Origin of the sequence: Sorangium sp. So ce448 (assembly GCF_051520915.1) — a bacterium.
GTDB lineage: Bacteria > Myxococcota_A > Polyangia > Polyangiales > Polyangiaceae > Sorangium > Sorangium cellulosum_B.
Window position 1 is genome coordinate 12,462,025 of sequence record NZ_CP150343.1, and the last position, 57,109, is coordinate 12,519,133.

A 57,109-nucleotide genomic window follows, 5' to 3' on the forward strand; every position below is an offset into this window, starting at 1 on the left:
CTGCCAGCTCCGCCGTCCATGGCCATCTCCGGCGCGGCCCTGCGTGGGCCTGCGCCGCCCGCGCTGCCGCTGGTGCCGCCCGCGCTGCCGCTGGTGCCGCCCGCGCCCGCCACGGTCACCGCGGCCGGGCTCGGCCGAGCCATGGCGTCCGAGCTTGTCGACGAGGCGCCGAGCTCCGGCGGGGCGTCCTCGGCCACGGTGCTCGGCCCGGGCGACGCGCCGCGCGCGCTGGCCCGCGCGGTGGGCAGCCGCTCCTCCGGCGCCCTCGCGATCACGACCGAGGAGGGCGCGCGGCGCATCGTCCTGCACGAGGGCGATCTCGTCACCGCCGGCTCGAGCATCCCCGAGGAGACGCTGCTCGCCTTCCTGGTCGGGCGGGGCGACCTCGAGCGCGAGGTCGCCGCGCGGCTCGCGGGCAAGCTCCCCGCCTCGGGCCGGCACGCCGGCGCGGCGCTCATCGCGCACGGCCACCTCGGCCAGGACGACCTCTGGCCGGTGCTGCGCGCGCACGCCGAGTGGGTCATCGGCCACGTCGTGCTCGTCGAGGCCGGCACGTGCGACCTCGAGCCCGAGCCCCCGGGCCGCCTCAAGGCGGAGCCGAACGTCTTCGGCGGCGCCACCGGCGCCGAGGTCTTCGTCGAGACGATCCGCCGCGTGATCGCCCCGGAGGTCGCCCTGCGCCGCCTCGGCGGCCCGGGGGCGCGCCTCGACGACGGCGTCCGGCGCAACCTGCTCGGCGAGTGCGCGCTGCGGCGCGAGGAGGAGGAGCTCGTGCGCACCGCGCGCGGGCGCAGCGTCGGCGAGCTCGTGAGCGTGGCGGAGCCCGAGAACGCGAGCGTGCTCTACGCGCTCGTGTGCCTGGAGGTGCTCGACGTCCTCATCCCGCCGTCGATCACCGAGGCGCCGCCCCCGCCGGTGGAGGATCCGCTCGACGAGGAGGCGATCCGGCAGCGCGTGCGCGCGCGGCTCGCGCTGGTGGAGGACGGGGACTATTTCTCGATCCTCGGCATCCCGCGCGACGCGACGAACTACGAGATCCGCCGCGCGTACCTCGCGCTGAGGAAGGCCTTCGAGCCGTCCACCCTGCTCACCGCCGCGACCGTGGACCTGCTCGACGACGTGCGGCTCGTCATCGAGGTGCTCGACGAGGCCTACGAGATCCTGCGCGAGCCGCACAGGCGCGAGCGGTACCGGCGGGCGATCGAGGCGGGGCCGCCGTAGCGCGGCTGCGGGGGAGTCGGGGGCGTCGAGGGCGCCTGCGCACAGACCGAGGTCCGCCCCTTGCAAGCGCCCGCACCGCAGGAGGCACCATGTCCAAGGCGAGCGAGTTCATCGAAGCCCTGCGTCGGATCGAGGAAAGCGGCGACGTCGAGCCCATGGCGCGGCTGTTCGCGCCCGACGCCGAGCTCAGCAACTCGACGATCTCGAGGCCGCTCCACGGCCCCGACGGCGCCCGCAACTTCTGGCGCAGCTACCGGCAGACCTTCGTCGAGGTGCGGTCGGAGTTCCGGTGCATCGTCGCGTCGGACGAGGCCGCCATCCTCGAGTGGACGAGCCGTGGAAAGCTAGTCCATGGAGGGGAGTTCTCGTACGACGGCGTGAGCGTCATCGAGTACCCGGCCGGCGCCATCAGGAGGTTCAAGGCGTACTTCGATCCGAGGGCCCTCGGGCTTCAGCTGGAGCACGCGGCGTAGCGCCGCGCTTCAGCTGGAGCACGCGGCGTAGCGCCGCTCGCCGGCTCGCGCGATCGCGTCCACAACGACCTCGCCCTGCTCGACGCCCACGAGCGCCGCCGACCCTTCCTCGAGCTGGCCGCGCAGGATGAGCTCCGCGAGCGGCGCCTCCACGAGGCGCGCGATCGTGCGCTTCATCGGCCGGGCGCCGAGCTCCGGGTCGAACCCCCCGGCGTCGAGCAGCGCGTCGATCGCCTCGGGCTCGACCTCGAGCTCCACGCCGCGCGCCTCGAGCTCGCGCTCCAGGCCGCCGAGCAGCCGCCGCGTGATCTCGGCGACGTCCGCCCGCGTGAGCGGCGCGAAGCAGAGGACCTCGTCGATGCGGTTGTAGAGCTCGGGCGGGAGCGTGGCGCGGGCCGCGGCGAGCATCGTCTCCCCGAGGCGCTCGGGCGACACGGCCGCCGAGGTGCGGGCGAAGCCCACGGAGCGCTCGGACCGGAGCGCGCCGGCCTCCGCCGCGCCGAGGTTCGAGGTCATCACGAGGACCGTGTTCGTGAAGTCCACCCGCCGGCCTCGGCCGTCGGTCAGGCGCCCCTCGTCGAAGACCTGGAGGAACGCCTCGAGCACGTCGCGGTGCGCCTTCTCGATCTCGTCGAGCAGCACCACCTGGTAGGGCCTCCGCCGCACCGCCTCGGTGAGCTGCCCGCCGGCCTCGTGGCCGACGTAGCCGGGCGGCGCGCCGACGAGGCGCGCGACCGCGTGCGACTCCGCGTACTCGGAGAAGTCCAGCCGCGTCATCGCGTCGGGCGAGTGGAACAGCGCCTCGGCGATGGCCTTCGCCGTCTCCGTCTTGCCCACGCCGGTCGGCCCCAGCAGCAGGAACGACCCGATCGGGCGGCGGGCGCGCAGGCCGGCCGCGTTCCTGCGGAGCACCCGCGCGATGCGCGCCAGCGCCTCGCCGTGGCCGACGACGTTCTCGGCGAGCAGCGTCTCCAGCGCGAGCATCCGCTCGCGGTCGGTCTCGAGCAGCCGCTCGACCGGCAGGTCGGCGAGCTCGGAGACCACCTCGGCGACCTCGGCGGGGCCCACCTGCCGCGCGGGCTGCGCGGGCTCACGGAGCGCCGCGCGCGACGCGCGTGACGCGCCTGACGTCGACGACGCGCGCCGCCGCGTGCGCGCGCCCGCGAGGTCGAGGATCGAGAGCGCCTTGTCGGGCAGCGCGCGCCCGGGCAGGTAGCGCACGGACCAGGCGACGGCCGAGGCCAGCGCCTCGTCCGTGAACGCGAGCCCGTGGTGCGCGCCGAGCCCGACCGCGACGCTCTGGAGCAGCAGGAACGCCTCGTCCTCCTCGGGCTCGTCGATCTCGACGATCGTGAAGCGCCGCGCGAGCGCCGAGTCGACCTCGATGCTCTTCCTGTACTCCTCGGGCGTGGCGGTGCCGATCAGCGTGAGCTCGCCGCGGGCGAGCGCGAGCTTGATCTCGGCCATCGCCTCGTCGAGCGCGCCGCTGCCGAAGAGCTCCGACAGGCCGTCGATGAACAGGATCACCCGCCCGCCCGCCTCGCGGACCTCGGACCGGAGCGCGGACAGGCGCTCGCTCAGCGCGCCGCGCGCGCCGGTGCCGGCGAGGAGCTCCGAGGGCACGAGCTCGACGACGACGCGGGGCTCCCGCTCGTCGAACGCGAGCCGGTGCGCCACGCCGCGCGCGACCGAGGTCTTGCCGACGCCCGCCGGGCCGAGGAGGCAGGGGTTGTTCGCGTGGCGCTTGGCCAGGACGTCGAGCGCCTGCTCGATCTCGTGCTCGCGGCCGACGATCGGCTCGAGCTCCCCCTGCACCGCCGCGAGCGAGAGGTTGTGCCCGAGCGAGGCGAGGGCCGGGAAGCGCGCGCGGTCGAGGGTGAAGCGCGCCGCGAGGGCGGCGCTCGCGGCGGCGCTCGTGGCGGTCGGCGGCGCGAGCGGCGGGAGCGGTCGCCCCGGCGCGGGCGCGGCGGGCGAGGCGGCGGAAGCGGGGGCAGGGGAGGCCGAGGACGCCGGGGAGGGGGTGGGCGTGAGGGCAATCGACTCGGCGGAGGCCAGCGCGTCGGCCGGGGCCGCGGCGGGGCGGGGGCGCCCCGGCGGGAACAGCGGCGTCGGCGGGAACAGCGGCACGGTGACGCCCGGGCCGGCGCCCTTGGCGGGCCGTGACTCCGGCGCGCCGGTGCCCCTGGCGGGCCGCAGCTCCGGGCCGGCGACGCCTGCGCCCTTGGCGGGACGCGGCTCCGGGACGGCGACGCCTGCGCCCCTGGTGGGGCGCAGCTCCTGGGACGTGCGCGGCGAGCGCGGCGTGCGCGCCGGATCGGCGGCCTCGCCGCGGGCGCGGCGCGCCGCGGTCGTCGCGGCCGGCGCGGGCGGCGTCTCCGGCGCGCCGCCGTCGTGGAGCAGCCGCGCCGGCGTCCGCCGCGCCTGCACCACGCCGAGCGCAATCTGGAGCGCCGCGGTCCGCAGCCGCGCCAGGTCGACCCCCGACTGGGTGAGCGCGCGGTGCGCGGCCGAGCTGCGGTCGGACAGGAGCGCGAGCAGCAGGTGGAGCGCCGCGGGCTCCTTCGCTGTCGCTCGCTTCGCGACGTCGCGCGCGCCCCCCATCGCCCGGCCGATCGGGTCGGGGCCCTCGTCGTCGACCGAGCGGGTCGCCTTGAGCAGGGCCTCGTCGTCGAGCCGCCGATCGCGGAGCAGATCCGCGGCGGGGCCGCCGCTCAGGGCGATGGCCGCGAGGAGGTGCACGCTCGACAGGCGCTCCTTGCGCTGGGCGGCGAGGTCCTGCGCGAGCTTGCGCAGCGTGACGAGCTCGGCGTGGGAGCGAGGGCTGGTCATCCTTGCAGAGGTCTCCGGGCTCGGGGTTCGCACGCCGGGCGAAGGCGGGCCAAGTTTCGGAGGCCGGCGGACGCGCGCCGCGTCACTGAGGGATCACGTCCTCGGTCTCGCAGACGGGCGTGGCGGGGGCGAACCCCTCGGCGCACCCGAGGCGCACCGCGCGCAGCTGCGAGGCGGACGAGCTCGACGGCCGCTCCGCCCACGCGATCAGGAGCCCGCGACCGGGCTGCGCGAGGATCGACAGGCTGCCTTCCACCTTTCCTCCCGGGAAAAGGGTGGTCATCCAGGTCAACGTGCCCTCCGCGTCGAGGCGGCGGAGCACGATCCGGTCCTTGCCGCCCGTGTTCGTCTCGACGACCGCGACCACCAGGTCTCCGTCCACCTGCTCGACGGCCAGCGATCCCGTGACGGGCGTGGAGCACGAGGGGACGGTGATGGGGGGCAGCGCGACCTCGCCCGAAGGGGTCATGCGCGCGACGCGCAGCGCGCTCGGCGCGTCCTCGAGCGGCGCGAGGGTCCAGGCGAGCCAAGCGCCGTCCGGGCGGGGGGCCATGCGGAGGCGCGCGACCGGCGCGGCCTCGTGGATCGCCTCCTTCGAGGCGATCGCGCCGCCGTTGAGGCCGATGCTGATGCCGTCTGCGGAGTACCGCCCCAGGTAAATGGTCGTCGCCGGTCCGGGGCCCGGGTACTTCACGTCGCACGGATGCCACCCGCGCGTCCACTCGGTGGGCGCGCCCAGCGCGGCGCCGAGGAGCCAGTGGTGCAGCACCCATCCCGTGTCCTCTTCATCCACCTGCGTCCACCATGCCGCATCAACGGCGATGGGCGTTGTTGCGCACCCGAAGTACAGCCCGAACATCGAGTGGCCCACCCCTTCCGTCACGGTGCCGGCCACCATCGAGTATCGCGGGCCGGGCTCCTGGACCTCGGTGATCGCGAGCTGTTCCACCCCTGAGGAACGAAACGACACCATGCGTTCGCCGTAGTGCGTGCCGATGTGCTGCGACCATGAAGAGAAGGGCTCGCTGCCCTCGCTCCAGGCGCGCGCGGCCCTGAAAAAGCCGCCTGGCGGCAGCGGATCCGGGAAGGGGGCCGTATAGCGCTCTCGGTAAACGACCACGGACTCGAAGTTGTCATCGTCGTCGAGCGGATAGAGCCGTGCCACCGCGAAGGCATCGCCCGGGATGGTCTGGTGTTTTGCGTCCAGCGCCAGCGCCGGCTCGCTGAAGGCGGGCGGCTGCGCTGACCAGGGATCCAGGGCGACGCGCTGGACGATCCGATCCCCCGCCGGGGTCGCCGCCGAGGTGTAGAGATAGACCGGAGCGTCCGTGGCCCCGAGGACCCACTGAGGATCGAGCAGGTCCGTGCCCGGCTGCGCGAGGCTCAGCGAGGACCTCGCGGCCGCGAGGACGCCGCAGGTGGCTGCCTCGCCGGCGTCGGAGGCCGCGGGCGGCTCCTCCACCGAGAGCGCGCGGGGCGGCTCGTCTGGAACCGCCGCGCACGCCGCGAGCGCAGGGAGAGCGAAGAGCGCCAGCCATGTCCCACATCGCATCCGGTACCTCCGAGGTGATGGTCGAGGCTGTGTGGCCGCACCTCGCCGCCGCCATCACCCTTTCTTCGGGATCGGCGGGGGCGCTCAGGCCCCCCCGGCCGGGCGGCGTCCGGGGCGCAGGGCCGCGTCACCCCGTACTCCGGCCGCTCCGCCGCGCGCGGTCGCGCTGTGGTCAGAGCCCCGCGGCGAGGAACCGGGCGAGGAAGCCGCGGGTGCCGGCATTGCCGAGGGAGTTGCACACCGGCGAGGCGGCGCCGACAGGGCAGTCGACGTCGCGGTCGTAGGACCAGTAGTGGACGCCGGCGAGGCCCTGGGACCAGGCGAACGCGGCGGTCTCGTCGACGTCGGTCAGCGTGTAGAGCTCGCCCTGGACGTCGTTGCCGCCGATCATCGGGGTGAGCTCGATGTTGGCGTAGGGCACGCCGAAGTGATCGTGCAGGTTGTACGCGGCCTGGATCGCCGACTGGCCCATGTCGCACTGGCCGCCGGACACCACACACACGCCGGGACCGGGCGAGCCGTAGTTCATGGTCATCAGGTTGACGGTGACGTGGCTGGGCCAGGTCGCCGCGCTGCCGTCGAAGCCGAAGACGTCGGCGATCGCGGCCATGGCGGTGTCGCCGAGGACGTTCAGGCTCGAGCCGATGTTGCTGCCGAGGGAGCGCGCCGTCGACGCGCCCTCGTTGCTGGCGAGGGTCGCCAGGGTCAGGCTGAAGCGCAGGTTCGGGTACGCGGCGTGCGCGGTCTCGAGGCGCTGCACCAGCGCCGCGATCACCCGTGGCGACTGGCCGGCCTCGATGTCGAGATCGACGCCGATGAGGTGCGGTCCGGCCCAGCGATCGAGGAAGGCCGCAAAGCCGGCGTCGGAGCCGCAGGTGAACGAGCCCGCCGCGCCGCCGGTCGACAGGATGTAGCCGACGCCGGCGGCCTCGAGCACGGGGACGTTGGCGGCGGCCATCGCCGCGCCGGGCACGCCGCCCCAGCGCTCGTCGCCGCACTCGCCGGTGGCGAAGGCCAGGCTGACGACGTTGCCGCCGGCGGCGCTGAGGTCGTCGGCGAACACGGTCTGGGTCCCCGACACCTTCGTGGAGATCACGCTGGTGTCCCGGTTCATGTGGACGCCGGTGTCCTTGTAGGGGCCGAACAGGAGCGCGCCGTTCCCGTTGCCGGCGTCGCCGCCGCCGTTGCCGGTGTCGTCGCCGCCGCACGCGGAGGCGAAGCTCGCCGCGGCGAGCAGGGAGGGGAGGAGGGTGCAGCTCTTCATCGGGTCCTCGTGAAGGGGCTTCGGGTTCGAGCCCCGGTTTGTACGAGGATAGAGCTCTGCCCCCGCGCGGGAGGGGCATCGCTTTCAATCGCTCTCGCGGCGGAGCCTCCCATGCATGGTCCTCTTCCAGAGGGCCCAGCACGGGCTCGCTACGCAGAGCATCGAGTTCCAGCAGGCCGGTGCGCGCGCCGCAAGCCGTGTGGCGCGCGGGCGCGGTTCGGCCGTGGGACGCGCGACGTGGATCAAGGGCCGACGTCCACGGCCTCGAGGCCGTAGCCCCGGGAGCAGAGCGCGCGGTCGCCGGAGAGCGTCGCGTGGCAAACATGCCCCGGGAGGTCGCTCTTCTTCTCGAACGAAAGCGCGGTGAGGTCGGTCGCGTCGAGGACGGAGAGCGTGGGCCAGTAGTTGTCGACGACGAGGAGGCGCGCTCCGTCCGCGAGGAGCAGCGGGCTATGGCTAGGGTCGAAGCCCGCGACCTCCAGCGTCGCGGTGCTCAGGCTGCCCTCCTGCAGCCCGCCGGCCACGAGGATCGAGGACCTCCCGTCGTCGTCGGCGTCCTCCACCGACAGGAAGGCGCGGTTCTCGCCGGCGAGCGCCTTCATGACCGTCATGGTGTCGTCCACTGGACTCTCGTCCAGGAGTTGTGCGCTCGTGTCGCCGAGATCAAGGAGCTTGAGCGTCCTCCGCGTGCCCCTGCACACGCCCGGACCGGCGTCATCGCCGGCGGCCGCCGGCGTGAACGCCGCGTTCGATGCGAAGGTGTGAGCACACGCCTCCCTCCCCACGACCGGGGTCTCGACGGTCTCCTCCCTCGAGTCCAAAGACAGGTAGAGTTCACCGCGGTCGTCGCCAGACGGCCAGCGCCGGTGTGCATGCTCCACAGGAAGTTGAACAGGTCACCGCTGGCCGAGCCGCGCAGACCTCACCGACATGGGTCGGCTTGGTTGCATGCACGACCCAGAACATTCATTGGCAGGTACGCTCTTCCGCTCGCTCGACCTCGCGTGTGCTGGCAAGGCGAGCATGACGAGGCTCGAGAGCGTGATGGCGAAGGGCTACATCCAGGCGGCGAGGGCGACGTCTGAAGCGATGCCGCCGCGCGCTTCGTCTTCGAGCACGTCGCCTACCCCGCGACGCTCACCCGCGCTGGCGTGGTGAAGGACGACCGCAAGCTCTACCGGGCCGGAGACGCGGCGCGCGCGGGAACTGGCCGGGGTGATGGTCCAGCGGCGCTCGACGGCGATGACGCCGAAGGCGCGTGAGGCCTACGGCACGATACGTGCGGGGCTGGACGCGAGGGCGTGGAGGGAGGCCCGTCGTGAGCCGGGGGTGACCACCCGCCTGGAGACCCAGCGATCGGCCCGTCCACATCCACGCAGTCCCCAGGGAGGGAGGCTCGGAGCGCCGCCCTTCGTCATAGGGCTAGCACTACTGCGGGAAGTCGCCCCGGATCGGCAGAAGAACCGGCAAGGTCGCCGAGGGGAGAGAGGAGGTGCGGTTCCGGCATTTCCCCTCCCATTTCCCGGGTTTCCTGGCGCCCTTGGCGTCATGGCGGTTCGCTTCCCCGTCCGACTTCCCGCAGTAGTGCTATGTGACGAGGGCCATGCACGAACAGGATCCGATCTCGGTCTGGATCGTCGATGACACGGGCTTCCTCAAGCAAGGGGACCACTCTGTCGGTGTCCAGCGCCAGTACACAGGCACCGCAGGGAAGATCACGAACTGCCAGGTTGGCGTGAGCCTCTGCGCCGCAAACAGAACCGAGCACGTCCCTCTCGATTTTGAGCTGTACCTCCCTCAGCAGTGGCTGGATGACGAGGAGCGCCGGAAGGAGGCCAGGATTCCGTCCGATCAGGTGTTCAAGACCAAGCCGGATCTCGCGCTCGACATGATCGCCCGCGCAATAGCCGACGAGATCCCGGGAGACATCGTTCTCGCGGATGCGGCCTATGGCACCTCGTCCGGTTTTCGTGACGCGCTGCGAAGCTATGGGCTTGACTTCGCCGTGGCCGTCAACGCGACCACGGGCGTGTGGTTGCTCGACGCCAAGGAACGACGCCGCGGCGCCGCCGTCGGCGTTCAGAAGCTCGGCATCGAGCTCGGGCTGCAGGCCTTCCGGCGAGTGACGTGGCGCACAGGAACACGCGGAAAGCTCGCCAGCCGCTTCTGCTTTCGCAGAGTGAAGGCGGCCCATGACGATGGGTCCGAGCCCAAGGACAGAGAGGTCCTGTGGCTCGTGATCGAGTGGCCGCACGACGAAACGAAGCCGACGAAGTTTGCCCTGACCACGCTGCCTCGCCGGATGAGCAAGAAGCAGATCGTCAGAACCCTGAAGGAACGATGGCGCACCGAACACGCCTACGAGGAGCTCAAAGGGGAGCTGGGGCTCGACCACTATGAAGGACGGTCGTTCCCTGGATGGCACCATCACGTGTCCGTCGTCCTGTGCTGCTACGCGTTCATTGTTGCTGAACGCGTGCGGCATTTTCCCCCCTCGGTCCGAGGGGAAGCGCAAGGCTACGCGCTCCGTAGCGCGGCCTGAGCGCCACTTCGCCGACTCCTTCACCACTCTCCGCCTCGCCATAGCGTACGCCCTCATCGCGTGGCTCCCTCGATGCCCTCTGTGTCACCGTCGAGGGATCCCACACTCTCCAAAGGGTCAACTGCATTCTTTTGCGGCGGAGTGCACAACTGAGGGCGGGGTTGTGTCGATAGACACGAGATGAACCGCCAAGACACCAAGGACGCCAAGGAAGAAGTGAGGAGCGAGCCCGACGCGGAGTTGGATCGCCTCGCCCACTGCGTGATCGGCGCCGCGCTTGAAGTGCACCGAACTCTCGGCCCTGGCTTCCTCGAAGCTATCTACGAGGAAGCGCTCTGCGTCGAGCTTTCCTTGCGCCGCATTCCGTTCGCCCGGCAAGTGCCCATCGGCGTGGACTACAAGGGGAATCTGGTGGGCCAGGCTCGATTGGATCTCGTGGTGGATGGTCAGCTCGTCGTCGAGCTCAAGGCCACCGAGGGCATTGCCCCGATCCACGTTGCGCAGCTTCTGTCGTACCTCAAGGCGGCAAGACTACGGCTTGGCCTCTTGATCACCTTCAAAGTGGCCTTCCTCCGTACCGGTGTCAGGCGCGTGGTTCATTCCCCGTAAATTTGGCGTTCTTGGCGTTCTTGGCGGTTCCTCTCTTTCCGCGACGAACCTCCCGCAGTAGTGCTAACATCATGGGCGAGCGGCCGTTCTTCGAGTTCAATGTGCTCGAATTCACGGAGAGAGACGTCGAAACGCTCGATGCCTTCTCCAAGGACAACTTCGATGCCGGTACCGTGCGAACGCGCGCGGAGGACATCATCTTCACCGGGCGAATGACGGCCTACATCAACGACGTGCTCCGCAACCCGACAGAAGAGTTCACGCGCTTCATTCTCGGCGAGTTGAACATCACGACGGGCAAGCTCACGGCGAAGCGCGTCGAAAAATTCATACCGATCGTACGCAAAGCTATCCAGACAACCCTGCTCGACATGGCCACCAGATCGATCAGGCAAGAGACGCAGGACGTAGCAGTGGCCGCGCCGCCCCCGCCCCCGCCCATACCACAGCCACCCCCGCAGGCTGCGCCGCCTTCAAGAGACTCAGCTCCGGAGCAGGGGAAAGGCGTCGTCACGACTCAAGAGGAGTTGGACGCCTACGAGGTCATTCGTCGCATATGCGCCGACTCTCCAGCGGCCAGCAAGGCCCAGGTTCACTACCGAGACGCGGTTAACTATTTCGGCATCAACATCGGGAACACGAAAAAGTGGTTCGTTCGCCTGTTCTTCGACGGCAAGCGCAAGTCCATGGTTACCAAAGTCCCCGCCGACAGAGCAACGCTGCTCGCGCCCGGATTTGAGGTCGACGTGCCGAGCGAAAACGTCGGGAAGAGCCGCGTATACGTCAGCGGCCTGAAGGACCTCGAGCGGCTGAGGCCTCTGCTGATGCTCGCCTTCGAGGACGAGGTTCGTCGCGCCGAATCTGGTGACGCACCCGAGGAAGAGGAGTCGCCGGCTGGCGTCGCCATGCCCCACTAGAGCGACAAATGGGTTGAAGCCACGAGAAAAAGCAGGGATTTTACAGGGAGGCGGGGAGTGAGAGACGGCAAGAGGGAGAAATTCATTTTCTTTTCTTCCTCCCCGCCTCCCCGCCTCCCTGTGAAAATTCTCCGGGTTTCAACGTGATCGTTGTTCTAGCAACTCCGAGTGCCATCATCGGGCAAGCCCTGCCCTGACCCCACGCCTCCGTAGACGATTCGGCGACCACCGCGCAGCCTTCGCCTCATGACCGAAGACGTCGTCTCCTACGAGCACGTCGCCTACCCAGCGACGCTCACCCGCGCGTTCCCGTACCTCGCCGGTGTCACCCCGACGATCCTCCTGAAGTGCCGCGTGAGCTGGCTCTGATCATAGAACCCGACGCGCGGGGCGAGCTCGGACGCTCTCACGCCCTGGGTGAGGAGCTGCTGGGCGCGCTGGACGCGGAGGTGTGTGAGGTACATGTGGGGAGGCATCCCGATCTGGCTCGGAAGGCGCGGCACAGGTGGAACTTGTCGAGGGAGGCGTGGGCGGCGAGGTCGTCGAGGGTGATGGGCTCGACGAGGCGCTCGCGGAGGTACTCCACGGCGCGGCGGACGGGGCGTGTGTGATCGGAGCGGGCGCTGCTCAGCCGGCCGAAGGTGGCGATGGCCTCGGCGAGGGCGACCTCGACGGAGAGGCGATCGGCTCCGGCGCAGATGGGCATTCTTGGCGGATAGGTCGCGCCAAGGATCGCCAAGTGGGCGCCCGGGGCGGCCGCACACTGCGGCCATGCATGACAAACCCGTCGCCCTGGTAACCGGGGCAAACAAGGGAATCGGTCTTCAAATCGCCAACGAGCTCGCCGGGCGCGGCTTCACGGTGCTCGTCGAGTCGCGGAACCTGGAGCTCGGGGAGGCGGCCGCGAAGAGCGTCGGATCCGGGGTGGCTGTCGTGCCGCGGATGATCCAGCGCCGCAGCGCGCTGCTCACGCATTGCGCACCTTCACCTGGCCAGCCCACATTTCAGGGATGATCCGTGCGCTGCGATCAGCAGCCTGCCACATGCCGCGCCGGTCGAACCCGGCCCGTCCCCTGCATCGTCATGGGCGCACCCTCGTGTCCGTGGGCGCAACGTCACGAAACGACGCGCCCGCGGGCGCAGCCGAAGAGGGAAGGAGCCGACAAATGAAGCATGTGAAGATTCTTGGCCTCATCGCGGTCAGCGCAGGAGTGTGCGGGATCTCTGCGCTTGCTTCTGCGGCGAATACGGTGCCGATCGACGACCTGAACCTCGTCGAGGAGACATCGACGCCACCGTCGCTCGAGAGCGAGCGTTACGCCTTCCGGCCGGCTGTCGGCTACTACCGGCCTGCGGCGGGCTACTACCGGCCTGCAGCGGGCTACTACCGGCCTGCAGCGGGCTACTACCGGCCTGCAGCGGGCTATTACCGGCCTTATGGGCCCTATCGGCGCTAGGGCAGGAGTGGGCTCTACCGTGACGGGCACGGCGCTGGGCGCGATCGTCACGGAATACCGGGTCCGCTTTGCCGGGCGCGGAGTCGAACATCAGGGACGATCGCGCTGAGACGTCGCACGTCGAGCGTCCTTGTCCGGCCGCCGCCTGCTCTGCGGATCGGCGGCGACGCATTGGAAACGTGGGTGGCGAAAGCGGGTGGCACGCCGCGCGCAATAAGGATCCATGGGGGTGAGCTCCATGGACGAGACAGGAAACATGGAAAAGCGCGCGCTCTTCGTGCTTCCCGCCGCTGCGATCCACCTCGGGCTGGTGCTCGTGCTGGGTGTGCTGCACGTGCGCTTGCCCTACGAGGGCTGGGTGGAGCGTGCGGTGGGCTATTATGGCGCGCTTTCCGGGGCCAGCAGCGCATATTCCTTCTTCGCTCCGACCGTCGGACCCCTGCTCTGGGCCACCTTCGAGGTCAGGGATCGCGCGGGAGCGCTGACGACCGAGGCGCTGGAGACAGGAGTGAGCCGCGAAGCGGACCTGCGCGTCAAGAATATCGTCGGTATGTTCTGGGATGAGCAGGACCCGGCAGTAAGGCGCTCCCTGGTTGCGTCGTGGGCAGCGAAGGTGTTCGCCAAGCACCCCGAGGCGGACAGCGTTGTTGTCCGGCTCGAGGTTTACGATCTGCCCTCGATGGCGGAGTACCGCGCGGGACAGCAGCCGCGGTGGAATGTCGAATACAAGGCCAAGTTCAACCTGAAGGCGCGGCTCGCTGCCGGCGAGATCAATAAAGAGGCGACGCCATGAGGCAGCCGATCTATACCCTGCTCCTGCCGAACGCCCGAGAGGCAGCTGCGCGCCTGTGGGGCTCGGCGCGGCGATTCGCGTTCGCGCCCGCGTCGGCGCGGCCCCTGGCGGCGCTCCGGATAGGGCTTGCGTCGGTGCTCCTTGTGCAGGCGGCCCAGATCGCGCCCATCGCTGCCGAGCTGTACGGGCGTTCGGGCATCATCCAGGGACAGCTCCTCGACGGGTCTGGCGCGAGCGGCTTCCCCCGGATCGGCCACCTCGTGAATGCGTTCTCGCGCGTCGGGGTCCGCGAGAGCGCCGTGATCGCTGGCGTGGGTGTGCTCTACGTCCTGTCGCTGGCTGGCCTCCTGCTCGGCTGGAGGACGAGGTTCTCCGCGGCGTGCGCCTGGCTCGTGCATTTGACGCTGATGATGACCGCGGAGAGGACGAACTACGGGGCAGATCAGTTCGCGAACATCTTCCTGTTCTACCTCATCTTCATGCCTTCTGGAGCCGCGCTGTCGCTCGATCGTGTCTCTGGGCGAGCGCCGCCTGAGCCGAGCGCGACAGCGCGCCTCGCGCTGCGGGTGGTACAGCTGCACCTGTGCCTCGTCTACCTCTCGAGCGGCGTGGAGAAGGCGCTCGGCGCGGCGTGGTGGGACGGCGACGCGATATGGCGATCGCTCATGCTGCCCGAGTACCGGCGGTTCGACTTTTCGTGGCTCGCCCACCACGCCTGGATCGCCGTGGCCGCGGGGTGGACGGTGCTGCTCGTGGAGATCGGGTACCCGTTCTTCATCTGGCCACGTCGGACCCGGCGGCTCTGGGTGGCGGCCACGGTCGGATTGCACGTCGGGATCGCGGTCTTCATGAGGCTCGATGTCTTCGGCGCCATCATGTCGGTGTTCACCATCGCCGCGTTTGGCGTGAAGGCGGACCCCCGACGGGCGCGAGCGCCGTCGGCTGCGGCGCGCTGTGCTCGGCGCGGCGAGGCCTGAGTCAGCTCGCGCTGGGGTCGGCGACGCGGCCGACGAACAGGATGCTGCCCGTCGCGTTGTCGCGGATGAGGAACAGGAAGGGGTTCACGAGCGCGAGCGACGCCGGCTGGGGCGCCGACTCGTCGCCGACGATGACCGCGGTCGCCGCCGCCGCCTCGGTGCCGGCCTCGTTCACGCCGACGAACGCCTTGTGGATGACGTCCTGGATGAAGGGCTGTCCGCTGGAGTTGATGCCGGTGAAGTCCGCGACCCCGGGCTTGAACGCGATCTCCATCCCCATCGCCTCCAGCGTCTTCTTGAGGCTCAGCTCGTACTCGAACTTGAACCTGGGCATCGTGGTGTCGACAAGGTGCTCGCTCATCGCGCCGGCGATGCCATCGACCTTCGCCGCGTCGAGCGACGCCTCGAACGCGTCGAGCGTGCCCTTCGCCGGCAGGATGATCAGCATCGACAGCTCGTCCCCGTCGTAGGGCATCGCGACCGCCTGGTAGCCGTCGCCCTCGGCATAGGGCATCTCCAGGCTGCCGCGCATCAGGGGCACCGTCACCTCGGTCCCCTCGGCCGTCTCGAACGCGCCGTCGGCCGTCGCGGTGGGCTCGAACGGGGTGCGCCACGCCGCGTTGAAGTAGATGGCATTCGTGAGGACCAGCACCGTCTCGGCGGTGATCGCGTCGACGGGCACCAGCTTTTCGATCTTGCCCTCGGTCTGGTCGCTGACCCAGCCGTTGATGAGATCGACCGACTCCTGCCGGTGGCCCACGAAGTCCACGACGCGCATTCCAGCGCCGTAGTGCAGCCCGAGCGTGTCCAGGAAGGGCGCTTCGAACGAGTAGCCGATCTGCCCCCAGAGCGCGTTCACGACGTTGAGGCGAAAGCCCTGTCCGTCGGCGCCCTGGGCGCCCTGACCGCGGCTCTCGAGCTCCTGGTCGATCCAGTTGAACGCCGGGTGGAGCCTGTCCTGCCCGAGGTCGAAGCGCAGCGTGTCGGCCATCGCCGTCTCGGTCCCGCCCTTCGCGCCGGCCCACGTCATCGCGAGCGCGGTCGAGATGCTGTAGGGCGAGTAGAAGACGTTGCCGGGCTCCTGGCGGAGCTCTTGGTAGAGGTCGAGCGCGAACGCGGAGTTGCCCGAGACGAGCGCGGTCTTGTCCTCCGGAGGGATGTCCGGGCTCGAGATGCGCTGCTTGTCCGAGGCGATCACGCAGATGGCCCTGTCGGAGTCGCTGCACTCCTCGTCCCCGGTGTCGGGGTTCGTGTTGGAACCGGTGGACGCCTCGCAACCGAGGATCGCGGCGAGAGACAGGACGAGGAGCGGAGCGCAGGTTCGGATGGTTCGCTGCATGCCGTCCCGCCCAGCATCGGCCGTGCCGCGCCGGCCCCGATCGCGGGCCCGTGTGTTTCCGAGGCGAACCGCGCGGAGCGACCTGGCCGCCGCGCGCGGGACGCCCCCGAACCATGACATCCGACGAACGCCTGGCCCGTTCTGGCACAAGAGGCCCTGTCAGAGCCCGGAGCTGGCTCGCGCACCAGAAACCCCGCAAGGCGCCTCGGCGCGCGGCCAGCGTCCGCAGCGGCGCGGGCCGCGAAGGCTGCGGCGTCCGCGTAGCGCTCGTCGGAGAACGCCAGCATCGCGAGGTAGCAAAGGCCCTCGGGCGACGGCGCGGCGACGGCGGGCGGGTCTCCGCCCGCCTGCTCCGCGCTTCGCCGGCTATGCGAGCATCGAGTAACGCTGCTCGGCCGCGAGGCACGGGGCCGGGTCGAGGCCGAGCTCGCGGCGGACGATGTTCGCGCCGCGCACCAGCGACACCATCTTGTGAAAGGCGTGCATCCGGCTCATGCCCTGCCGGCCGAAGCCGCAATCGCTGCTGAGGATCAGCCGCTCCGGCTCGATGAACCGGAGCGCCTTGCGGACGAGCCCCGCGACCTGCTCGGGGGTCTCCACCTCCAGGCTGCGGTGGTGCACGGCGCCGATGCAGACCTTCTTGTCCTTGCCGATGGCCTGACCGATCGCCGGGAGCGCCGCGCCTCCGTCGCTCGCGGCCTCGAAGGTGATGACATCGACGTCGAGCCGGTCGAGCAGCTCCAGCGCGCCCTCGTAACCGCTCGCCGCCACCTCCACGCGCTGCGCCGCCGGGTTGCCCCAGCACGTGTGCACCCAGACCTCGGTCTTGTCGCGCAGCCCGGCGACCTCGCGGTTGAACGCGTCGATGTAGAGCTCCGTGTTCAGCTCGGCGCCCTGATCATGACCGGCGATGTAATGGAGCAGGGGCTCCTCGAGCTGGATGACGGGGCACCCCGCGTCGGCGACCTCGTGCAGCTCCTGGTTGAGGCTGTCGGCGATCGCGAAGAGCAGCTCGCGGCGGCTCGCGTAATGCTGGTTGAGGACGACGACCTCCAGGAGCTGGCCGCAGCAGGTGCCGAACTTCATCGGCCTGTGGGTCATGCGCTGCGCCGCCTTCCAGACGCGCGCGTACTCGAGCCCTCCCCGGCCGACCGGGCCGCGAACGAAGAAGGGGAGGCGAGCCTCCATCACCTCGTGGAGGATGTCGCCTGCGGCTCTCTCCCTCGGTGACGTCCAGGGCTGGGGCCGGAGGCCAGGATCTTCCAGGCCCTCCATGCGCTCGGCCACGTAGCTGAACCAGGAGCGGCCGCCGACATCCATATCGAAGCGGGCGTCGCCGTCGGTGAGGATATCGAGGCCTGCCCGGATCTGATCGGTGATGTGCGCGGCGAGGGTGTCGGTGTACTGCTCCCTGAACACGAGATCGGCCATGGCCGTGGAGAACCTGCGGCCCGCGAGGTTCGCGACATACCATGACGGCCGCGGCAGAGAGCCGGTGATGGTCGTGGCGAGAGGCGTGTGCTTCGTTGCCTTGAACATGGAAACCTCGTTCGCGCGCGCCTGCTGCGCGCCGGGGAGGCTAGCCGACAAGGCAAGCCTGAGCGAGGCGACACCTCGGTGATGGCTGCACAGCCTGGTTGCTCAGGAGCCGTGCGCGCTCGAGCAGCGCTTCATCATCATCAGCGATCGGGAGGCCCACCTGCGCCGGCGATGCGCTTCACCCCGATCGCCCGCGCGCCCGCGCGCGTCGCGGCGAGCTCAAGAACTGGAGATGCTCTTCGAGGGCGCCCCACACGGCGGCGATGCGCGGCACCTGGCGCAGGCCGCGCGGCGTGACGAGCCAGAGCTCGAGCACCGGGCCTGCGGGCAGGCCCAGATCGAGCTCCACCAGGTCGTCGTCCAGATCGAGCGCGCTGCACGGCAACACCGCCGCGCCGAGCCCCGCGCGCACGGCCTCGATCTGGGCGATGTAGCTGCTCACGATGAGCTTCGGTGCCTTTCGTACATGCCGCTTCTGGTAGTCGTCCTCGACGGTGGGGGTGCGGCCCAGATCGACGCCGACCCAGTCGAGCTCGTCGCGGCCCTTCTTCGAGAGCCTGCGGTGGGCGATAGGCACCGTGGGCAGGGTGACGATCCGCGCGGCCACCAGATCACCGCTCTTCGGCCGGAAGAAGCGCACGGCGATCTCGGCCTCACGGTGGCCCAGATCGGCCACCTCGTAGCTGGTCAGCAGGTGGAGCGAGACGCGCGGGTGCCTCTCGGCGAGCGCCGGGAGCACGCGCGGGATGACGCCGTGCACGGCAATGGACTCCGTGAGCGCCAGTCGGACCATCCCCTCGGCCTCTCTCTCGTGGCCGCTGGCCTCGCGCACGAACTGGTCGGCGCCGGCCTCCATCGACTCGACGTGGCGGCGGAGCTGCTCGCCGAGCGGGGTGAGCATGGAGCCTCCCGGCAGCCGCTCGAAGACCGCCACCCGGAGCGTTCGTTCGAAGGTCGCCATGCGCCGGCTCACCGTCGATTGCTCGATGCCGAGCTTGCGGCCGGCGGCCGAGAAGCTGCCGGCGCGCGCCACCTCCAGGAAGAGGCGCAGATCGGCCCAATCCAGGTCGGCGAGCGGCCTGCCTGCGGTCGGGGGCGCGGGGGAGCGTGCCATGCACCCACGCATGGCACGCCTGCGCAGAACCGTCTACCCAGACGCTGCTGCATGGCCAAGATCGACGCATGCACCTCGTCATCCAAGGTCACCCCGCCCCCGACAGTTTGAGCGACGCGCTTGCGCGGGCCTACGCCAGCGGCCTCGAGAGAGGCGGAGCCCGCGTCGAGCTCCTGGCCCTGCGCTCGCTCACCTTCGATCCGCACCTGCGCGCTGGCTTCAGCGGTGAGCAGGAGCTCGAGCCCGATCTCCGCCAGGCCCAGACTGCCATCGAGCGCGCGAGCCACGTGGCCTGGTTCTTTCCCACCTGGTGGGCGGGGCCACCCGCGCTGGTCAAGGGCTTCATCGATCGCGCCTTCTTGCCAGGATGGTCGTTCGCCTATCGAAAGCGGAGCGCGCTGCCCGAGGGGCTGCTCGCCGGCCGCAGCGCGCGCGTCGTGACCACGATGGATAGCCCGGGCTGGTGGTACCGATTCTGGCACTGGCGCTCCGTGCACACCTCGTTCATCAACGCGACGTTGCGCTTCGTCGGCTTCGGGCCCGTCCGCGAGACCACCTTCTTCGATCAGAAGACGCGGACCCCCGAGCAAAGAGCGGCCTGGCTCCGGGAGATGGAGCGCATCGGCGAGCGGGATGCGCGGCAATTCCCCGCCAGATCCTCCCGCACGCTGGCCGTGGCGTGAAGGGGGCTCCATCCATGGGTGGATAGCTCGTCGAGATGGCGTTGCTTTCCGTCTTGCGCTTGAGCCAGGTGCCAGACTGGGCCCAGTCGAGCTGCGTCAACCGACCAAGCATAGGCCGGTCCAGCGAGATCATGCACATGCTGGTGTGCGGACGCTACTCGCTCTGCGGTTGTGTCCCGTGGAGCGTCCGTAGTTTCGTGATGCCGGTCGGGTCGAGCCTCCCGTACCGCTCCATCGCCTCGCGGAGCCGATCGAGCGGGATGGCGTGGGCGACGTGGTCGTCCCGTCCTGACGTCGTCGTCGCCATGGTCATCGCGTTGAGGATGGCCTCTTCCACCGCTTCTTCGGCGCCCTGGAACATTGGGTTCAGGAGCGCGTCGTCCACCTCGCGGAGGCTCCGTGTCAGCCCCTCCGGCTTGGACGGTACCCGGTTGCCCGTCGCGAAGGCCAGAAACAGGTCCCCGCTTCCATCGCGCGATATCGTCCCTGTGCGCCCCACCGCGAGCGCGATGCGCCGCGCCACCCGCTCGATCTGCCGCGCGGACAGCGGCGCGTCGATCGCGACCACGGCGAGCAGCGAGCCTTCGCCGTGGTAATCGGGCACGGGTAAGAGATCGCGGATCTCCTGCCCCACCGGCACCCCGTCGACCCGGAGCTCGCCGCGCGCCCCGAAGTTCGCCTGCACGATGGCGCCCACCGTGAACCCGCCCGCGGCTTCCGGCAGGACGCGCGACGCCGTACCGATACCACACTTGAAATCGTAGCAGATCATCCCCGTCCCGCCGCCTACCGCCCCTTCTTCGACAGGGCCATCCGCGGCGTGCTCCGCCGCCTCGATAACGTCCTCCGCCGACACGTGCAGGCCACGGATGTCGTTGAGCGCGCTGTCGTCGCACTCGCCGACGATCGGTGTCACCGTGGGCTCGTCGACGCCGATGGCCGGATAGCGTCGGAGCATGTACTGGATCGCCCCGTCGAGCGCGCGGCCCACGGCGAGGGTGTTGGTGAAGACGATGGGCGTCTCGAGGACTCCGAACTCCCTCACATAATGGAGGCCGGTCATCTCCCCATTCCCGTTCAGGACGAAACTCGCGGCGGGGACCTTTTTGTGCCAGAAATCATCGGACGTCGGCAGGATGACGGTCACGCCCGTGCGCACTGGCCCCTTGCCCGGGTCGAGCCGGCCGGCGCCGCGGTGGTGGGTGACGTGCCCGACGCGCACGCCGGGGACATCGGTGATCGCGTTCAACTTCCCGGTCGGCAGGCGGCCGATCACGATGCCGAGATCCCGCGCGCGCCGGCGCGTCGCACCGACGGGCGGCGCGGGCAGCACACCAGTGCTCGCAGCGGGAGGGGAAGGCCGAGCGCGAGGGCCGACGCACGCGACGAGGGATGGCAGGAACAGGAAGAAGAGGAGCGCTGCGGCGAGCGCGGCGCTGGAGACAAGGTGAGGGCGACGCATCGGCGGGAGAATATCCGACGGCGCGTCGTCCGCGTGGTGAAGCTCGGCGGTCAGCGGTCGTTCTGGGCGATAGCTTCCCATCGCGAACTGGCAAGCTCACCCATCCGCGGACCCGGTGCGTCGCGGGGGTTTGACCCCGCCCTTGCGCTTGATCCCCGCCTCGACGCGAAAGATGTCTGGGACGTTGATCTTGCCGCTGGATCGAATCTCGAGGACGCCGATCGTCTGGAGCGCTTCGACCAATGCCTTCTCGGGGTTTACGCCTGGATCGGTGAGCTGCACGGGGGCAAGTCCGAGCGCCGTGGTCGCCGGCTGGGCGAGGAGCGTCTGCGCGGTGCCGCGTTTGCGCCAGAGCGACTCGAGGAGCTCCTGCTCCATCGGGACCATCTGGCCACGAAGAGGCTCCAGGACCGTCCTGACCCAGCGGTACTCCTCTCCGAGCTCCGTGAGGCGGTCCTCGGAAGCCTTGCGCACGCCCTCCAGGAGACCGAGGTGGTCCACCGCGCGCCCCACCGGCGGCGCCCCGTGGTGCGCTGCCTCGCGCCAGGCGGTGAGGAACGTACGAGGAGACGTCTGGCCCCTGGCATCCGACAGATGATTTGGAAGCCATGTGAAGACGAACCCACGCTTCTTGTCCGCGCCCATGAACTCGCCGGCAATGGAGTCGACGATCCGCTTCTGTTCCAGGTCGGCGGGCAAGAGGCCCACGAGGGAAGTTGCCTTCAGACGCTCGACGAGCCCGGAAAAAGCCTCGCCTGAGTGCGGCGAGCGGGACAGGCGATTGAACATTAGGCCGTAGAGATCGCTTGTCGTCCAGTCGAGATCCACGCGGGTATTCCGGATCTTGGACGCGTCGGGGAAGTCGAAGAGAGCCTGATCTGAGAACTGGTCGAGCCTCATGAAAAGTTTGAGGCGAATGGCTCGAAATGACCGGGCGGCGAGCGCTCTGCGTAGAAGCCCGCGAGTCAGCTCGCGCGTCATCGACCAGTCTTTCCCGAGACGATCGAGGGCGTCGAACACCACGAGCAGCTTTCGGCCGGTCGCCGTGAGCTGCGTGTCCGCGGCGGTGACCAGGTGGCCATACCGCTCGGCGTCCGCCTCGACCCAACTCACTAGGTCGATGAAGCTGGCGGGGAGCTCGTGATCCGTAAAACCAACGGCTGCACGAGCGATCACGGCTCGCCAGACGCTCTCGGAGTCGCGATGATCGCGGGCCATCTGCCGGACGATATCGAGCGATGGCGCCACCCTGCCGGTTTGCTCCGAGGCATTGAAGCCAATCTCGACAGAGGTCCGGTAGAGGTCCGGCTGACGGAACCTCTGCGCCGCCTCTTCGCGGATCTCCTTCTGAGCCAGGGCGTGTGCCCAGAAGCTCTTCCCCATACCCCGGTTGCCAACCACCAAGGTGCGCTCGGGGTCGAGCGCGCTCCGGTGCCCGCTCACGACGTAGACCAAGCTTGGGTCGACGGGCTGGCCAGGCGCGTGATTGTCTGCGCGCGGCAGCTCTGCGAGCCCTTGGCGGATGCTGTTGAAGTCGACGCTGGCGGTGGGCTGCTCGGCGATCATGTGCTGGAGGACACGGACGATGTTTGCGGTTCGAACTCCGGCGGGCGCTGGTTCATGGACCCAGCAGGCGATCCACCGCAGTGAGGAAGGCGCCGAAGGTGGCTTCGTAGTAACTACGTGTCAGCTCGGTCGGCTTCTTGGCCGGATCCCAGTGGACGAAGCGGGCATCGAAGGGAATGGCAATCGGGTAGTGTGGGGCTTGGGGGTCATTCACGTCGAAGTTGAAGCCCTCCAGGCCATCGATCTCCTCATAGAGGTACTCTGTAAACAGATTCCACATCTCGTCGGTGAACGTCGTATTCACCTCGTCGGAGAGGGGTGCTTTCGCGTGGACCATACGCAGTTGCCGCCACGGTGAGCCTCCCTCCGGCGTCGGGAGCGTCGCGAGATGCGCGAAGAGATATCGGTAGTCGTCGATGGTTTGACGCTGCGCTGTGCCGAACAGGAAGACCGTCGCGCCGAGACCGAGAAGCGGGCCCGCCGAGAGCTCTGCCATACCGGCGCGAGCGTCCACGAGCACGAGATCGTACGGACGGCGGCCGACCACTCGGCGGATCATCCCGCGGGTCTTGTCTCGCAGTGAGACCGAGCCGCCGCCGGGCTCGACGTCTTCGAGCATGGCCCGGGAGAGCTTGGCCAGGAAGTTTTCCGGATGCTTCTCGGAGGAGGTCCCGCTCACGGGCATGACATCCACGAGGCCGGCTCCACTGGTCAGCGCGCTCGTTCCCACGAAGTCAGCCAGCTCGGTCTCGTCGAAGCCGCCGAGGCCGCTCTCCGCGAGATAGTCGAGCGCGCCGAAAGCCGGCCTGCGGTCCGGGTCGAGGAGGATCGACCCGATACCGGGGGCTTCGAGGTCCATGTCGATCACCAGGACGTTCCGGCCCTTGCGGGCCTGCTCTGCGGCCACGACGGATAGGGCTGTGGAGCGGCCAACGCCTCCCTTGAGGCTGGCAAATACGAACTGCGGCGGCGCCGGTGCTTCCGGCTCGGGACCGCGCACCCAGTCTGCCCCGACGATCCTGCGATCAAGATACCGGACGGTCCGGTCGCCGACCCGGACCGCGCAGGCACCGGGGTCTTCGAGGATGCGCGCGGCGCCGGGCGACTGCCGATCGGCGACAACACGGTCCGGTCGTGCGTACGGACCGAGCGCATTCCGGAGCGCACCGGTGAGCGCGGCAAGGCTCTCCGGCGTGAGCTCTCCGTCGGCGAAGAAGGTCAGCCGCCCCGACGCTTCCCGCAACACGACCCCGCCTTCGAGGGAGCTCCGGCCAAGGTGGGCCTCGACCTCGTCGACGAGGACGGGAAGGCTGTCATCAAAGTGAACGGTCAGCTTCTCCGTTTTCATGGGGTTTCCATCGCCTGCCTGAGCCGCTCTGCCTGCTCCCGCCATCGCTCGACATGGCGCGGCAGGATCTCTTTGCCTGGGGCGTACCGCATTGTCGTGTCCCAGTCCTGCATGAGCTGACCGTCCTCCGCATACTTTCGCAGTTCACCGGACCGACGGCCGCGAGCGCAGTCACGGAGCAGGGTCTTCAGCTCCGGAAAATGCGCGTAAAATGGGTCATCTCGGCGCTGGTTGGGCGGGAGCGGGTGCATCCCGGAGTCGCGCATCAGCTCCTTCAACGCGCATTCGGCAGCGATGCCGTAAAGGTAACCCGCGACGTCCGCCCTCGCGCTCCGCGGTTCAGGCCGGTTGAGCAGGTTGGCCGCTTCAAGGTGTCGGCGGCAGGAGTTCGGAAGATCCAGCGAGTAAGGCATGATGGCGCTCGTGACGGTCCGTGGAGCATACCGTCGGGGGCCATCCTACCACATCGAACGCGTAAGCGGCGCGCCTTCTCGGCGCGTCAGCGCCGGTGTCGCGCGCTTGAGCACCCGCGCTCCGCCCCGCCGTACCGACGTGCGGAGCCAGGTACGGAGATTCTGCTCGGCCGCGACGACGGTGCAATCGGTCATTCCCTGCGTGAGCTGACTTGTGTGGCAGCAGAGAAGCTTGGCGTCCTTGCGGTACACCCGAGGGTGCGAGGCACATACACAACCGTTGGAGCAAGGAGTGCCACCGTGGCGATGCAACAACCGATAACGAGAGCGAGCCCAGGTCAGATGATCAGGAGGAGTTCAAGCTCGCCCCCCGCCCCCGGCGCGCCCCCCGCGGGCACATGAGGCGCGTTGAGCGGCGCCAGCCGGAGCGCGCCCCACGGCCGCGGGCCCGAGCTCTCCGGCGGAGGCCCGCCGGCATCGGCCGCGCCGAGGGCGGCCTCGCCGTGCGCGCGCTGCGCGCAGCCGGCGATCGCGGCGCGCACCGCCCGGAGGACGCGCTCCGTGTCGAGCCCCCCGGGCTCCTGAGCCGCCCTGGCGAGGCTCTCGTCGATGCAGGCGGCGCACGGGGCGGAGGTGGACGCGAGCCGCACCACCAGCGTCGCCTCCAGGCGGCCGAGCTCTACCATGTTGAATGGCACCGTGAGCGCCTTGCCGCGGCCCCGGCCGACATCGACGCTGACGAGGAGGGTATCGCCGTCACGTATCACCATGGTTTCCCGGGGAGGGCGGCCACTTACGCGCTCTGGCGCAGACTCACGAAGACCTGTGTTGACAAGGATCCACAGGCGATCGGAGCTCGCCTGTCCGCTCTCCTCCGCAGCGTCGCTGGTGCGGCCTTCTGCCATTCTCACGCCCTCCGAGGAGGCGAACCTACAGCCGTTGGCGGCGGACGGCGATGGCCCTTCCGGACAGACAATGTCCGGACGGGCGCGTCCGCCGAGGACGCCGCCGCGCCCGGTGAACGCGGCGGACACGGAGGTCCTCGCTGCGTCCGTTGCGCCGTCCGGCGCGAGGCGGTAAGCACAGCCGGCGAGCGGAGGGCGGAGCGTGGATGAGCCGGAGCGGCGCGACGAGGACCCGGAGCAGGGCGCGGGCGAAGCCGGGAGCGAGCGCGCGTCGCTCGGCATCCTGTTCCTCGCCGCGGCGTTCGCGCTCGCGCTCCTGCTGACCGTCGTGGCGCTCCTCGCGTTCGCGGCGATGAGCCCGCGGTCACCGTCGCCGGTCGAGGTCGGCGCGCTGGTCGACGCTCCGGCCGACGTTCTGGCCGACGTTCTGGCCGACGTTCTGGCCGCGCTCGCCCGGAGGGGCTAGCCGCAGGTCTTCTGGACCACGCCCAGCAGCGCGCTGAAGTCGACGGGCTTCTTCAGGTAGGCCGTGCCCTCGGGCGGGCCGTCGTGGCCGGAGACGATGGTCACCGGGATCGCCGCGAGGGCGTGCACCTGCTTCAGCGCGGCGAGCATCTCCTCGCCGGTCATGATCGGCATCATGAGATCGAGCAGGATGAGCCCGGGCGGCGGGTCCGCCTGGTGCAGGAGATCGAGCGCCTCCCTGCCGTTGCTGGCGCAGTAGACGTCGTAGCCGGACGACTCGAGCATCTCGCGGAGCATCTCCCGGAGCTCGGCGTCGTCGTCGACCAGGAGGACGGGGGCGCGCGGGTTCGGGGGAATCGGCGTCACGCGCGGCCCGTTGAGCCCGTCGGTTGGCCAGGGTTCACTCATCGCTGTTACCTCTTCCAGACGGCGCAAGCATGCAGGAGCGATAGCAGGCGAGCACCTCGCACGCATTGCATGCCCTCAGCATCGTCGGATCTTCTCCGGACATGGTTCCGGGCTACGCGGGGGCGGCGCCGCTCCACGCCGAGCAGCGGGCGAGGGGCGTGGCGGGAGCACGGGCGCCGCGAGCGAAGCCATGCGAAGCGCCGAGCGTTACGGGAGTTGCGCCGCGGGTCAAGCCTCTCCGCTCGCCGACCGCGTCTTGGCGGTCGTCGCGCGCTCGCCGCGCTCGCCGCGCGCGCCGCGCTCGCCGCGCTCGCCGCGCTCGCCGCGCGCGCCGTCCGCGCGGCCCGGGCCGCCTTCGCCCCCCTCGCCCTCCAGCGTTCCGGGCCGGAACCCGAGCGCGCGCGCCTGGGCAGGGCGGGTGTGGCGACGGCGCCAGACCACGGCGTCGAGCAGGTAATGGGTCGCCTGAGGCAGCGCGAGCAGCGGCACGAGCAGCGCCCGCGCGCGCGGCCCGAGGAGCGGCTCGTCCCCTGGCCGCGCGCCGCCGAAGAGCTCCGGCCGGTCGTGCCAGACCAGCCGGTCCCAGAGCATCTCCTCGACGAACGCGAGCGCCAGCGCGACCCCGAGGAACGCGAGGAGGCCGGCGGCGAGGACCCGCGCGAGCAGCGAGCGCGGCGCCTCGCGGGCCCGCTCCCGGGCGTACGCGAAGACGAGCGCCATGTACGGGACCCCGTGGACGATCACGTTGGTGACCGTGAACTGGAAGTCGCTGTCGGTCGCGACGATGCCGACGTACCACGTCGCCGCGGTCGTCGCGACGACGACGTGCTTGCCGAGGTTGAGCGGCGCGCGGTCGACGCAGGCCCGCTGGATCGCGCGGGCGACGTACGCGGCGGCGAGCGCGGCGTACACCGCGCCGAGCGGGCCCACCGCGGCCGCGAGCCAGGGCGCGCTCACGAAATCGCCGTCCACGAACCACTGGAACGCGCGCGGTTGGTGAGCGTGAGCGTGCCAGTAAAGGAGCGGCCACCCGGTCGCCGCGTAGACGAGCGCGTCGTCGAGGAGGCGATCGACGCGCGAGCGCTCGCCCGCGAGCGCGCGGTAGATCGCGACCCACCCGACCTGCTGGCGGACGAAGTGGATCACGGCCACGTAGGCGAGCGCGCGCCAGAAGGTCAGCTCGGAGGCGAGGTGGAGCGCGACGCCGGCGGCGTAACAGGCGAGCGGCACGCCGGCGTAGAGCGCGGGGTGGCGGCGGAGCTCCTCCGGGTCGAGGTACGTGCGGAAGAGCGTCGTGTGCACGTGCGCCACGTCGACGCCGACCACGAAGAGCAGGAAGCCCCAGGCCGGGAGCGCGCCCCCCGTCGAGAGCGCGGCGAGGGCGAGGGCGACCGCCGCGGAGCCGCCGAACACAGCGAGATCGACGCCGCGGCTCCACATGAAGCCGCCGCGGGCCGCGCCGCGGGGCCCGGCCGGCGGCGCGCCGAGGAGGTCGGGCCCGGCCGAGGCCAACGCCTGGACCCGCGCGTCAGCCGTGGATGGCCGCGGAGATGATCCAGGCGAGGCCCAGGATCACCGAGCCGATCACGATCGCGAGCGCCGTGTTCTGGTCCTCCTCGATCTCCTTGCGGATGGAGAAGGGGGTGAGCTTCGTGATCAGCATGAACGCCAGCAGGAAGACGATCAGCCCGACGGCAACGAAGACGAGCGTTCCGACCACGGCTTTGATCAAATTTTGAACGTCGGGCATCGGCGGTTCTCTCTGGGCGTGAGGCGGCGCGGGGCGGCGCGCGGCGCGCGGCGCGCGCTCGTGGCGTCGTGAGCTCGGGGCGTGAGCCTACGCGAGTCGGCCGGCAGGGTGAAGCGCGGTCGCTGCGCCGCGTCGCTCCTCGGCGCGCGCGCCCGGGCGGCGACGTGCTATCGCCCTGCGGTGTCCACGACCGTGAGCCGAACCCTGCCCCGCCGCGCCCTCACGGCCGCGCTCGCGGCGCTCGGCCTGCTCTGCGCAGGCGCGCCCCACCTCGCCGCGGCAGCGCCTCCGTCCGGCAAGGCGGCGCGCGCGCCGGCCGGCAAGGCGGCGCGCGGCGGGGGCGCGCCGAACGGCAAGGCGGCGCCCACGGCGGGGGCGCCGAGGAGCGCCGCGGCGGCTCCGGCGGAAGCGCCGCTCGATCTCGCGTTGCCCGTGGAGCGCGTCACGCTGAAGAACGGGCTGCGCGTGGTGCTGAGCCCCGACGAGAGCTCGCCCACGATCGCGGTGGCCGTGACGTACGACGCGGGCTCGCGCGACGAGTCGAGCGGCAGGAGCGGCGTGGCGCGCCTCGTGATGGACACGATGGCCCGGAGCAGCCGCAGCCTGCCGGCGGGCGAGCCCCGGCGCCTCGTCGCCGAGCGCGGCGGCGAGCTCCACGCCGAGGCCGACGTCGATCGCACCGCGTACACGGCGGTGCTGCCCGCGAACGAGCTCGCGCTCGGGCTGTGGCTCGAGGCCGATCGCATGAGGGCGCCCGCGCCGAGCGCGGAGGGCTTCGAGGCGCAGCGCAGGGAGGCGATCGAGCGCCGCGGCGCGGTCCTCGACGCCGCCCACGGCCAGGGCGCGATCCGGCTCCGCGAGCTCGTCTTCCAGGGGTACTGGCCCCACGAGCACCCGGCGCTCGGCGAGGCGGACGATCTCGCGGGCGCGGAGCTCTCGTGGGTCCGCGACTTCCACGCGGCCCACCACGGCCCGAACAGGGCGGTGCTCGCGATCGCCGGCGGCTTCGACGCGGGCGCGGCGATGGCGCTCGTGCACGAGTACTTCGACGGCATCCCCGCCGTCTCCGCCGCGCCCTTCAAGGACGTGCCGTTCCCCGAGCAGACGAGCCAGCGCACCGGCGTCGTGAGGGACAGCGCCGCCCGCGCGCCGTCGATCCTCTACGGGTGGGCCGTGCCGCCGCCCGAGCACCCGGATCACCACGCGCTCGCGCTCGCGGCCTCCCTGCTCGGGCGCGGCGAGAGCTCGCGGCTCCCGGCTCTCCTCGTCGGGAACAAGGCGGTCGCGCGGTCGGTGCGGGTCGCGATCGACAGCCACCGCGGGCCCGATCTCTTCTCCATTGACGTGCGGCTCGCCGAGGACGCCCGGGTCGGCGACGTCGAGAAGCTGATCGAGGGCGAGATCCGGGCGCTCGCGACGGCGGGACCCTCGCAGGTCGAGCTGACGAGGGCGCGCCGGCTGCTCCAGTCGGCGTTCGTGGCGGGCCTCGCGGACGCGAGCGCGCGGGCGCGGGCGCTCGGCGAGCACGAGCTCGTCTTCGGGGACGCCGCCCACCTGAACGGGGAGCTCGCGCGCTACTTCGCGGTGACCCGGGAGGACGTGCAGCGCGTCGCGCGCGAGCACCTCGGCCCGACGCGCCGGACGATCGTCGAGACCTATCCCCCTGCGATGCCGGGAGCCGCTCCGCCGCCGCGCGCGTCGGCCGGCGCGCCGCGGGCCGGAGGAGGGGCGCGCGCCGCGGCGCCGGAGCAGGACGCTGAGGCGGCGGCGCCGGGCAAGGGCGCAGAGAAGGCGGCGCCTGGCAAGGGCGGGGGCAAGGCCGCGCCGGGCAAGGGGACCGACAAGGCCGCGCCGGGCAAGGCCGCGTCGAGCAAGGGAACGGACAAGGCCGCGTCTGGCAAGGGCGCGGACAAGGCCGCGTCTGGCAAGGGCGCGGACAAGGCCGCGCCGGGCAAGGGCCCGGCGAAGGCGCACGGCGCGGCGAGCCGGCCCGCGCCGCATCAGGCGCCGGCGAAGCCGGCGAAACCCACGAAGAAGTGACGCGAACAGGCGAGCGACGGAGAACGCGTGACGCGATGAACGAGCGAAGCGAGCGACGCGACCTGCGCGGGCGACGGACAGCGCGCCCCTGGCTCTCCTGGACCGCGGCGCTCGCGGCCGCCGTGGCGTGCGGCTGCGCTGCTGGGCGGGCGCCGCAGCCGCCCGCGCAGGCGGGCGCGCCGGCGAGGCCCGCCCCGGCGACGTCTGCGCCGGCGGCGCCGACGGCCGAGGTCGCTCGCAGGGAGCAGCCGCCGCCGTCCGGCCCCGCGAAGCCCGCGCGCATGCCCGCGATCGCCTGGGCCGAGCTCCCGAGCGGCCTGCGCGTCGCCACGGCGGTGAGCCGCGCGCTGCCGCTCGTGGAGGTCCGGGTGGTCATCCGCGGCGGCTCCGCGGCCGACGGCGAGCGCACGGGGCTCGCCGCGCTCACGGGCGAGCTCCTCCTGCGCGGGGGCGCGGGCGGCCTCCCCGGCCGCGAGCTGCTCGCGCGCGTCGAGTCGCTCGGCGCCTCCCTGCGGGTGGACACCGGCCTCGACGCGACCGTGATCGGGCTGCGCGCGCCCAGCGATCGCCTCGCGGAGGCGGCCCTGCTGCTCGGCCACGTCGTGCAGCGGCCGCGCCTCGACGCCGCGGAGCTCGCCAGGCTGAAGGTCCAGGCCGCCGAGGCGGCGAGGGAGCGAGCGCGCTCGGACGGCCGCTGGGGAGCGCTGATGGTCCTCTTCCGCGACCTCTACGCGCTCCCGACCGAGCTGCACCCCTACTCCTCGTTCGGCGCGACAGCGGCGGAGCTCCCGCAGATCACCGCCGCCGACTGCCGCGCGTTCCACGCGGCGTGGTACGTCCCGAAGAACACCGTGGTCGTGGTGGCGGGCGACACGACGCCCGAGGCCGCGCGCGCGGCCGTGGAGAAGGCCTTCACCGACCGCCGCGCCGCGGAGCCACCGGCGCTCTCGTTCACCGATCCGGTGCCTCCGGCGTCGTTCAAGATCACGATCGTCGATCGCCCGAAGAGCGCGGAGAGCGAGCTCTTCCTCGGCGTGCTCGGCCCCGAGCGCAGCGCCTCGGAGTGGCCCGCGCTCGCGGTGGCGGGCGAGGTCCTCGGCGGCCCCTCCGGGCGCCTCTCGCAGGAGCTGCTCGAGCCGCGCGGGCCGGCGCGCGAGGTGTCCGCGGCGCCGCTCGACGTCGCGCACGGGCCCGTCCCGCTCCTGGCCCACGTCCGCGTCCCCGCGGCGCGCACGGGCCTCGCCGCGCAGGCGATGCTCGAGCACGCGGAGCAGCTCGCGGCCGCGGCGCCCTCGCAGGAGGAGGTCGACGCCGCGGCGCGGCGGCTCACGGCCGGCCTCGGCCTGGGCCTCGGGACGGCCACGGGGCTCGCGGACGAGCTCGCCGTCATGCAGGCGCTCGATCTGCCGGACGACCACCACGAGAGCTACCGCAAGGAGCTCCGGGAGATCACGCCGGCCTTCGCCGGCAAGGTCGCGCACGACAACGTGCGACCGGCGCACGCCGCGATCGTCGTGGTGGGCGACGCCCAGGCGATCGGCCCGATGCTGAGCCGCCTCGGGGACGTCAAGGTGGTCGACCCGACCCGCGCCTTCGAGCGGAAGCGCACGATCCCGCGGGACGCGAGCGCCTCGCCCGCCCCGCCGCCGGGCGCTGGCCGCACGGCGCCGGCAGAGGAGCCGCAGTGACGACCGTCGGGCGCCGCGGGGGCGCGCGCGCGCCGCGGGCGGCGCGTGGGCTAGCGCCCGCGACGCGTGCCTTCGCGCTCGCGGCGGCGCTCGCGGCCGTGTCCTCCCCGGGCGCCGTGGGGGCGCAGCCGAAGCCTGCGCCGGTGGCCGCAGCGCCGGCGGCGTCGACGGCGGCACCCGGGCAGCTCGACGGCGCGACGTACGACTACGAGCACCCGTCTGCGCCGGCGAGCGGCGAGCAGGGCGCAGCGCAGGCCGGGGCTGCCGCGCCCCCGGTGCCGCCGGAGCGGCGCTGGCGGGGTCGCGCCTTCGTGCACCGCGTGGCGGCCGCCGATCCGGCGCGGCCGCTGCCGATCCTCGTGTTCCTGCACGGCACCAACGAGGCGCGGATCGAGCACCGCTGGATGGGGGGCGGCCAGGAGGGCGACGTGCGCCGGATCGCGGCGCAGCTCATGGAGGCGGGCCGGATCCCGCCGGTGCTGGTCGCCGCGCCGAGCGCCGTGCTCCCGGCGGCGGTCGCCGTCGCGCGGACGAGCTGGCCTGCCTTCGATCTGGACGCGTTCCTCGACGCCACGGCCGCGCGGCTGCGCGGCGTCGCGACCCTCGACCGAACGCGCGTCGTCGTCGCGGGCCACTCCGGCGGCGGCTGCAACAAGGCGGGCGGCATCGCGGCCGCCTTGAGCGCGTCCACCCCCGTGCACGCGGCGCTCGTGATCGACACGTGCATGGACGTCGACATCGCGCTCCCCCTCGCGCGCTCGCGCCCGACCACGCACGTCGTCGTGTCGTGGCAGACGATGACCTGGGCCAAGCGCCCCATCGCCGACTTCCGCCGCGCCTTCCAGCGCGGCGTCGAGGCGCACCCCGCGGCCCCCGGCGTCCTCCGCGAGCTCGAGCCGCTCGTCCCGACGGAGCCGATGCCCCACGACGCCATGGTGCCCCTGGTGCTGCGGCGCTGGCTGCCGTCGCTCCTCTCGCCGGACGCCGCGCCGAGCGTGCCCTGCGTCTCGCCCTGACCGTCAGAGGGCGCGCCGCCGCGTCCGTTCCCCTCCACGCGCGCGGCGCCGAGGCAGCGCCGCGCGCAAAAGAGCTCAAACGTTCGATTCGAGCGGCCGCCTGCCTGCGCACAAGACATCATCGGGGTCGAGCAATGACATCACGTTCCGCTTCGATAAGGCCTATGCTCGTGGTCAGTATGCAACGGGTGAGTACTTCGCAATCAGGCACCGGTAGCGGCACGGGAGCGTCCGCATCCAGCGGCGGCTCCAGCACATTGACAGTGCTGGTGGAGAAGGCGATGAAGGCGGCGGGTGCACCTGCGGAATGGCCGGCCGAATCGCCCCGACGGGTGCTCTGGCGGCAATGATGGCCGTCTGAGCGGCGGCCCTTCATCGAATCGGCTTTGCCCCAGATCCGGCTTGTTGGGCAGGGTTGTGAGGCGAGCGGGCGGCTTCTAGAACACCCGCGTCATCCTACACCAGTTCACCTGGCCGCCCGCTCGGCCTGCGAGCGAGATCGGCGATGTGATACAAGGTGGGCATGAAGGTCAAGCTTGCGGGCCGCACGGACGTTGGGGATATCTTCTGGCAGCAGTCGGGCATCCTCGACGCGAAGCTGGTCCACACGCCATTCCTCGTGTTCAAGGAGGTGGAGGACGGGATCGAGGTGGAGATCGTGGAGCAGGCGTCAGCGCTCTCGGCCTACCCGCGCCAGACGAAGGTGATGGTCCAGTGGCGGGGGGAGTGGCGGAGCGACTTCTTCCAGATGACGGTCGGGGACGTGCTCGACGCGATGGGGTCGAACATCGCGGGGCAGAGCGCGGAGGAACTGAGACAGGCGACCGAGGTCGTGCTCTACGTTGGACCGAAGGGCGGCTTCCGGTCGCTCAGCTACAGGTCTTCCAAGACGTCGATGAACGTGGGGATCAAGGCGATGGCCGACCCGGTGATCGCCTTCTTCGAGAAGAACGGCATCCCGATCGAGCGTCGCGTGCGACGATGATCAGCTTGCAAATCAACGCGTGGCGATCTTGGAATTTCTGTAGCTTGGAGCATTTGCGTGGGTTCCGTCCTGTCGATTTGCCTGGATGACCATGGTTCCAGGGGGTAGATCGTCCGGCTCTGCCGGAGACGACATCGTGACAACCCCGTCCTACCTCGGGCCTCTCCCGCTCATCCACCCCGCCATCGACAACATGGTAACCCAGACTTCGCCTGGGACGTACCTGATCGGTAGGTCGGTAGGATCGACGAGCAAGGCTCATTCCGTTACGCGAGAGTCGGACGGGATGACGTGAACGTCAACATCCGCCTCCATGATTACGTAGGGGACGAGACCTACGCCATATGGAATTTTTTCAAGTTCGCTTATGCCTCGTCGCCCAAGGCTGCATTCGAAGAAGAGTGTAGGCTGTATCACCTGAATGGTGGTCCGCCCATGATGAACGAGAGGCATCCGGGACGCCCCAATTTCCAGACTTACTCATGTCCGGTTCCGGAGTGTGCAGCCTTCGAACGCACGGCTGGAGCATCGACACAAGAATCGGAGACCGAGTCGTATCTGCTCTCATTGGTGGAACGGAGCAAGCTCAAGAGTCCCAGATAAGCAACGAACTCGCGGAAATTCCAGTAATCTCGTTCGGGTGACCCATGAGCCAGATGCTTCTGCTCGGAAAAGACGTGGGGGCAGTCGTGTTCAAGAACATACTTCAGTTTCTGGACTCGGTTCTCCAGGTGCGCCTCAAGGCGCAGCAAGCGTAAGGCGTCGTCGTCATGAACCGTACGGCGTTCGTCGTCTCGCATGTCTGTCGATTTGTATAGATAATTCGTATGCCGCGTGCGCATGGTGTGAACATCGACAATCAGATCGGACCCGAAGTCCATCATGATGTCGTGAAGAAGACGGCGAATGGAGCTCGAAACGCATCGGCTTGTGGGCCTGGAGGCACGGGGTGAGCTCCCTCGCGATGTCAACAGATCGTATCAATCGATGCGATCCTATGTGCACGACGATTTCGCGAATGACGCCGATTCCAGTGCAGAAGAAGCAAGGCGCCTCGCGAGTTATGTGCATCAGGTCCGTCGTGAGATCGAGCAGGTCGATGGGTTCCTTGGTAGTGCGCGCCGCTTCTTCATGCCCGCTAATATCGCACTCGCTCTCATTGCTGCCAATCTCATCGATGCGAAGCTCGACGACAGGGGCATCATTTTCTATGACGAGAGCGCCCGTTGTCGGAGAAAGCTGCTCCCTGATGGACGTCTATTTAATGTCAAGGAGGATTAGTTGTGAAGCTTGCACATGATCGAATTCAATCTCCGGAAGAGCTTGTTCTATCTGCCCTGCGAGAGAACGCCGATGATTCTAGATCTGTACGTGGCACATGGTCCGAACTTCGCGAATGGTCAGGCGTGGCAGACGTGCACGACGCGATGCTCCAACTCCTGAATGCTGGGCACTTCCGCGGTGCGCCCTATCTTGAGGGTGACCCAGAAAATGGTCGATTTTCTGTGACACTACGAAGGTGACGTCCGTCACACGAGCCGTGGGAACCTGCGTCCATTCGGCAGCACCCGTGCCGTACCGACTGGCCGCAACCAGGAGGCCGATGCCGCCAAGCAGTGGAACTTGTTGCTTGTTCTGCTAGGGAGGTAGTCGTTCCCTGAACCAGGGGGTTGGTTCAGAGCTTGAACACGGAGGAGAACTTCCCGTTGGGGGTGACGATCACGTGGTCGGTCAGCTCGACCCCGAACACGTGTGCCCGGTGCTCGATCTCTCGCGTCAGTTCAACATCATCATCCGAAGGAGTCGGGTCTCCGCTCGGATGGTTGTGGACCATCGCGAACGTGACCGCGTACTCAAGCCCGTTGTCAGGCGGTGGCGACCTGCTCCCAACCCTTGCCCTTCGGCGACAAGCGTACCTCCATGGGCGGCCTCCGCGTGTTCTCGATCTTCGTGAGGTTCTCCAGCGAGTAGTCGTCCACCGGGGCCCCACGGGCCACCATCAGACGGAGTAGGCGATCCGAAGTTGGACCGATCGGGTCTTTGTCATTCTCCCAGTTAGAAACGGTCGAGGGATCGACCCCCATATGTTTCGCGAAGTCCGTTCCGGACCACCCGAGGTACTTTCGGAGAAAGCGGACTTCCGCGCCGCTCAGGCGGGCGGGCTTGTGGATCACAGCGTGGGCGATGGTTCGATGAAGCTCGGTCACACGAGGAAGCACAAGCTCATGGTGACCGCACGATGTGCATCTGCGGACCTCGACACCCACGAGCACAACATTCGGGAGCCCCGACTCCGTGTACAGGTACGTCTCCGCACGCGCGGTCAACTCCGTCTTGCCACAGGTTCGGCACTTCTTACTCATGGCTCGATCCTTCAATGGGGCCGCCCTTTTTAAAAGGGCGGGATTTGGAGCGCTCGCGGTCTAGTTCCTCCAGGCGGTGACGAGCACCAACTCAATATCGCCGAGATCTTCGTCGTTGGAGGGCATCCTCTCGGGATCGGGATCGAACGTGACAACAAACACCATCTTCGGCGTTTCCACGCGATGCCGCCATGAGCCGTTCTCCCACTCAGCCTCACGTACCGTACCGGCACGAAGTATGTTTACCGCGTCAACGTCCGTGAGTTCGTCCTTGTCCATTTCCTTTCGCCCGTGCGTCCCCTTTCCGGGGGGCACGAACTTGCCTTCGTCCAGCAGGCGTCGGATGAGCCTCCTTGCGTCCGTCGCCTTCAACGGCATGATGGATGCGTAGCACCGGCTTGGTATAATGTCAAGCCATGGCTATCCCAAGACGCCCCCAACCGAGGGCCGTTCGAGCGTCACATGGTCTTGGGGTGCGCATCCGCGAAGTGCCGGACGAACAGGAGATCCTCGGCAGACAGCGAAAGGAACTCTTCCGCACCTTGCGCTTAGGGACGCCATGGAGGAGGCAGAAACCTGCCCACGTGCCGGTCAACAATTCGGGAATGTAGGGAAGGGTCGCACAAGGATGGTGCGATGCGTTATTCGCTGGGTCCGGTAGCTTTTGGGCAATGTCCGCAACTTCCTGGGCGTCCAGCAAACCGCTTGGCGAACGCGCTCACGATGACGTTCTGACCGGGGCGATGGCGCCGCATGGCGCGGATTCACCACCCTTGCGCACCTCATGGTGGATCCGGAGACTCCTTAGCGAGGCGCTTCCGTCGTTCCTGATTCCTGCCTCCCCCGCCCGGTGGTACCGTGGCTGACATGCCCCGGTCTCGGCGTCCAGGAGCGTTGTCGCATCAGCGCGTCAACGAGCCTGGGCACGGCGACGGCACGGAGGGTACCGCTCGTGTGGCAAGCATCGGCTTCCGGTGGACGATCTGACGCCAATGTCCCGATGGCGGACAGCGCGCGTGCCATTGCGGCGCGCTCTGACCGCTCCGGCGACGCCGCTCCCGCTTCTTCTGCAGCCGGGCGGGGCGACGTAGCCCAGGACCCGCGGCGCAACCAGCTCGTCGCAGGGCGGTACAAGCTCTCGCGGCTGGTCGGGCGCGGCGCCATGGGCGAGGTGTGGCTCGCGCACGACAGGGCGTTGCGGATCGACGTCGCGCTCAAGCTGCTCACGGTCCGGCGCGAGAGCCAGGCCGGCACCGCGCTGGAGCGCTTCCGGTTCGAGGCCCAGGTCGCGGCGCAGCTGGCGCAGAAGACGGACCACGTCGTCGCCGTGCACGACGTCGGCAACGACCCTGCCGCGGGCCCGTACCTCGTCATGGGCCACGTTCGAGGTCGGTCCCTGAGGGAGCTCATGCAGGAGCGGGGGCCGATGTCCCCGGCGGAGCTCGCCCCGCTCCTCGGCCAGATCGGAGAGGCCCTCTCCGTCGCGCACGGCCTCGGCATCGTGCACCGCGACATCAAGCCGACGAACGTGCTGCTCGAGGAGGAGCGCAGCGGCGAGGTGCGCGCCAAGGTCGCGGATTTCGGCATCGCCAAGTGGATCCGGAAGGAGCTGCCAGCCGACTTCCCCCGCCGGACCCTCGGCGGCGTGGTGCTGGGCACGCCGGCGTACCTGAGCCCGGAGCACGCGTGCGACGGGGATACCAACCCGCACTCGGACATGTGGGCGCTCGCGGTCGTCTCGTACGAGGCGCTCACGGGCCGGCTGCCCTTCCCGGGCCACACCATGAGCGACGTGCTCGCCTCGATCCTGGCCAGCGCGCAACCGCCGCGGCCGGCGCTGTACCCGGACGCGCCGCCGGCGCTCTCGGCCTGGTTCGCGCGCGCGTTCGCCCTGAACCCGACGGAGCGGTTCCCCTCGATCGAGGCCATGGTCGCCGCCTACAAGGCCGCTGTCGGCCCGTCAGGGACGCCGGCGGGCGCCGAGCGGGCCGAGCCCGCGCGCCGGGGCAAGCTCGGCCTCGCGGCCGGCCTCGTCGTGGCGCTCGGCGTCGTGCTGTCGACCGGCGTGCTGTGGGCGCAGGCCCAGGTCCCCGCCGCGCTGCGGGCGTCGAGCGTCGATGCGCGCGCCGCCTCCGTGGTCCGCGCCGCGCAGGCGCGCATAGCGGCCCAGGCGAGCCCACGCCCCGCAGCGAGATCGGGTGACGCCGCGACGGTGGAGGCCGCTGTCCCCGCGCCCGAGGAGGCCTCCGTCCCCGCGGCCGCGCCGCGCCCCCTCGCCGCGCAGGCCGCGCGGCCGGTCGACCCGCGCCCGGTGCCGCGGAGCGCTCGCATCCTCCGCGGTGACCGCGCGACCGGCGCGCGACGCGTGCCCACCGAACGCGAGCTGCTCAGGACGCGTCACTGAGCGGCTGTTGCCAGCCAGCGCGTGAGTGAACTCAGCGGTTCCGCGCACGCCTCAGGCCGCTCGATGATTGCGCCATGCGGGCAGGCGTGGCTGTCATCGTGGTGGTCAGCTACACGCGTTGTGCGCGGTGGCGCCCTGCTTGCATCAAGACGGCGGCGTCAGGAGCAGCCATGGCGCAAGAAGCCCCCAAGCCGGCCGAGAAGAGACGGCCAAAGCATGTACGCAGCCCCCTGAAAGACGTTGCGCCGAGCCGCCCCCGGGGACTGCCTGCGCAGGATGATCGAGAGCAAGCGGCGAAGGCCGAGAAGGATCGCTCGCCCGCGCCGTCTGGCGAGCGGTCGGCCCAGGCGCCCCACGGGGGACCTCCGCGTGGGCACGAACCGCGCGGCGGGCGCGACGGGACCGAGGGGCGACGCCGGAGCAGCGCCGAGCAGGCTCACGGTGATCGTGAGCTCGCCCAGCAGCTTCGCGTCGATAGCGTTCGCTGCTCGACGATGGCCGGCTCCGGACACCCGACCTCCAGCCTGTCGGCGGCCGATCTCATGGCGGTGCTCCTCCGCGACTACCTCCGCTGGGACCTGAGCCATCCGGAGAACCCGAACAACGATCACGTGATCTTCTCGAAGGGCCACGCCTCCCCGCTGCTCTACGCGATGCTCAAGGCGGCGGGCGTCCTCTCCGACGCGGAGCTCCTGTCGTACAGGCGCTTCGGGAGCCCGCTGCAAGGGCACCCGGTGCCGACGCTCCCCTGGGTCGACGTGGCGACCGGCTCCCTGGGTCAGGGGCTCCCGATGGGCGTCGGGATCGCGCTCTCCGGGAAGTACCTCGAGAAGGCTCCCTACCGTGTCTGGGTGTTGCTCGGCGACAGCGAGATGTCCGAGGGATCCATCTGGGAGGCGTTCGATCATGCGCGCCACGCGAAGCTCGGCAACCTCATTGCCATCCTCGACATGAACCGCCTCGGGCAACGCGGAGAGACGCCCCTCGGCTGGAACGCCGCGGCCTATGCGGCGCGCGCCCGCGCGTTCGGCTGGCGTGCGCTGGAGATCGACGGCCACGATCCAGCCGCCATCTCGGGCGCCTATGCCGAAGCCCTCCGCGCCTCGGACGCGCCCGCGCTGATCATCGCGCGCACGGTGAAGGGAAAGGGCGTGTCCCTCGTCGAGGACAAGGACGGCTGGCACGGAAAGGCGCTCGACGAGGCGCAGTGCGCGAAGGCGATCGAAGAGCTGGGGGGCATGCGCGACATCGTCATCACGCCAGAGGCGCCTGCGCCGGGTGAGCCTCCTCCGCGGCCCGCCGCCGGGCCGCTGAAGCTCCCGGTCTACGAGCGCTCCACGGACGTCGCGACGCGGAAGGCCTACGGCGACGCGCTCAAGGCGCTCGGCGCTGCGCGCGCGGAGATCGTCGCCGTGGACGCCGAGGTCAGCAACTCGACCTTTGCCGACGAGTTCGCGAAGGCTCATCCAGACCGCTATTTCGAGATGTTCATCAGCGAACAGCAGATGGTGGCCGCCGCCGTCGGGCTGAGCGTCCGGCGCTGGTCGCCCTTCGCGTCGACGTTCGCGGCTTTCCTCACGCGCGCCCACGATTTCCTCCGGATGGCCGCGGTGTCGAGGGCCGATATCCGCGTGTGCGGCTCGCACGCGGGCGTCTCCATCGGCGAGGACGGCCCGTCGCAGATGGGGCTCGAGGATCTGGCCATGATGCGCGCCATCCACGGGAGCACCGTGCTCTATCCGTGCTGCGCCAATCAGACAGCTCGGCTGGTGGCCGCCATGGCCGACCAGAAGGGCATCGTCTATCTCCGAACGACGCGCGAGAAGACGCCCATCCTGTACGACGCGACCGAAGCGTTCCCCATCGGCGGGAGCAAGGTGCTTCGCGAGACACCCCACGATCGCGTGACGATCATCGCCGCCGGCATCACCGTCCACGAGGCGTTGAAGGCCCACGCAGAGCTCGAGGCGAGCGGGCTCTCCGCTCGAGTCCTCGACGCGTATGGCATCAAGCCGATCGACGCCGCCGGCATCCGTGCGGCGGTGCAGGCCACGGCGGGAAACGTCGTCGTCGTGGAGGATCACTGGGCCGAGGGCGGCCTGGGCGACGCCGTGCTCGAGGCCTTGGCCGGCGAAGAGCCCGTCGTCGCGCGCGTCGTCCACCTCGCCGTGAGGGAGATGCCCGGCTCGGGCACCCCGGCCGAGCTCCTGCGTGCGGCGGGGCTGGATGCTTCCTCCATCGCCGGCGCGGCGAAGCGGCTCCTCTCCGGCGAAGCACGCCGCGCGCGATAGCCCTGGCCTCGCGCGAGGCGTCTCGCGGTGACCCGCCTCGGCACCCGCGTGGGTGCCGAGGCGGAGGCGCGGACAAAAAGAAAAAAGAGCGCCCGTCCGACGGTGTGGGGGGGGAAACCGTCCCTCAGGCGCTCCGGGGTCAGGGTTATGCAGGAGCTGGGCCAGGGATCTCCTGACGAGGGTCCGTGAATTTACGTAGGCGTTGTACGGCTCAGTCTTTCGTTTCTGGTGTGGCGGATTTCGTTGCTGAAGCGCAGGGGCGCCGTCATCGCGTTCGCGAGCGTTGCACGGTGGCGCTCGGCCGAGCGCCGGGCCAGGCGAGCGCTGCGCTTGAGCAGCCAGGCGAGCGCTGTGACTAGGCGGGGCGGTGGGGGGTGCCGGCGATGGCTCCTACGCGGCGCGTCTTCGCCACCCGCCTGGCCTGCTGCCGGATGTGCTCCACGGCCTTCTCGAAGAAGGCCTCGGGGGAGGCCTTGCTGACGGTGATCTGCTCTCCGCCGATGAGGACGACGAGGAGGCCTCTGTCGGTCCTGCCCACCGCGAAGAAGTCGACGGTGAACGGCAGCTCTTCCTCGACGGTGAGGGACAGCTGGCACTTCAAGACCTCGCCGACGCCGGGCTGATTCTCGACGACGAACCGCTGCAGGAGCCCGTTGGCGTGGGCGTCTCCGGCGATCCGGTTGAGCGCCCACTTGTCCCTCGGCCAGGCCATGTGGTCACGGAGCTCATATATCCACTGCAAGAGCTCCTCGGCGACCTGGCCGATCGCCGCCTTGGAGGCCTCATAGGACAGCTTGATATGCTCGTATTTCGTCATCGGGGCTCCATCGCTCTCCGGCGCGCGCCCGCGAGGCTACCAGATCGCCGCGCCTCGCCGCACGCGGATCGGGCCCCTCGGCCTCGCCGACGCCGCGGCATTTTTCGGCGTAGCGCGCAGCGCGCGGCGTCGCGGGCGGCCTCGAGGCGCTCGCTCTGCCTGGTCTCCGCGCGCGCGCCGCGGCCGACGCAGCCGGCCGGGCTCGCTCAGGCGTATTGTTGCAGCAGCGCGCCGCGCATGGGGTTGTCGCAGGCCTTCACCGCCGCGCGGATCGCGTCCCTGTCGACCGGCACCCTGTGCAGGCTGACGTTGACCGCGCCGCCTTGTGCCTCCACGGTCGCGTACTCGGCGTGGTGCAGCAGCGTCGGCGGCCCGCCGTTCGCGTACTCCTTGAACGGCATCCCGACGCTCCCCGGGTTCACGAGGAGCGCGCCGCGGTGCTGGCGGAGCATCTGGAGGTGCGTGTGCCCCCCGGCCATCACGGTCGCGGCGTGGCCCTCGAGGCGGCGATCGAGCTCCTCCGGCGGGGTGATCGCGAGCAGATCCTCCATGTGAGACCGGGGCGAGCCGTGGAACACGAGGAGGGTCGAGTGAGCGTCGAGCGGGATCTCGAGGCGCGCCTGGAACGTGCGCAGGAAGGCGAGCTCGTCTCTCGACAGCCGATCACGGCACCAGTCCACCGCATCGACGACGATGGGGGCCTCGGTGTAGGTGCGGATCAGCTCCGGATCCAGCATGAACTCGTCGTGGTTCCCGAGGATGCACGGGCACCCGAGCTCCTGCAGCAGGTCCAGGATGGCCGAGGGCCGCGGCCCCAGCGTCGCGACGTCGCCGAGGCAGATCACCTGATCGACGCCCGTCGCCCGGATGCTGGCCAGCACGGCCCTGAGCGCCACTTCATTGCCGTGGATGTCGGATATCAGCGCGATCCGCATGGCAAGACCCCCTTCAGCGGCCATCGAGACGTTGGAGCGGCTCTCGGCGCCTCGCGGCGTCCGATCGGCGGACTCGTGACGATAGACCATGTCCGCCGGCGCCTCCAGCCCCCTCGCGCGTGGTCGGACGAGGCGGCGAGGCGGCGCGACGGCGCGACGGCGCGGCGGCGCGACCGCTCGCGGCGATGGACACGCGCGTCACAGCCGCGAAGTTCCCCGAGTCTCCCTGCACGCGCCGGACCACGAGCGGGTAGCATCGGCGCGTGCGCGCGCTCTGGCCGGTGGACATCGTCGCCTTGAATCCCGTGTCGTGTGGCGCGGTCCTGTGGCGCATCGGCGGCGTGCTGCGCGTCACGGTCCTCGTGAAGGCGACGTTCGCCCTCGGCGCGGACGGCGACGCGGATCTCGTGGCGCCCGAGCCCGTCGAGCGCGAGGACCGATTTCACGACGACGATCCCTCGCGGAGCCTGCGCTCCGCGAGCGACACCGCGCCGTACCTCCCCGGCGCCGGCGTCGTGCTCACCGGGCACGCGCATGCGCCGGACGCCACCGGGCCGGTGATCGGCCTCTCGGCGAGGCTCGCGCTCTTCCGCGGTGGGCCGCTGCTCGACAAGACGATCCACGTCTTCGGGGATCCCGCGCCCGGCAGCATCGCGCCCACGCCGTTCCAGAGGATGCCGCTCGTGTACGAGCGGGCGGCGGGCGGACCCAGCTATCCCTGGAACCCGGTCGGCGTCTCCGAGGCCGGCGAGGGCGCGCGAGCCGACGCGCTGGATCCAGCGATGGGCGCAAGGCGAGCGCGCCCGAACCTGGTCAATCCTGCGAGCCCCCACCGGCCCGCGTGCTTCGGGCCGATCGCGCCTCACTGGGCCTTGCGGGAGCGGCTCTTCAACGGCTTCGAGCCAGGCGCCGCGCGGCGTTCGGCGCAGCTCGGCTCGCCCGGCGCGGACCCCGCCGTCGCGGGGCGCGCGGAGGTGCTCCACATTCCGGAGGACTTCGACTTTCGCGCCTTCAACCCGGCGCCGTTCGATCAGCAGATCCCCTTTCTGCAAGGCGATGAATGCATCCTGCTGGAGAACCTGAGCGCGGAGAGGGCGTTGGTCTGGACGCGCCTCCCCTCGGCGCGCGCCCGTGTGCGCCGCTACCGCATCGACGCCGCGCTGGTGGGCGGATCGCAGGAGATCCCGCTGGTGGCCGACACGCTCGTCATCGACGGTGATCGACAGATCGCCTCGCTCGTGTGGCGGGGCAACTTCGCGACGGAGAGCGAGGAGGCGCTCCAGGACATCCGCCTGTTCGCGGGTGTCGAGACGCTCAAAGGGACCATTCCGTGGCCGGAGCGCGGCGCGCCGCTCCCCGGGGACCCTGCGGCGACACACCGGAGCTCGGCGCCGGCGGTGCTGCTTGCGAGGCCGATCGTGGCGCCCGCCGGGCTGGTGGAGACAGGCCCGCTCTCGAAGGGGAAGATGGAGTTGCCGGTGCTCCCCTTTCGTGATTCGCCTGCCGCGCCGCAGGCTCCTGCTCCTGTCGCCGTGAGCGGGGGCACCACGGGACCTCTGGGCCAGAGGATGCCGATCCCCGAGGACAGGCTCGCGGAGGTCGGGGCAGAGCGGGCGCAGTTCCCGTTGGCAGCGCCGGGGACGAGCGCGTCGCGCGGGGAGGACCCCATCCCGGGCGCGCCGTGGAGCCCCGTGCCCGGGCCTCGGCTCGTCAGCCCCGCGGGCGCCGGGGGCTCGCAGGCGGGGCGCACCCTGGTCGACTCGGGAGATCCTGAGAGCGGTGTCGTGGAATCGACGCTGCCGCTGGAGAAGGTGAGTCCGCCGTTCGAGGTGGCGCCGCCGGCGCTGGCCGAGGTGGCGCTGACGGAGAGGGTGAGTCGGCCGCCCGAGGTCGTGTCGCCGGCAGCCGTATCGCAGCCTGTGACGAGCGAGCCGCTCGCCGGGTTGGAGGCGCGAAAGCGCGCCGAGGCGAGGCTCGCCGAAGGCCGCGATTTCGATGGAGACGACCTGTCGGGCGGTGACCTGTCGGGGCTCGACTTCAGCGGGCGCTCGCTCGCGCGGTGCGCGCTCCGCGGCGCGAGGCTCCGTGGTGCCCGCCTCGCAGGGGCCAGCCTCGTCGAGGCGACGCTCGACGAGGCCGACCTCCGCGGCGCGGATCTGTCTCGCGCCGATCTCACGAACGCGCGCGCCGACCGCGCGGAGCTCGTCGAGGCGTCGCTCGAGGGGGCGGACCTTCACGGCGCCTCGCTGCGCGGTGCGAACCTAGAGCGAGCGCGGCTCGCTCGTGCCCGCGGCGACGGAGCGACCCTTTCTGCGGCGAACCTGACAGGCGCCGACCTGGAAGACGCGCGCTTCGTGGGCGCGTCGTTCGCCGGCGCCAACCTGCGTGACGCGAAGGCCGATCGCGCCGATTTCATGTCGGCGCGGTTCGACCGCGCCGACCTCGGCGCGGCCTCGTTCTGCAAGACCCGCCTCGTCGCCGCGGTGCTGGCGCACGCGAAGCTCGATCTGACCGATCTCCGCGGCGCCAACCTGGAGCGTGCCAATCTGCATGGGGCCTCGCGGAGGCGGGCGAAGATCGCGGGCGCCATCATGAAGGAGATCGACGAGACGGCGCCGGCGAGCCCGGAAGATCCCGAAGGCTCGTGAGCGATCGAGGGCCGAGTCCTCGTTGGGCCGTTCCCTTGGCCAACGCCCTCAGGGCGCCAGGACGATCACGTTGGTGACGCTGGGCACGATCTTGGCGCCGGGCGCGTTGGTGTTGTTCTGGATCGTCATGCTGGTGAGCCGCGCCAGCGGCATCCCCCCGACCACCACGGTGAACGCCCCGGTCACCGTGCGTGCAGGGCCCATCACGGTGCCAGACGCGACGCCGGTCGCCAAACCGGCGTTATCACCGTTCGTGAGCATGGGCATCGTGGCCAGGTTGTGCGCCGGCGTGCACGTCATGAGGACGTTCGGCACGAACCCCACGTCGGTGGGCTCCATCGCGATGTTCGGATAAGGCACCGGGACCGGAGCCGGCGCAGGTGGAGCCGGCGTGAGGCACACGTCGGGAAACGCCAGGCACATGCCGCCAGCGCTCGTCTTTGCCAACATATCGGGATCTCCTCTCTTCGCGTAGCGGTCAGCCGAGGTGGATCTGCTCGCCATCGACCTTGGCGAGGACACGGGCCGAGATGATCGCGTTCTCTCCGCGAATGCCGATCAGGCTCTCGGCGCGGAGATCGACGGTCCCCGCGCGTGTCTGATCGAGCTCCTCCACGAAGCGGAACACGCGCTTGGCGCGCTGGGTCAAGCGGGTGAGGATCGTGTCGGCCTCCTGCGCCACGAGCGCGATCTTCGTCACCTCGGCCTGCACGAGCCTGCCGAAGAAGCCGAGCTCATCGATCGCGATGGCTCCCTTCTTGGCGCGCACGTGCACCTCGGCGCCCGTCACGGCCACCTCGCGGGCGCCCACGATGTCGACGCGTTCCGACGCGCAGACCGCGATCCGCCCGCCCCGCGCCTGTACCTCGAGGTCGCCGTCGGTCGCGAGCTTGGTAGGCGCGCCGTCGCGACCGTCGAGCACGGCCAGCACATAGACCCCCTCCGGCTCGATGGCGCAGAGCACCTTGTCCCCGGCCTCGGGGGCGACGAGGCAGCTCTTGGCGCGCCGTGCCTCGCAGCTCGACGAGGCGAGGCGCACCAGGAGCGTCGCGCCGACCCGCTCAACGCTCCCTGTCTCGAGATAGGCCTCCGGCCTCGCAAGCTTCTTTACGGCTGTCACGGTATCAACCCTTTCTCCACGTCGTCTGTGCTGTCCCTTGCGGGACATCTCCTGAACGACCTGCTCCTCGCCTCGATTGCAACCTGCTTCACGTCTTCACTGGGAGCGCCGCGCCGTGCGTCGGCTGCCATCGTTCCACCCTGGCCAGCTCCTCGTCGTCACCAAGCCACCCCGACAGTCGCGGCAACACCGCGCCGTCGCGCTTCGCGAGGTGGAACCGGGTTCGATACAGGCCGGCTCCAGAGAAATCGGCAGCCGACACGTCGGCGTGCGAGAAGTCCGCCTCCCGGAGCCTGGCATCGACGAACCGCGCTCCAGCTGCCAGCGCGCGACCAAAGTAAGCTTCCTCGAGGAACGCGCCGGAGAGGTCCGCTTTCAGCAGCTCGGCCTTGTCGAACACCGCCTGGGGAAATTGGCCGTTCGAGAGGCGCGCCCCGTGCAGCTTCGCCTCGCCGAAGAAGCACTGAGGCCCCCTCGCGCCCTCCAGCCGGGCTTCGCGCAGGTCGGCGCCCATGAAGTTGCACTGCGCGCAGTCCGCCCCGGCGAAGCTCGCGCCGGCGAGATCGCTCTTCATGAACTGCGTGCGGAACAGCCTTGTATCGGCGAAACCCTTCGGCCCGAGCTTGGCCTCGACGAGCGTCGTCAGCGCGAGGTTCGCAGCGGCGAGGTCGGCGGTGCGCAGATCGGCGCGGTAGAGGGTCGCCTTCTCGAGGTTCGCCCCGGCGAAGCTCGCCCGGTCTGCGTCGATGTCGACGAGGTTCGCTCGGTCGAGGTTCGAGCCCGCGAACGACGAGCCACGGAGCGAGGTCTTCACCCAGTTCGCGATGGGCGCCTCGATGCGCGCGAACGACGCGCCGTCCGCGGCGCACTCGACGAAGGCAGCCGCGATGTGCTTGCCGCCGTCGAAGCGCGCCCCTTCCAGCCGCGATCGGTAGAAGCTCGCGTGGCGCAGGTCAGCGTCGCGCAGATCGCACCCGCCGAGATCGCACTCGATGAAGCTCGATTCCTTGAGGAGCGAGGCGCGCATCGCCGCGGGGAAGCGCACCTGCTCGAAGTTGGCGCCCGACAGGTCGGCGCCGTCGAGCGCGAGGTGCGACAGGTCGACGTGGCGTATCGGCTCGCCGTGCCGGAGCTTGTCGAGGAGCTCGTCTCGGTTCACGTGCCACCTCTCGTGACGTCGGCCTTCGGAAGGAAGCGCACGTGTCCGACCTCCGCCTCGGCGAACGTGGTCCGCTCGTCGCCGGCGACGCGCGACAGATCGGCGCGGAACAGGTTGGCTCCGGTGAAGTCGGCGCCCGCCAGCCGGGCCTTCGAGGCGAGCGCGTCCATCAGATTGGCCCCTTGCAGCGACGCGTTGACGAGATCGGTGCGGATGAGCAGGCCGCCCTGGAGAACGGCGCGCTCCAGGCTGGCCTCGGAGGCGTCGCATCCGGAGAGATCGGCGCCGCGCAGGTTCGCCCGGTCGAGCCGTGCGCCTGCGAGGACGGTGCCGCGCAGGTTGGCCCTCTCCATGTCGGCGTCGCTGAAGTCGGCCTCGGGAAAGGACGAACCGTGGACGACAACGCCCTGCTGAAAACAAGCTGATCGAAACGACACACGCTTTCCGTGGCAGGCGATGAAGGTCGTCTTCCGGAGCGTGGCGCTCGAGAAGTCGGCGCCATCGAGCGTGCACTCCACGAGGTTCGCGTCCGAGAGATCGGCGCCTGTGAAGCGGGCGCCGGACAGGTCGGCCTTCAGCAGGGTGCACTGCCCGAGCGTGGCGCCCGTGAAGTCCGCGCCTCCGGGCTTCGCTTCGATCCAGTCGGCGCCCGTGAGATCTGCGCCGGAGAAGCGCGCCTCCGCGAGATCGGCGTGGCTCAGCACCGCCTCCTTCAGGTCGGCGCGCTCGAGCGAGGCGCGGCGCAGCGTTGCTCCTCCAAGGTTCGCGCCGCGGAGCCGCGCCTCGGTGAGGTTCGCGCCGTCCAGGTTCGCCCTGGTGAGCACCGCGCCGTCGAGGTTGGCCTGGGAGAGATTGCACCCCGAGAGATCGGCCGACTCGAGGAACGCGCCGGAGAGGTCCACGCCGGACAGGGACATCCCCGCGAGGTTCGCACCCGTGAAATCGCGGTTCGCCAGGGGCTCGCCGACTTCCATGGCGAGCCTGACGATCACGCGTGCGCGCTCCGATGCCTCGGGTTCCATCGCCGCGGCCGTGGGCTGCAGGTGCCCCATCCGCCGGTACATCTCGAACAGGCCCCGCTCCTGCTCCTCGATCGTCGCGTGATACCCGGGGTCAGCCAGCATCTGCTCCACGTCGTCCAGCACGACGCCGGCCTCGCGCGCCTCCGCCGCCATCGAGCGCAGCGCTGTCAGGTGCGCCTTCGCCGAGAACTTGGGCGGCCCTGCGCCTTCCTTGGCCGCCTTCTCCATGGCAGCATCGAAGTCCTCGCCCCTCTCGGCCCAGGCTCGTCTCGCCTCCTCGCGGGCCTGCGTCTCCGACGCTCGGGCTCGCTCCAACAGCTCCTCGGTCCTCAGGGACGCGGCCTCGACATATGCGGCGAGACCGTCGAGGTCGTCTGGCGGCGGCTCGGGGAGGGGAGGCAGCTCATCGAGGCCGTGGTCCTTCGGGTCGAGCCCCTCGGCCTCGATGCGTGCCCGCGCCTCGGCGAAGCTGCGCTCCTGGCCCCGACGCAGGTTCTGGGCGGCCAGGTTCTCGCTCTTGACCCAGCGTCCCATGTCGCCAAGGTCGATGTTGGGCGCGACGCCCGACGCGCGCGGCGGCATGAGATCGCCGTCGGAGATCTCTGCGACCGCGCCCTTGTCCTTGTCGAGCCGGCGCGCGAGGGCTGCCTGGTAGTGCTCGAGCGAGCGCGGCGAGCCGGGCTCTTCGCACGCGCAGAGCAGGTGCACGATGTCGGCGGCGTCGTCCTCGGCGATCGCGAGCACGCCGTGGGAGATGACGACGCCGAGCTCCTCGGCGGGGAACACCCAGACCGTGTCGGGGCGCATCGGGATCTCGAGGAAGCGTTCGCCTTCCGGGGTGCGGTGCGTGACGAACGATCGCGTCACGAGGTCGGGCAGCCGCCCCACGAGGCGAGGCTTCTCGGGGTGCATGTTCTCGATGAGGATCTCTTCGTCCCCGCGAAAGAGACCATCGAGCCACTGATCCTCGGGTGCCACGTTGAAGAACGTCGGATCCGTGTCCGCGGGGATGCCCGGGAAGTGCTCGTCGAGCCAGCGCTTGTCGTAGGTGCCGGCGCGTCCCCTGCGCTGCGCGAAAGTGATGTCTAGCGGCAAAAAGCCGGCGGGCTCCGGGCGCTCCGACGGCATGCGGATCATCGCGCCGTAGAGCTCGACGTTGGGCAGCGGGTGGACGGAGCGACCGCCGAGGTCGAGCGGCTGGGCGCCTTTGCCGTGAGGGTTCCTGTCGTAGCCGGCCCCGCCGAAGGCGTGCGCCCAGTCGATGCGCTGGGTGGTCATCGGCGTGGGCTCGGTCGGCACGCCGTCTCGCCACGTCCGGTCGCCGACCACGGCGAGGCGCTTGTCGACGTCGCCGATCCGAGCCCTCACGTACGAGGCGCGGGTGGGCGCGCCGCCAGGGGCGTGGAAGCTGCCCGCGACGAGCAGCTCGCCGCGCGTCTTGGCGAATCCTTCGTCGATGGCCCCCTGCTCACCGAGCGCGCCGGTGACGATGCGCCAGAACGACAGCTCGTCGACGAGCGCGCGAGGGCTCGTGAGCGGGAAGCCCAGCATGGCGGTCACATGGAAGTAGCTCCGGCGCCGGAACTCCAGCACCCGGGTGAGCATGGGAACCTTCATGGGCTTGACGATCTTCACGGGACCTCTTGTCGAGCGTGGGTCTGAGAGAGACGATGACCTGTCGAGCCCCTCTGCGCCTGCATCGATCAGCCGCGGTAGGGCGGGCCCTGCGGGCGCCGCAGCTCGCGGATGTGCTTGCCGTCGACGGGGAGGCGCTCCTTCAGGTACAGCTCGACGTAGCCACACTGCTGGCACGCGTACGCTTCGAGCCTTCCGCTGGTGCCGTCTGGGCCTAGCTTACCGGTGACCGCGAGCTGAAACTGGAGTGCTTTCTCCTGAGTGCCGGGGTTCGGATCGTTGTTCCCCACGTACTCCACGTACCAGAGGGCCGTGCAGAGACATTTGGGGCATGTTCCCGTCGCTTTCATGAAGGCCTCCGTCGCAAGCTGTTTCAGGTGATTTCCGGCTCTCTTAGCCTAGCTTCGTGATCGCAGCGTTCAACATCCGCGCTGCCGAGTTCCAGGCTTCCGTTCCGGATTTTCTCATGTTGGCGCCCAATGTCTCGAAGAGTGTTGCGTACTCCAGTTTGTTGGTGATCCAGTTTTCTCCCTTGTAACCACCCTTCGCTGCCGCGTATGCGGTGAATTCAATCTTGAGGTTATTGCGGGCAAAATTGATCCCGGTGAAGTCCGCCTTCTGAATGCCGAAGGAGTTCTTGGAGCCGAACGTCTCAATGTAGAGGTTCGTGTGCTTGTGCACCTTGCTAGGCGCGTCAAGGGTCACCTCCTGGGCCTTGATCGTGATCTTCGTCGGGCTCTCCACGTGGATGGTGCCGCTTTTGCTCTCGATCCTGATGTCGCCCTTCACGGTGTGCGACCACGCCCCCTTGATGTCCGCCGTCCACCCCAGCTTGACGTCGGTCTTCCACGAACCGTAGTCGTCGTGGTTCTGGCCGCTGATCTTTTGCAACCAGCTTCCCAGCACATCCTGCTTACCGCCGGCCTCGATGGTCTGGGTGAACCCGCCGTGGATGTCCTGGGTCATGCCGCCGCTCTCGACCTTGTCGGTCCGGCCCGAGCGCACCTTGATGTTCTGGTGGCTGTTGTAGAACTCGTTCGAGTCGCCGTCGACGTTGATCGTGTGGATGCCGACGTAATGGATGGTCGCGTCGTCCGTGACGTCGACGTAGTACTTGCCGCCGACGTTCTGCCACCACTCGCCGGACACGTTGAAGCCGGCGTTGCCCTCTGTGGAAACGTAGAACATGCAGTCGACGGGCTGCATGTCGGGGTTCGCGTCCGGCGTCTTCGGGGGCACGACGAACGCCTGGTGGGTGGGGCCGCCCATGTGGACGTTGGTCGCGCCGACCGGGGTGAACAGGTCGATGTGCTGCTTGCCCTCGAGGTCCTCGACGACCATGTGGTTGCTGCCGCCCGTGCGCAGCACGTTCTGCGTCAGGTTGCGGCTCGTGACCGTGCTCGGCCGGTGGGCGTTCGGCACCACGCCGGCGATGAACGGCCGGTCCGGGTCGCCGCCCTGGAACGACACCATGACCTCGGTCCCCTTGCGCAGCGGGAAGTGCCAGCCCTCGACCGTGCCGCCGTGCGGCTGCATCATGCGCAGGTACGTCGACGTGGCGCCGTCGGGCAGGTCGCTCGCATCGAACTTGAGGCGGAGCAGGTAACGACCCATGTCGTCGATCTGGGCATACTGGCTGTCGCCTGGCCCGTCGACGACGCCGTTCTCGAAGCCGTAGATGCGTGGCCACGGCGTCGACTGGGCCGCCCTGAACTGCACGTCGGCCGGGATCGCCACCACCTCGACGCGGTACGTCTCATCCACGGCCATCCCCGTGAAGCGCGTGATGTCGAACGAGCCGCCCGTGATCGCGGCCGCGTGCCGCACCTCGACGGCCAGGTAGCGGGTTGGCATGTCCGAAGGCCCGTCCTCCAGCTCGAAGACGTAGCCGGCCCGCAGCCCTGTCGCGTTGCCGGTCGCGTGCAGGGTGAGCTCACGGCATGCCATCGACTCCGCCTTGACCTGCGCCAGCCGCGTCGCCTCGTCCTGCGTGAAGACGCGGTAGCCGTACTCGCGCACCTCACCGTGGCCGCTCTTGGACACGGCGTGCTCTCCCGACACCGAGGCGGCCGGGTTCGCGTAGTTGTAATCGTTGATCCGCACCGCGGCCGGCAGCGCGCTGAGATCGACGTGCACCTCCCGGAAGCACTCGCCCGCCGACACGTCGTGGCTCGAGGTCGGGTGGTAACGAACCCGGCCGTTGCCGCTCAGCGGCTCGTGCTGATCCTTGCTGTCGACGATGACCATGACCTCGGCGCCGCCGTCGTCGACCGGGTGCTCGAAGTGGTAGTAGAGCCCCTCGCGCTCGAACCATCGATGGGTGAAGTCGAGGTGGCTCTCCCGGTATTGACAGACGAACTCCTCTTCCGGATAGCGGTCCGTGTCGACGCTGAACCGGAAGTCGCTCGTCGTGAGGCCGCCATGCGTGAGCGTCTTTGTCACGAAGGCGTCAATCTTGCTCTTCGTATGGACGAAGCTGCGCACCGAGTGGCGCTGGAGCCACAGCCTGGGCACGAGCGACCCATGGTAGAGCGCGCGGTCGGCCGACTCGCGCAGCAGCCGGAGGCGCACGAACACGCCGTGCCAGCACATCGGCGGCGAGTCGGCTCCGCGCTGGAGCGTGAGCGACGCCGGGGCGTTGATCGCGGCGCGGACGTCGGTGCCCGCCGGCACGGTGAACAGGACGTCGAACTCGAACGGTCGGCACAGCGCCTCGGTGCCCTTGAAGCCGACGGCCCGGGCGGCCGGCAGCGCTGCGCAGTGCATGGCAAGAACGTCCACGCTCATGAGCTCCCCACCAGGTTGTGGTCCACCCGAGGCCCCCTTGAACGCAGCGGCCGCGCGCGGACGATGTCGCGACCGCGAACCCTACACAGAAGCGCGTCCGACGTGCAAGGTCGTGGATGTCGCCGCACGACACCGTCGCGTGGTGGTACCCTGGCCGAGCGAGGAGCCGACGCCGATGGACGAGGAACCCGAGTCTGAGCTCGTGCGACAGTTTCGTCGTCTGGCAGGCGCCGCGCGGGGCGAGCCCCGCCCGGGAGCCCGCCCCGTCGCGAAGGCGGTCCTCAGTAACCGCGGTGCACGTTGAAGGCGAGGTCGTCCGCCACGGTGGTGCCGTCGAGGTTGACGATCGTCCACTTCGCGAGCGTCGTGTTGTAGCGCAGGACGCTCCGCTTCGTATGGTACTTGATCACCCCGTCCGGCGATCGGTTGACATGCGTGAAGAACAGGCGCGCGTCGGGCACGCCGTTCGTATTCGGGTCGTCGATGACGAGGGCGCTGCCGCTGCGCGTCGCCGCGCTCGATACCACGGTGTGGTATCCGCCCAGCTTCACCGCGAACGACGCCCCCATCGGCAGCGCGGCGAGGTCCTCGTTGTAGATGCCCCACCGCTGGATACCCACGTTGTAATAGACCCCCACCGGATGGTTGTTGTAGACGCCCGGCGCACCCTGCGGGTTGTAGATATGGCTCACCTGAGGGGCGACGTAGGGGTTGCCGTTCAGCGACGGATGATCGATGTACGTGAAGTTGCCCCCGGCGTTGCCGGCCGCGACCTGGTGAACGAACACGCTGTTGCTCGGCGACATGGCGCGGACGGCGAACCGCGCGCCCGCCGGCATCGCGACGAGGTCCTCGTTGTACACGGCCCATTTCTGCAGGGACGCGCTGTACCAGGCGCCCACGAAATGGTTGTTGGTGGTGTTCGTGCCCTGGAGGGGCGACACGAGGACGATGCGGTTCGGCTTCCCGTTGAGCTCCGGATGATCGATGAAGCTCGAGTTGCCCGACGGCGACGTGACCTCGTGGATGAGCGAGACCGACCCCGGCTCTTCGTTGCGGGCGGCGTCGCGCATCGCCTTGCTGACGTCCATCGCCGTGGGCAGATCGACGGTGGTCGGCGTCATCTCCACGGGGTCGGGCAGCCCCTCCGGCCCCGTGACCATGAAGAGCCACGTTGTCTGGTTCGGGATGTTCGGCATGCCGCCCGTGGGGCTCTTGAACACCTCCCCGCCCGGGGTGACGACCTGGAACGTGTCTCCCGGCCAGAGCTCCAGGCTGTCGCCGACCCCGAGCGACTTGCCGACCAGCGCCGTCTCGGTCTGCGAGCTCGCGCGGACGATCCGCGCCTGCCCGCTCACCTGCACGATCTGCGCGTCCTTGGCCCAGGCCAGGAACACCCCGCCCCGCGCCGGCTGCATGGGTATCGAGCGGACGTGCGCCGTTCGCGGATCGATGGGCGGCGGACGTGTCGTGTACCAGTCTCCTGGGAACGCGCACGTGAGGCACGGCCACGGCCACGGCGGTCGGAACCGGATCTTGTCGATGTAAATGCAGCCGCCCTTCGGGCAGATGACCGACCAGTCGACGGCCGCAGGGAACGACTCGTTCGCGCAGTTGACCGAGATGCCGTCGAACGTGTTTGTCTGGTCGAGCCAGCTCTCGCAAGCGTCGCTGGGCGTGTCCGTCACCAGCGCGCCGCCGGGCCCCATGTCACCCACCTGGAGCTGGGGCGGTGAATCGAAGTCCGTCGCCGCGGCGCCGAGGCCGTGCGGGACGCCCTCCAGCATGAACTGCGGGGTCTTGACGAACACCTCGCAGAGATCCCTGAGGGCCGCGTTGCCCTGGGACGCCGTCGGGTACGCCGTGGTGAACGTCGTTGTCAGCGACTTGCCAAGGAACGTCGCGAGCGCGGTCGCCTCGGCGGCGCCGGTCGAGAGGCCTCGTCCGAGGAGCCGGAAGCGCAGCGCCTCGACCGCGCCGCGCACCGTGACGCCGCCTGTCCTGGCGCGATCCGAGAGCGCGTCGATCCAGTCGCGGGTGATCGCCGGCGGCCGTTCGCAGCGGCCGCCGGAGGCCTCCCACCCGAGCAGGGAGAACTGCGATGAGGTCGGGCTGGCCACGCTGAGGCGCGAGAGGTGGAGCCCCATCGCGGCCGCGTCGGAGCGGGTCGGGTACGTGGTCGCCGAGGGGAAGTGGCTGACCGGCAGGTTCCAGCCGAGCGCCGACGCCTTCATCCGGAAGAGCAGGTCAGCGGAGCGGCGATGAACGGCGTCGCCCACGTAATCGCTGGCCGGAGCGGCGATGAACGGCTCGAAGACCTTGGGCATGTTCTCCACTGAGGCCGGCGTGCGGTTGAAATACGGCGACGTGACGATCTCCGTGAGCAATCCCTTGAGAGACCAGTCCCGCCCGACGACGTGGTGCTCGGCGAGGTTCCAGAGCATCTTCTGTTCGTCGGGGTTGCGAGATACGAAGTTGGCGATGGTGAGGGGCGCGCCGAAGATCTCCCTCCAGATGTCGTTGGCGAAGGCGGCCGCCAGCCAGTACGCGCCGAGCGTGCGCCCCTCGTTCGCGAACCCCGAGCCCGTGTCGAGCGCGCCTGTCTTGTACGACTCGCGCAGCGCGAGGTAGCCCTCCTTCAGCCGGTCGTCGAGCGACCACACGGTCGCGTTGTCCTCGGGGGGGAGCAGGAGGCCGGACCCGTTCGTCGCGGCGGCCGACGTGTCGGTCGTGAAACCGCCGCACGCCATCTTGCTCCAGCCCGCGAACGGGACGATCGAGCCGCTCGTGTAACGAAACGACTCTATCCAGTCGGCGTCCGCCGGCGGGCTCGTCCACGGTTCGAGCGCGGAGAAGACGCGGCCCTCCTGCTTTTTCGCCCAGCTGTATCCTGGCGTGAACTTCGCTTCCGAACAGGAAAATTCCGACCGGTGGCAGTTCAGGCAGATCATGGATTTGTTCGAATAGACCTGCGTGAAATGCTCCGCGACCTGGCGCTGGCCGATCACCGCCTCCTCGCCGGCGTTGCCCGGTTTACGGACCAGCGCGAAGACGAACCCGCGGTACGCCGGGAAGACGTTGTCGATGAGGAGGGAGCCGCGCACGACGTCGGCCATGTTGTACGTGCCTGCCAGGGTCGGCGGGTCGGGCTCGCCCGCGGTGGACAGCGCCGGGTCGGCGCCGGCGCGGTCCGTATGGAGGACGATCTTCGCCGCCGTCTTCCTGTCGGCGTCCGTGGGCAAGAGCGGCTGGGAGAAGCAGTCTTCCTGGCTGTGGTTCCCCTCGCGGTCCACGCGCAGGCGATCGAGCAGCACGCCCGTCCAGCGGTCGACGAAGGCCGGCTCGTTCATGAGCGCCTCGGCGAGGCGGGCGCGGCCGACGCGCGCGGTCATCACCGTGAGGAACTTGAGCTCGCCGAAGCTGCGGACGGGCCTCCCGAGGAGCGCCGGGACGACCTGCTCGACCCAGGCCGCGTCCCCGGCGTCCTCCCCGCCAGGGGGAGTGGGATCCGGCGCGAGCGCCGATTGACCCACGCCGAGCGGAGACTCCAGCGTGTCGGACCCGCTGCACGCCGCGAGCAAGCTGCCGGCGAGCAGCCAGGCGGCTCGGCGCCGCCTCGATGAGATGGTCTTCGGGTTCATTGTGTCTCCTCTCACGCCTGAAAAAACGGTGCCTCGTAGGGAGGCCCCGGCGGCAGCTCGCCGACCGCGAAATTGTCAGTCACGTGCGGATCGATGCCTGCGGCCGTCAGGGCCACGCACGCGAGGTTGGCGGCCGTGTAGCTGCCGAGGGGGGCCCCGGTCATCCAATCGAAGCTGCCGATCCGCTTGGGCTCCCCCGAGGTCGTGGGCTGGATCGGACCGCCGAGCAGCACGACCACGTAGCCTCGACCGTAGTGCTTGCGGCCAGCGGGCAGGTCCGGCCCGATGGTGCGGCCGAACTCCGTGTTGAGGATGATCAGCGTGTCGTCGATGCTGATGCGCCCCGATGCCGGCGTCGTCGGGCTCGTCACCCGGCTCAGCTCCTTCAGGAGGTTGTACAGGTTGCCGAACGTCACGCCGGCGGTGTGCTCGTGCCCGTCGTAGGCCGCGTCGGTGTCGGTGCCGAGCCCGACATCGACCATGCCCACGTAGCGCGTGCCCTTCGTGTTGAAGAGCCACGCCGCCATGTCGAGGCTCGCCTTCGTGGTGTTGAGCGGCGATTCCCCGGGGGGTGCTCCGGAGCTGGGGGAGTTCGTCGAGCAATGCACCGCCGTGGGGCCCTCGGTGCGGAGGCTCGAGTTGAACACCGGCACGAGGTTCGGGCTCCCGGGCAAGCTGTCGAGCGCGGCCGCGTAGGCGTCGAACCCGCGCGACCGGGATCCGTCGAGGCCGGCCTCGTAGAGGCCGGCATACACTTGATTCAGCGCGTCGCTCCCCGGAATGACGTTGCTCCGCGCTGCCCAGGTCGCCATGTCGCTCGCGGCGGCGCTCATGGGGACGAGCACGGGCCGCGTCGCGGAGCCGTGCGTGCCGACCGCGAGCCACGCGTCGAACGCGGAGGCATCCCCGGGGAAGAAGCGCGAGCTCGGGGG

Annotated in this window: 46 protein-coding genes and 3 pseudogenes (2 of these 49 running past the window's edge); 19 read left to right on the forward strand and 30 right to left on the reverse strand. The window is 69.9% G+C overall.

What is annotated here, in order from left to right:
* Together WMF45_RS46855 and WMF45_RS46860 are read left to right on the forward strand one after the other, a co-directional pair.
* Positions 1-1,221: the final stretch of a DUF4388 domain-containing protein gene (locus WMF45_RS46855; RefSeq protein ID WP_437713367.1), read on the forward strand. Its footprint begins 1,608 nt before the window's first position; the window shows 1,221 of its 2,829 coding nt (coding positions 1,609-2,829); its start codon lies off the left edge, out of view; the stop codon is at positions 1,219-1,221.
* Between the two features lie 89 nt (positions 1,222-1,310).
* Complete coding sequence (locus WMF45_RS46860; RefSeq protein ID WP_437713369.1) at positions 1,311-1,694, forward strand: nuclear transport factor 2 family protein; 384 nt, start codon at positions 1,311-1,313, stop codon at positions 1,692-1,694.
* 9 nt (positions 1,695-1,703) lie between these two features.
* On the opposite strand, the gene WMF45_RS46865 is transcribed toward WMF45_RS46860, so the two are convergent.
* From WMF45_RS46865 to WMF45_RS46880, 4 genes are all read right to left on the reverse strand, one after another.
* Complete coding sequence (locus tag WMF45_RS46865; RefSeq protein WP_437713371.1) at positions 1,704-4,523, reverse strand: AAA family ATPase; 2,820 nt, start codon at positions 4,521-4,523, stop codon at positions 1,704-1,706.
* 82 nt (positions 4,524-4,605) lie between these two features.
* Entirely contained in the window at positions 4,606-6,075 is a 1,470-nt protein-coding gene (locus WMF45_RS46870; protein ID WP_437713373.1) for a hypothetical protein, read from the reverse strand.
* Positions 6,076-6,247: 172 nt separating this feature from the next.
* Positions 6,248-7,339, reverse strand: coding sequence for a glycosyl hydrolase (locus WMF45_RS46875; protein ID WP_437713375.1), 1,092 nt, complete (start codon positions 7,337-7,339; stop codon positions 6,248-6,250).
* Between the two features lie 242 nt (positions 7,340-7,581).
* The gene (locus tag WMF45_RS46880) at positions 7,582-8,160 is read right to left on the reverse strand and encodes a hypothetical protein (RefSeq protein WP_437713377.1); all 579 of its coding nucleotides are present in this window, start codon (positions 8,158-8,160) and stop codon (positions 7,582-7,584) included.
* Positions 8,161-8,930: 770 nt separating this feature from the next.
* Between WMF45_RS46880 and WMF45_RS46885 the strand changes: the two genes are divergently transcribed.
* The 3 genes from WMF45_RS46885 (at position 8,931) to WMF45_RS46895 (ending at position 11,407) form a co-directional block, all read left to right on the forward strand.
* The gene (locus WMF45_RS46885) at positions 8,931-9,881 is read left to right on the forward strand and encodes an IS701 family transposase (protein WP_437713379.1); all 951 of its coding nucleotides are present in this window, start codon (positions 8,931-8,933) and stop codon (positions 9,879-9,881) included.
* Positions 9,882-10,061: 180 nt separating this feature from the next.
* Positions 10,062-10,490, forward strand: coding sequence for a GxxExxY protein (locus tag WMF45_RS46890; RefSeq protein WP_437707092.1), 429 nt, complete (start codon positions 10,062-10,064; stop codon positions 10,488-10,490).
* A gap of 71 nt (positions 10,491-10,561) precedes the next feature.
* Positions 10,562-11,407 (forward strand): hypothetical protein, encoded by an 846-nt coding sequence (locus tag WMF45_RS46895; protein WP_437713381.1) that lies wholly within the window; start codon positions 10,562-10,564, stop codon positions 11,405-11,407.
* Positions 11,408-11,688: 281 nt separating this feature from the next.
* Here the strand turns inward: WMF45_RS46895 and WMF45_RS46900 are convergent, their stop codons facing one another.
* Both WMF45_RS46900 and WMF45_RS46905 read right to left on the reverse strand, forming a co-directional pair.
* The gene (locus WMF45_RS46900) at positions 11,689-11,883 is read right to left on the reverse strand and encodes a helix-turn-helix domain-containing protein (protein ID WP_437719658.1); all 195 of its coding nucleotides are present in this window, start codon (positions 11,881-11,883) and stop codon (positions 11,689-11,691) included.
* Positions 11,814-12,113, reverse strand: coding sequence for a hypothetical protein (locus tag WMF45_RS46905; RefSeq protein WP_437719690.1), 300 nt, complete (start codon positions 12,111-12,113; stop codon positions 11,814-11,816). The genes WMF45_RS46900 and WMF45_RS46905 overlap by 70 nt, the downstream gene beginning before the upstream one ends.
* Before the next feature lie 65 nt (positions 12,114-12,178).
* Here WMF45_RS46905 and WMF45_RS46910 point away from each other — a divergent pair.
* The 4 genes and pseudogenes from WMF45_RS46910 to WMF45_RS46925 all read left to right on the forward strand — a co-directional run.
* Positions 12,179-12,331 (forward strand): annotated as a pseudogene (locus tag WMF45_RS46910) (SDR family NAD(P)-dependent oxidoreductase); the annotation flags it as partial.
* Positions 12,332-12,657: 326 nt separating this feature from the next.
* Positions 12,658-12,864 (forward strand): hypothetical protein, encoded by a 207-nt coding sequence (locus tag WMF45_RS46915; RefSeq protein ID WP_437713383.1) that lies wholly within the window; start codon positions 12,658-12,660, stop codon positions 12,862-12,864.
* A 238-nt stretch (positions 12,865-13,102) separates the two neighbouring features.
* Positions 13,103-13,657 (forward strand): hypothetical protein, encoded by a 555-nt coding sequence (locus WMF45_RS46920; RefSeq protein ID WP_437713385.1) that lies wholly within the window; start codon positions 13,103-13,105, stop codon positions 13,655-13,657.
* Positions 13,654-14,634, forward strand: a complete 981-nt coding sequence (locus WMF45_RS46925; protein WP_437713387.1) for an HTTM domain-containing protein — start codon at positions 13,654-13,656, stop codon at positions 14,632-14,634. Before WMF45_RS46920 ends, WMF45_RS46925 begins: the two co-directional genes overlap by 4 nt.
* 1 nt (position 14,635) lies before the next feature.
* Here WMF45_RS46925 and WMF45_RS46930 read toward each other — a convergent pair whose 3' ends face one another.
* From WMF45_RS46930 to WMF45_RS46940, 3 genes are all read right to left on the reverse strand, one after another.
* Positions 14,636-15,973 (reverse strand): serpin family protein, encoded by a 1,338-nt coding sequence (locus tag WMF45_RS46930; RefSeq protein ID WP_437713389.1) that lies wholly within the window; start codon positions 15,971-15,973, stop codon positions 14,636-14,638.
* Positions 15,974-16,339: 366 nt separating this feature from the next.
* The gene (locus tag WMF45_RS46935) at positions 16,340-17,512 is read right to left on the reverse strand and encodes a hypothetical protein (RefSeq protein WP_437713391.1); all 1,173 of its coding nucleotides are present in this window, start codon (positions 17,510-17,512) and stop codon (positions 16,340-16,342) included.
* Positions 17,513-17,690: 178 nt separating this feature from the next.
* Positions 17,691-18,626 (reverse strand): LysR family transcriptional regulator, encoded by a 936-nt coding sequence (locus tag WMF45_RS46940; RefSeq protein WP_437713392.1) that lies wholly within the window; start codon positions 18,624-18,626, stop codon positions 17,691-17,693.
* Between the two features lie 68 nt (positions 18,627-18,694).
* Here WMF45_RS46940 and WMF45_RS46945 point away from each other — a divergent pair, with 68 nt between their 5' ends.
* Positions 18,695-19,309: an NAD(P)H-dependent oxidoreductase gene (locus WMF45_RS46945; RefSeq protein WP_437713394.1), complete on the forward strand. Its 615-nt coding sequence runs from the start codon at positions 18,695-18,697 to the stop codon at positions 19,307-19,309.
* Positions 19,310-19,463: 154 nt separating this feature from the next.
* Here WMF45_RS46945 and WMF45_RS46950 read toward each other — a convergent pair whose 3' ends face one another.
* The 5 genes from WMF45_RS46950 to WMF45_RS46970 form a co-directional block, all read right to left on the reverse strand.
* Positions 19,464-20,852: a P1 family peptidase gene (locus WMF45_RS46950; RefSeq protein ID WP_437713396.1), complete on the reverse strand. Its 1,389-nt coding sequence runs from the start codon at positions 20,850-20,852 to the stop codon at positions 19,464-19,466.
* 15 nt (positions 20,853-20,867) lie between these two features.
* On the reverse strand, positions 20,868-22,337 hold the full coding sequence (locus tag WMF45_RS46955; RefSeq protein ID WP_437713398.1) for a hypothetical protein: 1,470 nt from the start codon (positions 22,335-22,337) through the stop codon (positions 20,868-20,870).
* Between the two features lie 52 nt (positions 22,338-22,389).
* Positions 22,390-23,685 carry a KGGVGR-motif variant AAA ATPase gene (locus WMF45_RS46960; RefSeq protein ID WP_437713400.1) on the reverse strand — a complete coding sequence of 432 codons (1,296 nt, stop codon included), beginning with the start codon at positions 23,683-23,685 and terminating at the stop codon, positions 22,390-22,392.
* Positions 23,682-24,098 (reverse strand): hypothetical protein, encoded by a 417-nt coding sequence (locus WMF45_RS46965; protein WP_437713402.1) that lies wholly within the window; start codon positions 24,096-24,098, stop codon positions 23,682-23,684. The genes WMF45_RS46960 and WMF45_RS46965 overlap by 4 nt, the downstream gene beginning before the upstream one ends.
* Before the next feature lie 338 nt (positions 24,099-24,436).
* Positions 24,437-24,868 (reverse strand): hypothetical protein, encoded by a 432-nt coding sequence (locus tag WMF45_RS46970; RefSeq protein ID WP_437713403.1) that lies wholly within the window; start codon positions 24,866-24,868, stop codon positions 24,437-24,439.
* 337 nt (positions 24,869-25,205) lie between these two features.
* Here WMF45_RS46970 and WMF45_RS46975 point away from each other — a divergent pair, with 337 nt between their 5' ends.
* Positions 25,206-25,469: a hypothetical protein gene (locus WMF45_RS46975; protein WP_437713405.1), complete on the forward strand. Its 264-nt coding sequence runs from the start codon at positions 25,206-25,208 to the stop codon at positions 25,467-25,469.
* Here the strand turns inward: WMF45_RS46975 and WMF45_RS46980 are convergent.
* The 3 genes from WMF45_RS46980 to WMF45_RS46990 form a co-directional block, all read right to left on the reverse strand.
* Positions 25,466-25,876 (reverse strand): response regulator, encoded by a 411-nt coding sequence (locus WMF45_RS46980; protein ID WP_437528567.1) that lies wholly within the window; start codon positions 25,874-25,876, stop codon positions 25,466-25,468. The genes WMF45_RS46975 and WMF45_RS46980 overlap by 4 nt on opposite strands.
* 228 nt (positions 25,877-26,104) lie before the next feature.
* Positions 26,105-27,388 carry a hypothetical protein gene (locus tag WMF45_RS46985; RefSeq protein WP_437713406.1) on the reverse strand — a complete coding sequence of 428 codons (1,284 nt, stop codon included), beginning with the start codon at positions 27,386-27,388 and terminating at the stop codon, positions 26,105-26,107.
* Between the two features lie 16 nt (positions 27,389-27,404).
* A complete protein-coding gene (locus tag WMF45_RS46990; protein ID WP_437713408.1) occupies positions 27,405-27,626 on the reverse strand; it encodes a DUF350 domain-containing protein in 222 nt (73 codons plus the stop codon).
* A gap of 81 nt (positions 27,627-27,707) precedes the next feature.
* Here WMF45_RS46990 and WMF45_RS46995 point away from each other — a divergent pair, with 81 nt between their 5' ends.
* The 5 genes from WMF45_RS46995 (at position 27,708) to WMF45_RS47015 (ending at position 34,636) form a co-directional block, all read left to right on the forward strand.
* The gene (locus WMF45_RS46995; protein ID WP_437713410.1) at positions 27,708-29,666 is read left to right on the forward strand and encodes a M16 family metallopeptidase; all 1,959 of its coding nucleotides are present in this window, start codon (positions 27,708-27,710) and stop codon (positions 29,664-29,666) included.
* Positions 29,667-29,701: 35 nt separating this feature from the next.
* On the forward strand, positions 29,702-31,354 hold the full coding sequence (locus tag WMF45_RS47000; protein WP_437713411.1) for a M16 family metallopeptidase: 1,653 nt from the start codon (positions 29,702-29,704) through the stop codon (positions 31,352-31,354).
* A complete protein-coding gene (locus tag WMF45_RS47005) occupies positions 31,351-32,370 on the forward strand; it encodes a hypothetical protein (RefSeq protein WP_437713413.1) in 1,020 nt (339 codons plus the stop codon). Before WMF45_RS47000 ends, WMF45_RS47005 begins: the two co-directional genes overlap by 4 nt.
* A gap of 523 nt (positions 32,371-32,893) precedes the next feature.
* Entirely contained in the window at positions 32,894-33,355 is a 462-nt protein-coding gene (locus tag WMF45_RS47010; protein WP_437713415.1) for a hypothetical protein, read from the forward strand.
* A 906-nt stretch (positions 33,356-34,261) separates the two neighbouring features.
* Positions 34,262-34,636 (forward strand): hypothetical protein, encoded by a 375-nt coding sequence (locus tag WMF45_RS47015; RefSeq protein WP_437713417.1) that lies wholly within the window; start codon positions 34,262-34,264, stop codon positions 34,634-34,636.
* A 394-nt stretch (positions 34,637-35,030) separates the two neighbouring features.
* On the opposite strand, the pseudogene WMF45_RS47020 reads toward WMF45_RS47015, so the two are convergent.
* The 3 genes and pseudogenes from WMF45_RS47020 to WMF45_RS47030 form a co-directional block, all read right to left on the reverse strand.
* Positions 35,031-35,192 (reverse strand): annotated as a pseudogene (locus WMF45_RS47020) (JAB domain-containing protein); the annotation flags it as partial.
* A gap of 28 nt (positions 35,193-35,220) precedes the next feature.
* Positions 35,221-35,718 carry a type II TA system antitoxin MqsA family protein gene (locus tag WMF45_RS47025; protein WP_437713418.1) on the reverse strand — a complete coding sequence of 166 codons (498 nt, stop codon included), beginning with the start codon at positions 35,716-35,718 and terminating at the stop codon, positions 35,221-35,223.
* Between the two features lie 60 nt (positions 35,719-35,778).
* Positions 35,779-36,096 (reverse strand): hypothetical protein, encoded by a 318-nt coding sequence (locus WMF45_RS47030; RefSeq protein ID WP_437713420.1) that lies wholly within the window; start codon positions 36,094-36,096, stop codon positions 35,779-35,781.
* A gap of 622 nt (positions 36,097-36,718) precedes the next feature.
* On the opposite strand from WMF45_RS47030, the gene WMF45_RS47035 reads away from it, so the two are divergent.
* Both WMF45_RS47035 and WMF45_RS47040 read left to right on the forward strand, forming a co-directional pair.
* A complete protein-coding gene (locus tag WMF45_RS47035; RefSeq protein WP_437713421.1) occupies positions 36,719-38,122 on the forward strand; it encodes a protein kinase domain-containing protein in 1,404 nt (467 codons plus the stop codon).
* Between the two features lie 419 nt (positions 38,123-38,541).
* Positions 38,542-40,413: pseudogene (locus tag WMF45_RS47040) on the forward strand (transketolase); the annotation flags it as partial.
* A gap of 355 nt (positions 40,414-40,768) precedes the next feature.
* Here the strand turns inward: WMF45_RS47040 and WMF45_RS47045 are convergent.
* On the reverse strand, positions 40,769-41,230 hold the full coding sequence (locus WMF45_RS47045; RefSeq protein WP_437547332.1) for a hypothetical protein: 462 nt from the start codon (positions 41,228-41,230) through the stop codon (positions 40,769-40,771).
* 206 nt (positions 41,231-41,436) lie between these two features.
* Positions 41,437-42,255, reverse strand: a complete 819-nt coding sequence (locus WMF45_RS47050; protein WP_437713423.1) for a metallophosphoesterase family protein — start codon at positions 42,253-42,255, stop codon at positions 41,437-41,439.
* 173 nt (positions 42,256-42,428) lie between these two features.
* Here WMF45_RS47050 and WMF45_RS47055 point away from each other — a divergent pair, with 173 nt between their 5' ends.
* A complete protein-coding gene (locus WMF45_RS47055; protein WP_437713425.1) occupies positions 42,429-44,813 on the forward strand; it encodes a DUF2169 family type VI secretion system accessory protein in 2,385 nt (794 codons plus the stop codon).
* A 48-nt stretch (positions 44,814-44,861) separates the two neighbouring features.
* On the opposite strand, the gene WMF45_RS47060 is transcribed toward WMF45_RS47055, so the two are convergent.
* From WMF45_RS47060 to WMF45_RS47095, 8 genes are all read right to left on the reverse strand, one after another.
* Complete coding sequence (locus WMF45_RS47060) at positions 44,862-45,263, reverse strand: DUF4150 domain-containing protein (RefSeq protein WP_437713427.1); 402 nt, start codon at positions 45,261-45,263, stop codon at positions 44,862-44,864.
* A 28-nt stretch (positions 45,264-45,291) separates the two neighbouring features.
* Positions 45,292-45,933 carry a DUF3540 domain-containing protein gene (locus WMF45_RS47065; protein WP_437713428.1) on the reverse strand — a complete coding sequence of 214 codons (642 nt, stop codon included), beginning with the start codon at positions 45,931-45,933 and terminating at the stop codon, positions 45,292-45,294.
* Positions 45,934-46,021: 88 nt separating this feature from the next.
* Positions 46,022-47,092, reverse strand: coding sequence for a pentapeptide repeat-containing protein (locus tag WMF45_RS47070; protein WP_437713430.1), 1,071 nt, complete (start codon positions 47,090-47,092; stop codon positions 46,022-46,024).
* Positions 47,089-49,731 (reverse strand): DUF2169 domain-containing protein, encoded by a 2,643-nt coding sequence (locus WMF45_RS47075; RefSeq protein ID WP_437713432.1) that lies wholly within the window; start codon positions 49,729-49,731, stop codon positions 47,089-47,091. The genes WMF45_RS47070 and WMF45_RS47075 overlap by 4 nt, the downstream gene beginning before the upstream one ends.
* An 86-nt stretch (positions 49,732-49,817) precedes the next feature.
* The gene (locus WMF45_RS47080) at positions 49,818-50,099 is read right to left on the reverse strand and encodes a hypothetical protein (RefSeq protein ID WP_437713434.1); all 282 of its coding nucleotides are present in this window, start codon (positions 50,097-50,099) and stop codon (positions 49,818-49,820) included.
* A gap of 43 nt (positions 50,100-50,142) precedes the next feature.
* On the reverse strand, positions 50,143-52,536 hold the full coding sequence (locus WMF45_RS47085) for a type VI secretion system Vgr family protein (RefSeq protein ID WP_437713436.1): 2,394 nt from the start codon (positions 52,534-52,536) through the stop codon (positions 50,143-50,145).
* Positions 52,537-52,817: 281 nt separating this feature from the next.
* Positions 52,818-56,177, reverse strand: coding sequence for a DUF7452 domain-containing protein (locus tag WMF45_RS47090; RefSeq protein WP_437713438.1), 3,360 nt, complete (start codon positions 56,175-56,177; stop codon positions 52,818-52,820).
* 11 nt (positions 56,178-56,188) lie between these two features.
* Positions 56,189-57,109, reverse strand: partial view of a DUF1501 domain-containing protein gene (locus WMF45_RS47095; RefSeq protein WP_437713439.1) — the 3' portion only. It continues 525 nt past the right edge of the window; 921 of the gene's 1,446 nt are visible here — the last part of the coding sequence; its start codon lies beyond the right edge, outside the window; it ends in the stop codon at positions 56,189-56,191.

What these genes read in the sequence shown, in the direction of transcription:
- WMF45_RS46860 (WP_437713369.1), top strand. Translation starts at nt 1,311, where the DNA reads ATGTCCAAGGCGAGCGAGTTCATCGAAGCCCTGCGTCGGATCGAGGAA.
- WMF45_RS46865 (WP_437713371.1), bottom strand. Translation starts at nt 4,523, where the DNA reads ATGACCAGCCCTCGCTCCCACGCCGAGCTCGTCACGCTGCGCAAGCTC.
- WMF45_RS46870 (WP_437713373.1), bottom strand. Translation starts at nt 6,075, where the DNA reads ATGCGATGTGGGACATGGCTGGCGCTCTTCGCTCTCCCTGCGCTCGCG.
- WMF45_RS46875 (WP_437713375.1), bottom strand. Translation starts at nt 7,339, where the DNA reads ATGAAGAGCTGCACCCTCCTCCCCTCCCTGCTCGCCGCGGCGAGCTTC.
- WMF45_RS46890 (WP_437707092.1), top strand. Translation starts at nt 10,062, where the DNA reads ATGAACCGCCAAGACACCAAGGACGCCAAGGAAGAAGTGAGGAGCGAG.
- WMF45_RS46895 (WP_437713381.1), top strand. Translation starts at nt 10,562, where the DNA reads ATGGGCGAGCGGCCGTTCTTCGAGTTCAATGTGCTCGAATTCACGGAG.
- WMF45_RS46900 (WP_437719658.1), bottom strand. Translation starts at nt 11,883, where the DNA reads ATGCCTCCCCACATGTACCTCACACACCTCCGCGTCCAGCGCGCCCAG.
- WMF45_RS46905 (WP_437719690.1), bottom strand. Translation starts at nt 12,113, where the DNA reads ATGCCCATCTGCGCCGGAGCCGATCGCCTCTCCGTCGAGGTCGCCCTC.
- WMF45_RS46920 (WP_437713385.1), top strand. Translation starts at nt 13,103, where the DNA reads ATGGACGAGACAGGAAACATGGAAAAGCGCGCGCTCTTCGTGCTTCCC.
- WMF45_RS46925 (WP_437713387.1), top strand. Translation starts at nt 13,654, where the DNA reads ATGAGGCAGCCGATCTATACCCTGCTCCTGCCGAACGCCCGAGAGGCA.
- WMF45_RS46930 (WP_437713389.1), bottom strand. Translation starts at nt 15,973, where the DNA reads ATGCAGCGAACCATCCGAACCTGCGCTCCGCTCCTCGTCCTGTCTCTC.
- WMF45_RS46935 (WP_437713391.1), bottom strand. Translation starts at nt 17,512, where the DNA reads ATGTTCAAGGCAACGAAGCACACGCCTCTCGCCACGACCATCACCGGC.
- WMF45_RS46940 (WP_437713392.1), bottom strand. Translation starts at nt 18,626, where the DNA reads ATGGCACGCTCCCCCGCGCCCCCGACCGCAGGCAGGCCGCTCGCCGAC.
- WMF45_RS46945 (WP_437713394.1), top strand. Translation starts at nt 18,695, where the DNA reads ATGCACCTCGTCATCCAAGGTCACCCCGCCCCCGACAGTTTGAGCGAC.
- WMF45_RS46950 (WP_437713396.1), bottom strand. Translation starts at nt 20,852, where the DNA reads ATGGGAAGCTATCGCCCAGAACGACCGCTGACCGCCGAGCTTCACCAC.
- WMF45_RS46955 (WP_437713398.1), bottom strand. Translation starts at nt 22,337, where the DNA reads ATGATCGCCGAGCAGCCCACCGCCAGCGTCGACTTCAACAGCATCCGC.
- WMF45_RS46960 (WP_437713400.1), bottom strand. Translation starts at nt 23,685, where the DNA reads ATGAAAACGGAGAAGCTGACCGTTCACTTTGATGACAGCCTTCCCGTC.
- WMF45_RS46965 (WP_437713402.1), bottom strand. Translation starts at nt 24,098, where the DNA reads ATGCCTTACTCGCTGGATCTTCCGAACTCCTGCCGCCGACACCTTGAA.
- WMF45_RS46970 (WP_437713403.1), bottom strand. Translation starts at nt 24,868, where the DNA reads ATGGTGATACGTGACGGCGATACCCTCCTCGTCAGCGTCGATGTCGGC.
- WMF45_RS46980 (WP_437528567.1), bottom strand. Translation starts at nt 25,876, where the DNA reads ATGAGTGAACCCTGGCCAACCGACGGGCTCAACGGGCCGCGCGTGACG.
- WMF45_RS46990 (WP_437713408.1), bottom strand. Translation starts at nt 27,626, where the DNA reads ATGCCCGACGTTCAAAATTTGATCAAAGCCGTGGTCGGAACGCTCGTC.
- WMF45_RS47000 (WP_437713411.1), top strand. Translation starts at nt 29,702, where the DNA reads ATGAACGAGCGAAGCGAGCGACGCGACCTGCGCGGGCGACGGACAGCG.
- WMF45_RS47010 (WP_437713415.1), top strand. Translation starts at nt 32,894, where the DNA reads ATGAAGGTCAAGCTTGCGGGCCGCACGGACGTTGGGGATATCTTCTGG.
- WMF45_RS47015 (WP_437713417.1), top strand. Translation starts at nt 34,262, where the DNA reads ATGGAGCTCGAAACGCATCGGCTTGTGGGCCTGGAGGCACGGGGTGAG.
- WMF45_RS47025 (WP_437713418.1), bottom strand. Translation starts at nt 35,718, where the DNA reads ATGAGTAAGAAGTGCCGAACCTGTGGCAAGACGGAGTTGACCGCGCGT.
- WMF45_RS47030 (WP_437713420.1), bottom strand. Translation starts at nt 36,096, where the DNA reads ATGCCGTTGAAGGCGACGGACGCAAGGAGGCTCATCCGACGCCTGCTG.
- WMF45_RS47035 (WP_437713421.1), top strand. Translation starts at nt 36,719, where the DNA reads ATGGCGGACAGCGCGCGTGCCATTGCGGCGCGCTCTGACCGCTCCGGC.
- WMF45_RS47045 (WP_437547332.1), bottom strand. Translation starts at nt 41,230, where the DNA reads ATGACGAAATACGAGCATATCAAGCTGTCCTATGAGGCCTCCAAGGCG.
- WMF45_RS47050 (WP_437713423.1), bottom strand. Translation starts at nt 42,255, where the DNA reads ATGGTCTATCGTCACGAGTCCGCCGATCGGACGCCGCGAGGCGCCGAG.
- WMF45_RS47060 (WP_437713427.1), bottom strand. Translation starts at nt 45,263, where the DNA reads ATGTTGGCAAAGACGAGCGCTGGCGGCATGTGCCTGGCGTTTCCCGAC.
- WMF45_RS47075 (WP_437713432.1), bottom strand. Translation starts at nt 49,731, where the DNA reads ATGAAGGTTCCCATGCTCACCCGGGTGCTGGAGTTCCGGCGCCGGAGC.
- WMF45_RS47080 (WP_437713434.1), bottom strand. Translation starts at nt 50,099, where the DNA reads ATGAAAGCGACGGGAACATGCCCCAAATGTCTCTGCACGGCCCTCTGG.
- WMF45_RS47085 (WP_437713436.1), bottom strand. Translation starts at nt 52,536, where the DNA reads ATGAGCGTGGACGTTCTTGCCATGCACTGCGCAGCGCTGCCGGCCGCC.
- WMF45_RS47090 (WP_437713438.1), bottom strand. Translation starts at nt 56,177, where the DNA reads ATGAACCCGAAGACCATCTCATCGAGGCGGCGCCGAGCCGCCTGGCTG.